Source organism: Paraburkholderia sp. 22098 (assembly GCF_052045935.1).
Classification (GTDB): Bacteria; Pseudomonadota; Gammaproteobacteria; order Burkholderiales; family Burkholderiaceae; genus Paraburkholderia; species Paraburkholderia caledonica.
Genome location: NZ_JBQEPV010000007.1, coordinates 57,672 through 114,452, shown reverse-complemented (window position 1 = coordinate 114,452; position 56,781 = coordinate 57,672). Strand labels below are relative to the sequence as shown.

Annotated in this window: 51 protein-coding genes and 1 pseudogene (2 of these 52 running past the window's edge); 28 read left to right on the top strand and 24 right to left on the bottom strand. The window is 61.8% G+C overall.

The genetic code is table 11. The features are described 5' to 3' along the window. On the bottom strand, positions 1–737 hold the start of the coding sequence (locus ACTJLB_RS16450) for an MOSC and FAD-binding oxidoreductase domain-containing protein (protein ID WP_310066196.1). 1,024 nt of this gene lie to the left of the window's left edge; 737 of the gene's 1,761 nt are visible here — the first part of the coding sequence; its start codon is at positions 735–737; its stop codon lies beyond the left edge, outside the window. A gap of 239 nt (positions 738–976) precedes the next feature. Here ACTJLB_RS16450 and ACTJLB_RS16445 point away from each other — a divergent pair, with 239 nt between their 5' ends. Both ACTJLB_RS16445 and ACTJLB_RS16440 read left to right on the top strand, forming a co-directional pair. Further along, a complete protein-coding gene (locus ACTJLB_RS16445; RefSeq protein WP_087752024.1) occupies positions 977–1,585 on the top strand; it encodes a TetR/AcrR family transcriptional regulator in 609 nt (202 codons plus the stop codon). A gap of 106 nt (positions 1,586–1,691) precedes the next feature. Continuing rightward, positions 1,692–2,381 carry a type 1 glutamine amidotransferase domain-containing protein gene (locus ACTJLB_RS16440; RefSeq protein WP_020066825.1) on the top strand — a complete coding sequence of 230 codons (690 nt, stop codon included), beginning with the start codon at positions 1,692–1,694 and terminating at the stop codon, positions 2,379–2,381. 114 nt (positions 2,382–2,495) lie between these two features. On the opposite strand, the gene ACTJLB_RS16435 is transcribed toward ACTJLB_RS16440, so the two are convergent. After that, positions 2,496–3,257, bottom strand: coding sequence for an SDR family oxidoreductase (locus ACTJLB_RS16435; RefSeq protein WP_440783869.1), 762 nt, complete (start codon positions 3,255–3,257; stop codon positions 2,496–2,498). Between the two features lie 96 nt (positions 3,258–3,353). After that, the gene (locus tag ACTJLB_RS16430; protein ID WP_440783868.1) at positions 3,354–4,568 is read right to left on the bottom strand and encodes an MFS transporter; all 1,215 of its coding nucleotides are present in this window, start codon (positions 4,566–4,568) and stop codon (positions 3,354–3,356) included. Between the two features lie 135 nt (positions 4,569–4,703). Here ACTJLB_RS16430 and ACTJLB_RS16425 point away from each other — a divergent pair, with 135 nt between their 5' ends. Together ACTJLB_RS16425 and ACTJLB_RS16420 are read left to right on the top strand one after the other, a co-directional pair. Further along, complete coding sequence (locus tag ACTJLB_RS16425) at positions 4,704–5,714, top strand: LysR substrate-binding domain-containing protein (RefSeq protein WP_087752028.1); 1,011 nt, start codon at positions 4,704–4,706, stop codon at positions 5,712–5,714. A gap of 81 nt (positions 5,715–5,795) precedes the next feature. Then, on the top strand, positions 5,796–6,302 hold the full coding sequence (locus ACTJLB_RS16420) for an N-acetyltransferase family protein (protein ID WP_440783867.1): 507 nt from the start codon (positions 5,796–5,798) through the stop codon (positions 6,300–6,302). Between the two features lie 42 nt (positions 6,303–6,344). Here the strand turns inward: ACTJLB_RS16420 and ACTJLB_RS16415 are convergent, their stop codons facing one another. The 5 genes from ACTJLB_RS16415 to ACTJLB_RS16395 form a co-directional block, all read right to left on the bottom strand. Beyond that, the gene (locus tag ACTJLB_RS16415) at positions 6,345–6,638 is read right to left on the bottom strand and encodes a cupredoxin domain-containing protein (protein WP_227471206.1); all 294 of its coding nucleotides are present in this window, start codon (positions 6,636–6,638) and stop codon (positions 6,345–6,347) included. Between the two features lie 84 nt (positions 6,639–6,722). Beyond that, positions 6,723–7,670, bottom strand: coding sequence for a metallophosphoesterase family protein (locus ACTJLB_RS16410; protein ID WP_020066831.1), 948 nt, complete (start codon positions 7,668–7,670; stop codon positions 6,723–6,725). 300 nt (positions 7,671–7,970) lie between these two features. After that, entirely contained in the window at positions 7,971–8,762 is a 792-nt protein-coding gene (locus ACTJLB_RS16405; RefSeq protein WP_408198707.1) for an anti-sigma factor family protein, read from the bottom strand. Then, on the bottom strand, positions 8,759–9,298 hold the full coding sequence (locus ACTJLB_RS16400; RefSeq protein WP_131316279.1) for a sigma-70 family RNA polymerase sigma factor: 540 nt from the start codon (positions 9,296–9,298) through the stop codon (positions 8,759–8,761). Before ACTJLB_RS16400 ends, ACTJLB_RS16405 begins: the two co-directional genes overlap by 4 nt. A gap of 166 nt (positions 9,299–9,464) precedes the next feature. After that, positions 9,465–10,367 (bottom strand): LysR family transcriptional regulator, encoded by a 903-nt coding sequence (locus ACTJLB_RS16395; protein ID WP_020066834.1) that lies wholly within the window; start codon positions 10,365–10,367, stop codon positions 9,465–9,467. A gap of 93 nt (positions 10,368–10,460) precedes the next feature. On the opposite strand from ACTJLB_RS16395, the gene ACTJLB_RS16390 reads away from it, so the two are divergent. Continuing rightward, positions 10,461–11,714, top strand: a complete 1,254-nt coding sequence (locus tag ACTJLB_RS16390) for an MFS transporter (RefSeq protein WP_440783866.1) — start codon at positions 10,461–10,463, stop codon at positions 11,712–11,714. A 30-nt stretch (positions 11,715–11,744) separates the two neighbouring features. Then, positions 11,745–12,626 (top strand): alpha/beta fold hydrolase, encoded by an 882-nt coding sequence (locus tag ACTJLB_RS16385; RefSeq protein WP_440783865.1) that lies wholly within the window; start codon positions 11,745–11,747, stop codon positions 12,624–12,626. 144 nt (positions 12,627–12,770) lie between these two features. Here ACTJLB_RS16385 and ACTJLB_RS16380 read toward each other — a convergent pair whose 3' ends face one another. After that, positions 12,771–13,226, bottom strand: coding sequence for a winged helix-turn-helix transcriptional regulator (locus ACTJLB_RS16380; protein ID WP_440783864.1), 456 nt, complete (start codon positions 13,224–13,226; stop codon positions 12,771–12,773). A gap of 165 nt (positions 13,227–13,391) precedes the next feature. Between ACTJLB_RS16380 and ACTJLB_RS16375 the strand changes: the two genes are divergently transcribed. From ACTJLB_RS16375 to ACTJLB_RS16365, 3 genes and pseudogenes are all read left to right on the top strand, one after another. Then, a complete protein-coding gene (locus tag ACTJLB_RS16375; RefSeq protein WP_440783863.1) occupies positions 13,392–14,636 on the top strand; it encodes an MFS transporter in 1,245 nt (414 codons plus the stop codon). A gap of 207 nt (positions 14,637–14,843) precedes the next feature. Further along, positions 14,844–16,115, top strand: a complete 1,272-nt coding sequence (cls, locus tag ACTJLB_RS16370; RefSeq protein WP_204522000.1) for a cardiolipin synthase — start codon at positions 14,844–14,846, stop codon at positions 16,113–16,115. Between the two features lie 54 nt (positions 16,116–16,169). Further along, positions 16,170–16,739, top strand: a pseudogene (locus ACTJLB_RS16365) (NAD-dependent dehydratase); the annotation flags it as partial. Between the two features lie 42 nt (positions 16,740–16,781). Here the strand turns inward: ACTJLB_RS16365 and ACTJLB_RS16360 are convergent. Then, on the bottom strand, positions 16,782–17,567 hold the full coding sequence (locus ACTJLB_RS16360; RefSeq protein WP_440783862.1) for an IclR family transcriptional regulator: 786 nt from the start codon (positions 17,565–17,567) through the stop codon (positions 16,782–16,784). 256 nt (positions 17,568–17,823) lie between these two features. On the opposite strand from ACTJLB_RS16360, the gene ACTJLB_RS16355 reads away from it, so the two are divergent. Next, positions 17,824–19,200, top strand: a complete 1,377-nt coding sequence (locus ACTJLB_RS16355) for an MFS transporter (protein WP_087752033.1) — start codon at positions 17,824–17,826, stop codon at positions 19,198–19,200. A 73-nt stretch (positions 19,201–19,273) separates the two neighbouring features. Continuing rightward, positions 19,274–19,729 (top strand): type II 3-dehydroquinate dehydratase, encoded by a 456-nt coding sequence (locus ACTJLB_RS16350; RefSeq protein WP_088174072.1) that lies wholly within the window; start codon positions 19,274–19,276, stop codon positions 19,727–19,729. Between the two features lie 6 nt (positions 19,730–19,735). Here ACTJLB_RS16350 and ACTJLB_RS16345 read toward each other — a convergent pair whose 3' ends face one another. Beyond that, complete coding sequence (locus ACTJLB_RS16345; RefSeq protein ID WP_440783861.1) at positions 19,736–20,704, bottom strand: LysR family transcriptional regulator; 969 nt, start codon at positions 20,702–20,704, stop codon at positions 19,736–19,738. Between the two features lie 103 nt (positions 20,705–20,807). On the opposite strand from ACTJLB_RS16345, the gene ACTJLB_RS16340 reads away from it, so the two are divergent. Continuing rightward, entirely contained in the window at positions 20,808–21,584 is a 777-nt protein-coding gene (locus tag ACTJLB_RS16340) for an SDR family oxidoreductase (protein WP_310351860.1), read from the top strand. A gap of 100 nt (positions 21,585–21,684) precedes the next feature. On the opposite strand, the gene ACTJLB_RS16335 is transcribed toward ACTJLB_RS16340, so the two are convergent. Continuing rightward, positions 21,685–22,434 carry an SDR family oxidoreductase gene (locus ACTJLB_RS16335; RefSeq protein WP_408191350.1) on the bottom strand — a complete coding sequence of 250 codons (750 nt, stop codon included), beginning with the start codon at positions 22,432–22,434 and terminating at the stop codon, positions 21,685–21,687. A 102-nt stretch (positions 22,435–22,536) separates the two neighbouring features. Between ACTJLB_RS16335 and ACTJLB_RS16330 the strand changes: the two genes are divergently transcribed. The 3 genes from ACTJLB_RS16330 to ACTJLB_RS16320 all read left to right on the top strand — a co-directional run bounded on the left by ACTJLB_RS16330 (position 22,537) and on the right by ACTJLB_RS16320 (position 24,684). After that, on the top strand, positions 22,537–23,457 hold the full coding sequence (locus ACTJLB_RS16330; RefSeq protein ID WP_440783860.1) for an AraC family transcriptional regulator: 921 nt from the start codon (positions 22,537–22,539) through the stop codon (positions 23,455–23,457). A 110-nt stretch (positions 23,458–23,567) separates the two neighbouring features. After that, positions 23,568–24,158 (top strand): helix-turn-helix domain-containing protein, encoded by a 591-nt coding sequence (locus tag ACTJLB_RS16325; RefSeq protein WP_440783859.1) that lies wholly within the window; start codon positions 23,568–23,570, stop codon positions 24,156–24,158. 40 nt (positions 24,159–24,198) lie between these two features. Further along, positions 24,199–24,684: an N-acetyltransferase family protein gene (locus ACTJLB_RS16320; RefSeq protein WP_440783858.1), complete on the top strand. Its 486-nt coding sequence runs from the start codon at positions 24,199–24,201 to the stop codon at positions 24,682–24,684. Between the two features lie 165 nt (positions 24,685–24,849). Here the strand turns inward: ACTJLB_RS16320 and ACTJLB_RS16315 are convergent, their stop codons facing one another. From ACTJLB_RS16315 to ACTJLB_RS16305, 3 genes are all read right to left on the bottom strand, one after another. Then, positions 24,850–25,143 (bottom strand): GYD domain-containing protein, encoded by a 294-nt coding sequence (locus tag ACTJLB_RS16315; RefSeq protein WP_027778758.1) that lies wholly within the window; start codon positions 25,141–25,143, stop codon positions 24,850–24,852. Between the two features lie 205 nt (positions 25,144–25,348). Beyond that, positions 25,349–27,088: a ShlB/FhaC/HecB family hemolysin secretion/activation protein gene (locus ACTJLB_RS16310; RefSeq protein ID WP_440783857.1), complete on the bottom strand. Its 1,740-nt coding sequence runs from the start codon at positions 27,086–27,088 to the stop codon at positions 25,349–25,351. A gap of 34 nt (positions 27,089–27,122) precedes the next feature. Continuing rightward, the gene (locus ACTJLB_RS16305; protein WP_440783856.1) at positions 27,123–29,387 is read right to left on the bottom strand and encodes a two-partner secretion domain-containing protein; all 2,265 of its coding nucleotides are present in this window, start codon (positions 29,385–29,387) and stop codon (positions 27,123–27,125) included. Positions 29,388–29,739: 352 nt separating this feature from the next. Between ACTJLB_RS16305 and ACTJLB_RS16300 the strand changes: the two genes are divergently transcribed. Together ACTJLB_RS16300 and ACTJLB_RS16295 are read left to right on the top strand one after the other, a co-directional pair. Continuing rightward, positions 29,740–32,388, top strand: a complete 2,649-nt coding sequence (locus ACTJLB_RS16300) for a PAS domain-containing hybrid sensor histidine kinase/response regulator (protein ID WP_392394033.1) — start codon at positions 29,740–29,742, stop codon at positions 32,386–32,388. Between the two features lie 190 nt (positions 32,389–32,578). Continuing rightward, positions 32,579–34,444 (top strand): extracellular solute-binding protein, encoded by a 1,866-nt coding sequence (locus tag ACTJLB_RS16295; protein WP_440783855.1) that lies wholly within the window; start codon positions 32,579–32,581, stop codon positions 34,442–34,444. A 90-nt stretch (positions 34,445–34,534) separates the two neighbouring features. On the opposite strand, the gene ACTJLB_RS16290 is transcribed toward ACTJLB_RS16295, so the two are convergent. Together ACTJLB_RS16290 and ACTJLB_RS16285 are read right to left on the bottom strand one after the other, a co-directional pair. Further along, positions 34,535–35,503 carry a Tim44 domain-containing protein gene (locus tag ACTJLB_RS16290; protein ID WP_440783854.1) on the bottom strand — a complete coding sequence of 323 codons (969 nt, stop codon included), beginning with the start codon at positions 35,501–35,503 and terminating at the stop codon, positions 34,535–34,537. An 86-nt stretch (positions 35,504–35,589) separates the two neighbouring features. Continuing rightward, positions 35,590–36,072: a CBS domain-containing protein gene (locus ACTJLB_RS16285; protein WP_020066856.1), complete on the bottom strand. Its 483-nt coding sequence runs from the start codon at positions 36,070–36,072 to the stop codon at positions 35,590–35,592. 146 nt (positions 36,073–36,218) lie between these two features. Between ACTJLB_RS16285 and nhaR the strand changes: the two genes are divergently transcribed. Next, the gene (gene nhaR, locus ACTJLB_RS16280; RefSeq protein WP_020066857.1) at positions 36,219–37,115 is read left to right on the top strand and encodes a transcriptional activator NhaR; all 897 of its coding nucleotides are present in this window, start codon (positions 36,219–36,221) and stop codon (positions 37,113–37,115) included. Between the two features lie 185 nt (positions 37,116–37,300). Further along, complete coding sequence (locus ACTJLB_RS16275) at positions 37,301–38,860, top strand: methyl-accepting chemotaxis protein (protein WP_020066858.1); 1,560 nt, start codon at positions 37,301–37,303, stop codon at positions 38,858–38,860. An 86-nt stretch (positions 38,861–38,946) separates the two neighbouring features. Here the strand turns inward: ACTJLB_RS16275 and ACTJLB_RS16270 are convergent, their stop codons facing one another. The 3 genes from ACTJLB_RS16270 to ACTJLB_RS16260 all read right to left on the bottom strand — a co-directional run bounded on the left by ACTJLB_RS16270 (position 38,947) and on the right by ACTJLB_RS16260 (position 41,483). Next, positions 38,947–40,089: a porin gene (locus ACTJLB_RS16270; RefSeq protein ID WP_020066859.1), complete on the bottom strand. Its 1,143-nt coding sequence runs from the start codon at positions 40,087–40,089 to the stop codon at positions 38,947–38,949. A gap of 833 nt (positions 40,090–40,922) precedes the next feature. Continuing rightward, positions 40,923–41,123 carry a hypothetical protein gene (locus ACTJLB_RS16265; protein ID WP_440783853.1) on the bottom strand — a complete coding sequence of 67 codons (201 nt, stop codon included), beginning with the start codon at positions 41,121–41,123 and terminating at the stop codon, positions 40,923–40,925. A gap of 153 nt (positions 41,124–41,276) precedes the next feature. Then, positions 41,277–41,483, bottom strand: coding sequence for a hypothetical protein (locus ACTJLB_RS16260; RefSeq protein WP_440783852.1), 207 nt, complete (start codon positions 41,481–41,483; stop codon positions 41,277–41,279). A gap of 435 nt (positions 41,484–41,918) precedes the next feature. Here ACTJLB_RS16260 and ACTJLB_RS16255 point away from each other — a divergent pair, with 435 nt between their 5' ends. From ACTJLB_RS16255 to ACTJLB_RS16245, 3 genes are all read left to right on the top strand, one after another. Continuing rightward, complete coding sequence (locus tag ACTJLB_RS16255; protein ID WP_440783851.1) at positions 41,919–43,238, top strand: MFS transporter; 1,320 nt, start codon at positions 41,919–41,921, stop codon at positions 43,236–43,238. A 49-nt stretch (positions 43,239–43,287) separates the two neighbouring features. Then, a complete protein-coding gene (locus ACTJLB_RS16250; RefSeq protein ID WP_440783850.1) occupies positions 43,288–44,247 on the top strand; it encodes a dihydrodipicolinate synthase family protein in 960 nt (319 codons plus the stop codon). Positions 44,248–44,342: 95 nt separating this feature from the next. After that, positions 44,343–45,437: a LacI family DNA-binding transcriptional regulator gene (locus ACTJLB_RS16245; RefSeq protein ID WP_440783849.1), complete on the top strand. Its 1,095-nt coding sequence runs from the start codon at positions 44,343–44,345 to the stop codon at positions 45,435–45,437. On the opposite strand, the gene ACTJLB_RS16240 is transcribed toward ACTJLB_RS16245, so the two are convergent. The 4 genes from ACTJLB_RS16240 to ACTJLB_RS16225 all read right to left on the bottom strand — a co-directional run bounded on the left by ACTJLB_RS16240 (position 45,429) and on the right by ACTJLB_RS16225 (position 50,736). Next, complete coding sequence (locus ACTJLB_RS16240; RefSeq protein ID WP_440784011.1) at positions 45,429–46,640, bottom strand: PLP-dependent aminotransferase family protein; 1,212 nt, start codon at positions 46,638–46,640, stop codon at positions 45,429–45,431. The genes ACTJLB_RS16245 and ACTJLB_RS16240 overlap by 9 nt on opposite strands. A gap of 46 nt (positions 46,641–46,686) precedes the next feature. Then, positions 46,687–47,859, bottom strand: coding sequence for an NAD(P)/FAD-dependent oxidoreductase (locus tag ACTJLB_RS16235; RefSeq protein ID WP_440783848.1), 1,173 nt, complete (start codon positions 47,857–47,859; stop codon positions 46,687–46,689). Positions 47,860–48,006: 147 nt separating this feature from the next. Then, positions 48,007–49,506: an L-piperidine-6-carboxylate dehydrogenase gene (gene amaB, locus ACTJLB_RS16230; protein ID WP_440783847.1), complete on the bottom strand. Its 1,500-nt coding sequence runs from the start codon at positions 49,504–49,506 to the stop codon at positions 48,007–48,009. 201 nt (positions 49,507–49,707) lie between these two features. Further along, entirely contained in the window at positions 49,708–50,736 is a 1,029-nt protein-coding gene (locus ACTJLB_RS16225) for a DUF1338 domain-containing protein (RefSeq protein WP_440783846.1), read from the bottom strand. A 181-nt stretch (positions 50,737–50,917) separates the two neighbouring features. On the opposite strand from ACTJLB_RS16225, the gene ACTJLB_RS16220 reads away from it, so the two are divergent. The 6 genes from ACTJLB_RS16220 to ACTJLB_RS16195 form a co-directional block, all read left to right on the top strand. Next, positions 50,918–51,823, top strand: coding sequence for a LysR substrate-binding domain-containing protein (locus tag ACTJLB_RS16220; RefSeq protein ID WP_020066869.1), 906 nt, complete (start codon positions 50,918–50,920; stop codon positions 51,821–51,823). 103 nt (positions 51,824–51,926) lie between these two features. Then, entirely contained in the window at positions 51,927–52,655 is a 729-nt protein-coding gene (locus ACTJLB_RS16215) for a YrzE family protein (protein ID WP_020066870.1), read from the top strand. A 311-nt stretch (positions 52,656–52,966) separates the two neighbouring features. Then, the gene (locus tag ACTJLB_RS16210; RefSeq protein WP_027804445.1) at positions 52,967–53,215 is read left to right on the top strand and encodes a hypothetical protein; all 249 of its coding nucleotides are present in this window, start codon (positions 52,967–52,969) and stop codon (positions 53,213–53,215) included. A 283-nt stretch (positions 53,216–53,498) separates the two neighbouring features. Then, complete coding sequence (locus ACTJLB_RS16205; RefSeq protein ID WP_131316314.1) at positions 53,499–53,909, top strand: RcnB family protein; 411 nt, start codon at positions 53,499–53,501, stop codon at positions 53,907–53,909. 530 nt (positions 53,910–54,439) lie between these two features. Beyond that, positions 54,440–56,758 (top strand): sigma 54-interacting transcriptional regulator, encoded by a 2,319-nt coding sequence (locus tag ACTJLB_RS16200; RefSeq protein ID WP_440783845.1) that lies wholly within the window; start codon positions 54,440–54,442, stop codon positions 56,756–56,758. Further along, a protein-coding gene (locus ACTJLB_RS16195; protein WP_440783844.1) for an S-methyl thiohydantoin desulfurase domain-containing protein crosses the window boundary here: on the top strand, positions 56,748–56,781 show its 5' portion. The gene runs 1,184 nt beyond the window's last position; 34 of the gene's 1,218 nt are visible here — the first part of the coding sequence; it begins with the start codon at positions 56,748–56,750; its stop codon lies beyond the right edge, outside the window. Before ACTJLB_RS16200 ends, ACTJLB_RS16195 begins: the two co-directional genes overlap by 11 nt.

Here is a 56,781-nt window from a genome sequence, read left to right as displayed (position 1 = left end):
ATCGCGGCCACCGTGAGCGGCCGGAATCCGGGCTGAACCGCGTGGCGCGCCGCCGCGGGCGCCAGCCCGGCATTCCCACTCGCCGCGCCGGTCGTGCGGCTTTGAAGTAATGCCTCGAACGAGGAACGCCAGCCCGGCGACAGCGCTTTGATTCGCAACGCGCGTTCGAGCAGGTCCAGCGGGTGATCCGGCGAATAGAGCAGCGCATTGATCTGCGCGACGGTCATTTGCTCTTCTGCCTCGCCGACTTTCACTATTTCATCGCCCGCGCCCACCTCGCCCTCTTGCACGACGCGCAAATAGAACCCAGGTCTTCCACTCGATGTGAGCAACGCCGGCATGCGCGGCTCGTTCATTCGGATGCCAACGCGATAGCAGGTGACGCGCGGTTGCGTCACCTCGAACAGCGCGTTGCCGATTCGATATCTGTCGCCAACGCACACGAGCGCGTCGGGCAGTCCTTCGACCGTGAAGTTCTCGCCAAACTGTCCGTGCACGAAGTCGGACCTGTTCAACTCCTGCTGCCAGTGACGGTACGAATCGGTCTGATAGACGAAGACGGCGCGCTGCTCACCACCGTGCCCGGCCAGGTCACCTTGACCGTCGCCCGCCAGATTCAGCCGTGCCGCCCAGCAACGACCTTGCACGGGACTCTTCCAGATGCCGGTGTAAACAGTACGGCCTTTCCATTCGATGTCTCGCGGAAGTCCAACATTCACCGATAGCAGTCGAGCCATTATTTGCTCCGCAGTTGGGCGAGTTCGCGACTGGGCCGCGCCGCGATCGCTGTCCGGCTTCGTCCAAGACATTGAGACTGAATAGTAGGTGGCACATAGAGCCGGCGCAACGACCGTTTTATGGCGTTTCGCGCTACGGGCGAGAGGACATCCTTCCCGGTCGGGACGCGGGCTGCACGCAATTTCCATCGACGCAAAAAGTTGTAGACGACTGGTCTACTAGCCTATATAGTCCGCACATGGCTACCGCAAACATCACCGAGTCGGCTGACACCCGCGACAACATCATCGCCGTCGGTCAGCGAATCATCGGCGCGAAAGGCTTTTCAGCCGTGGGGCTGAACGAGATCCTGTCCGCCGCGGGCGTGCCGAAGGGCTCGTTTTATCACTACTTCGGTTCGAAAGACGCGTTTGGCGTGGCACTGCTCGAAAGCTACTTCGACGAATACCTGGCTGACATGGACCATACGCTGGGCGAGCCCGGTTTGACGATGGCGCAGCGCCTGATGAATTACTGGCAGATCTGGCAGGAGACTCAGTCATTCTCCGACTGTCAGGGCAAGTGTCTCGCCGTGAAGCTCGGCGCGGAGGTTGCAGATATGTCCGAGGCCATGCGCGCCACGCTCAAACGCGGCATGTCGGGCATCGTCGAAAGGTTGGCGCGCGCTATTCAGGCCGGCGTGGAGGAAGGCTCCCTCTCGGTCAGCGAAGACCCGTCAAGCGTAGCGCAAAGTCTCTATCAGCTGTGGCTGGGCGCGAGCGTGATGGTCAAGATCGTGCGCAATCTGCAGCCGTTCGAGACTGCCATGGCGAGCACCCGGTTGATGCTTCACCCCGTTTCCGGCTAGAAAGCAGATACGCGGCACTTTATGAAGTACCTTTTCTCACCGCTTTTTACTAGACGACTGGTCTACTAGACAGCAGACTAACCGTCCCACTTGAAGGAGCAATAACATGAAAGTACTGATGGTTCTGACCTCGCACGATCAATTGGGCAACACAGGCCGCAAGACGGGATTCTGGCTCGAAGAACTGGCAGCGCCCTACTACGCATTCAAGGACGCCGGCGCGGAGATCGTGCTTGCGTCGCCGAAAGGCGGCCAGCCGCCGCTCGATCCAAAGAGCAACGAGCCGGCCAATCAGACCGATGCGACCCGTCGTTTCGAGGCCGATGAAGCCGCAAAGGCGCAGCTTGCGGCCACGGTTCGCCTCGACAGTGTTTCGCAGGCGCAGTTCGACACGGTCTTCTATCCCGGCGGTCACGGGCCACTGTGGGATCTCGCGGAGGACCGGCATTCCATCGAATTGATCCAGTCGTTCATCGCGGCCGGCAAGCCCGTTGCGCTTGTCTGCCACGCTCCGGGTGTGCTGCGCCATGTCACCACGCCGGACGGCAAGCCGCTGGTCGAGGGCAAGCAGGTCACGGGCTTCACGAATTCCGAGGAAGCCGCGGTGGGGCTGACCGAGATCGTGCCGTTCCTCGTGGAAGACGAACTGAAGGCGCGGGGCGGCATTTATTCGAAGTCCGACGACTGGGCGCCGTACGTCGTCACCGACGGCCTGCTGATTACCGGTCAGAACCCTGCTTCGTCGTCGTCCGCAGCCGCAACTTTGATGAAGCACCCGGCACTTCGCGCGCAGTGACAAACAAGGGCTCGCCAGCGCAGGCTGTCATGGCTGCCGTATGGCCCGCTTGTGGCAGCTTATGCAGCTTGTCGCAGGCGCGCGAGCACGGGTATCGCGGGCGACACCCCGATGTCACTTGCCGCCAGTGACATCGAGGAAGGTGCCCGTGATGAAAGATGCCTCTCCGCTTGCGAGCCATAGGATTGCCCGCGCAACTTCCTCGGGCTGGCCGCCTCTTCCCATCGGAATCGAGTCTTTGACACGATCGACTCGTCCAGGCTCGCCGCCGCTAGCATGCATGTCAGTGTAGATGTGCCCGGGGCGAATACAGTTGACGCGTATCCCGTCCCGCGCGACTTCCTTGGCGAATCCGGTAGTGAATGTCTCGACGGCACCCTTCGATGCAGCGTAGTCGACATATTCGTTCGGACTGCCAAGCCTGGCCGATGCCGACGAAACGTTGATCACGACACCGCCGCGCCCTTTGTAACGATGCGACATGCGCTTCACCGCCTGTTGCGCACAAAGGATCGGGCCTATCGCGTTGACGGCGAAGATGCGCTGCATCCGCGCGAATTCGAGATTTTCCAGTGCGGACTGCTGCGCAATTATCGCGGCGTTGTTCACCAGTACATCGATCCGGCCGAACTTCCGGTCAATCGCGGCGAATAGCTGGGCGACCTGCTCAGGATCGGCGCTATCTGCACGCACTGCTAAAGCCCGGCGACCGACAGCTTCTACATCGGCCGCCACGGCACGGGCGGCCGGTTCATCGGAAACGAAACTGATCGCTACATCGTATCCTTGTACGGCAGCTAGCCGCGCAGTCGCCGCACCTACGCCACGGCCTCCGCCCGTTATCAGAATTAGCGGAGCCTGCGAAACAGTGTTCATCGAGCGAACCTCCATACGATGTCGAGATATTGGTTTGGGCCGAAATAGAACCGACGCGAGCGATTGAGTAAGAGCCAGCGTGCGTCGCGAACGAACTCACGTGGTGCGCAGATGCGGCCGAAGTGCAAGCGCCAACGGCAAAATCGTCAGCGCCGTGGCGGCAGTCGCAATAGTGGCACCGTGCACACCGATTTGATCGCCGAGAAATCCATACACGACCGGAGAGAGCGCTCCCGACGCGATGGTGCCGGTATAGAAAAGCGCAAACGCCCGCTCGGTGCGATCGACCGAAGTCAACTCGGGCACCGTGCCGTAAAGAACAGACGACGTCCCGTTGAGCATCGCGCCAAGTAGCGGCAACAAAACCATAGCAGGCGTCAAGGGAAGGTAAATCACTGCAAGGATCAACGCGGCCGTACCGCCTTCGGTAGCGAAGACGGTGCCGATCACGCCCACGCGAGCGCCGAGCCAGCCACAAACGAACTTGCCCGCGGCGCCACCGATGAAGACGAGCGCGAGTGCTGTACCCGTCATGGATTGCGAGATGCCTTTCGTTTTCAGGAGAAAGGGCAGGAAGGTCAACAAGCCCATCCGCACGGCTGTGTCGAGCACGCCGATCGTGAAGAGCAGCGAGAAGCCGGATCGCGAATCGTTGCTGTGCTGCCTCGATGCTTTCTCCATGGACGAATCGCCACGCGGTATCGATGGGAGAAAAAGTGCAATCACTGCCGCGACTAAAACGCCGACGATCGACACGGCCCAAAGCGCATGGCGCCACGGCATGATGGTAATGAGAAGCGAGATAGCGGCTGGCAGCGCGGATTTTCCGAGGTCGCCCGAAAAATTGTAGATACTGAGCGGCCCTCGGGCGTTGCGTCCATATACGCGCGAGACCGCTCCCGAAGCCAGCGGATGCTGCGTGCTCGAGCCGCCGCCGGAGATGGCGAGCGCGACACATAAGCCGAGCAGAGTTCCAGATATGCCCGCAGCGGCATAGCCCAGCGCGGCGAGAAGCGTGCCGACCGCAAGCGTCGCGCGTGTGCCGAATTTGCGCGCGAGGCGTCCAGCGGGCAATTGCAGCGTCGCCATCGTACCCGCGTAGACGCCGCGCAAAATTGCCAGGGCGCCGTAACTGAGTCCGAACTCCGTCTGCCAAACCGGCAGCAACGCGTAGATCATGTCGGTGTAACCGTCGTGCAGCGCGTGCGCCGTGCATGACAGCCACAATACGCGAGCGCGTGAAACGGAACTCGACTGACCGGGTCCGTCAGTCACGTCTGTCGTCGGGGAGGAGAAAGAGAAAAGTCCCATAGTCCAATGAAATGGCGCAACCGCGGGCCATCGCGACAGCCGGCGCGTTTCGTTACAGAAGACCCTAGTCTAGGTTCGCGCAGAACGGGCCACAACTGACGTAAGATTGGGGTAGACGGGAGAAAAAGTCACCACATGGGCACTGAGAAACGCACAGAGAAACGCGAGAGAGAAGCGGAGATGTTGCCGCCATTGAATGCGTTGCGGCACTTCGAGGCGGTCGCGCGCCTTGGGAGTTTCGCCGCCGCCGCGAACGACCTGCACGTCACGCATTGGGCAGTCGGAAAACAGATCCGGTTGCTGGAAGACTGGTTCGGCGTTCCGCTCTTTGAGCGCCGATCTCGCGGCGTCGTTCCTACCGACCAGGGCGCGGCTCTCCTGAACGATGTCGAAGGTGCATTTGCGCGGCTGAGCAGTTCGGTCACCCGCTTGCGCCACAAATCCACTACGCGTCGCATAGCGGGTGTTGTACGCGTGAATACGCTGGCGAGCTTCGCTTTGTGCTGGCTCATACCGCGGCTGGCAGATTTTCAGGCGCATTACCCGGACATTGAAGTTCGTCTGTCGACGACCTCACGCAAGTTGCGCTATGTCGGCGACGCCTTCGACGTCGGTGTGCGCTCAGGGCCCGAGGACGCAGCAGGCCTCACGTCAACAACGCTGATGCCCGATTTGCGTCTGCCCGCCTGCAGTCCAGCGGTGCTGAAAACCCATCCGATCAGGACGGTCGCCGATCTGCGAAATCACACGCTCCTTCACTCTACAAGCACTCGCACAGCCTGGTCCGACTGGTTACGGGACGCTGGCGCACCAGGCTTGCAGAGTGCGCGCCATCTCGACTTCGACCATGTCTTTCTCCAACTGGGCGCAGCCGCTGAAGGCCTGGGAGTAACGTTGGCGTCGCTGCCGCTCATCGAGCGAGAGATCGCAACAGGGCGTCTCGTGTGCCCCATCGCAGAGCCGGCAGGGCGCGGACCCGATTACACATTGGTCGTGAACAAGGACCGCGCGAACGATGACGCGGTCGTTGCGTTCAAGAAGTGGATCGTGACGGCGGCCGCGCAGAATCCGGCAGAGCCGGGTACTAAAGAACGTGCGCGAAAGACTCGTCGGGGCAAGCCTCGCGCGGAGCCGTTGCGGCGTTAGTTGTGGCGATGGTTGCTGCACGTGACATCATCGTCAATCGATCAATCTGCGACAGAAGCAGCGACAAAAGGATCCGCCAAAATGCTCGTACGCCTACTTGGCACACAAGACGCCCCTTCGTTTCACTCGCTCCGTCTCTGCGGACTCAGAGAAGCACCCACGTCTTTCGCGTCGAGCTACGAAGAGGAAGTAGACCGCTCCGCTGAAGTCATCGAAGCTCAGCTGGCGACGCGCAACGGCCGCGGAGTATTCGGTGCTTTTGAAGGCTCGCGTCTAATAGGAATAGCTGGACTTGGACGCGAGAACCGGCGAAAACTCACCCACAAGGCTTTTGTGTGGGGCGTGTATGTCGCGCCCGACATGAGGGGCTTAGGCGTGAGCAACAAGCTCGTCGCCGAGGTGCTTACGTTCGCGCGGTCTATCCTAGACATCACACAGGTGAACCTGACCGTGAACGCAAACGACCCGGCGGCAATTCGCCTTTATACGTCGCTCGGCTTCGAGCAGTTCGGGCGGGAACACAACTCCTTGATGGTCGACGGACACATGTACGACGAGCTACACATGTCACTTCATTTTGGCGGATGAACTCAGTGGTATTTCAGCGCCCGCCCTTCTAGCCGAACTGCTTCACTGCACAGTGATCGTCTCCTTCATATTCGGATGTATGCTGCAGAAGATCTTATAGACTCCGGGCTTATCGAACTTGAACTGATAAGTGTCGTTCTGATCAAGCGCGGCCGAGCGGAAAAGACCCGCATCGTTGACGACCACGTGCGGTTCGCTATCAAGGTTTTTCCAGGTCACGGTCGCCCCGGCTTTGACCGTTAGCGACATCGGCGAGAACATAAAATCTTTGATGACCACAGCGTTGGGCTGCTGAGCTAGCACGACGGCGGACATAACGCACATTGCGATGAGCATCGCCACTCCAACACCGATAACAAAGGCGTAGCGAAAAGTAGTCGTTTGCATGATGAGGTCCTCGTTGATAGGCATGGTCTTCAGTCAGACGAGCGTCGTATCGGCGAGCGTAGCTCTCGCAGGATGCCTCATGATCTTGACGCTCGTTACGCCCAGCATCCGCGGGAGTTCCGCACTGGACACCGTAAGCGGCCCGGGACCCGGCCCGTTTCCAGCCGTCGGCTGCGGGTAGGCTGTCGAGCGAGCGGTATGGAAAGTCACGTTGCCTTCCACCTTCGATACGATCTGATGGATATGGCCGTTTAGCACGGTTACCGAGCCGAAGCGCTTCAGATAACTCATGGCCTGTCCTGCGTCGCCAGTACCCCAACCCCACGGTTCGTAGATCGTCCACATCGGCATGTGCGCGAAGACAACGATCGGCGTGCTGGAAGAGCGGCCCTTGAGATCTTTCTCCAGCCACTCAAGTTGTTCATCGCCCAGATTTCCCAAACCATTAGCCTTGAAGTGCATGACGTTGACGAGACCGACGAAATGCACGCCACTGTGGTCGAAGCTGTAGTAACCCTTGTTATCCGACGCTTGACCGAAACGTTTGAAGTACTCTGCGCCGGGTCCGTCGGTAACATCATGCTCGCCTGGCACGGTGTGCAGTTCGGTGATGCTGAGGCCCGACATCAGTTGCGCTGCGAGGTCGAACTCCTCGGGCTTCGAAAGATGCGTGATGTCACCGGTATGAATCGTCAGCGCCGGTTTAACAGGCATCGCGTTGACAAAGTCGATCGTTTGCTTGAGCGTGCCCGCGACGTCGGGATTCGCTTCCTTCTTGAAGCCGATATGAGAGTCGCTGATCTGCAGGAAAAGCGGGACGCCTCCCGAACCTGCTGAAGCGTCTTTGGGTGTGGCCGCAAGGGCCAAATCCACCGGCGACAGAACACCGCCGGTTAATACGAACACGGTGCCCACGCCACCGAATGCGAGACATTTGAGTACGCCCCGGCGCGACGGATCGGATGGATGATCTGACGACATATTCACCTCACAATGGATATTGATGAGGCAGGCGGCTGGACCAGCCGGCTGCGTTCAGTGAGTAGACCGCAGTGGAATCCGATTTATTCCATGGTGGTCGCTGCATTGCATTTGGACGCCACGGTTCAGCATGTCATTGCATAGCAGAGGCCGAATGTACGCCACACTGCTTAGCATGCCGAATTAATTCAAACACGTTGACGCCGCGCGCTCCAGAATGTTCACGACGACCGGCGTAACAACGCAATGGCCGGGTTGCGATCGCACCGCTGCACTTACATTGCGCGTGCCGCGCTGCGACTACGAAGCGGGATGCGCAAGCAGAGTCGTTACAAAACCGTTCAGTTCCGCTTGACCAGCGTCGGTGATCGCCCAGTAATTCATTCCCCCGATGCTCCAGTGGGCGACGTGATAACCCTTCTCCTCGTAGATGCGCGGCGGCGGTGCGCCGGCATCGTTACCTGGCCACACGTAAAGATTCACTGGGTGCAACTTGTAGCGGTACACCATCACCGCAACGGAGCGGCCATTCAGATAGTCGAGCCGGCCACCGATCAGCGGATATCCCTGCTGCGCGAGGTCGACTACTGGCGGCGCAAAATCGAGCTTCCCGTCGAACCACGGCTTGACCGTATGCCGGTCCGTTGAGATCACGTCGGAAAGGTGGTTGACCTGCAATGAGCGAACATGACTGTCGACGAGTTCCTCCGTCAGGCGCGTCTCGCCGGAGGGCGCCGCAATGAACAGACTCGCGCCTGCCACCAGCGCGACAACGCTCAACGCCATCGCGCCAACCGGCGACCAACCCAGCGACCGGCCCGCGGACGGCCCGCCGAACCGCTCATGCAGCCGTTGCCAGAGCGTAGGCCGCCCAGGCAGCGCAGCTTTGATCCGTTTCACCAGCTCCGGCGGTGCATCCATGCGCAAATCGGCCTGCCGGAGTTGCGCATTGACCTGACGATCCTGGTCGTAAATCTGTCGACATTCCTCGCAGGTCGCGAGGTGGCGTTCGAAATCAAGCGCCTCCGACAGGCTCAGTTCCTCGTCGATATAGCCCGGCAGTAATTGCAACGCCTGTTCGTGATCCATCATGCCTCCTCATCCGTCGGTGCGAGCAGTAATGCGAGTTGCCGGCGCCCGCGCCCGAGGCGAGACATCACAGTGCCCATCGGAATGCCCACGATGGCCGCAATTTCCTTGTACGACAGATCTTCCAGTTCGCGCAGCACGATCACTTCGCGGTACTCCAGACTCAAACTCTGCAATGCCTTGTGCACCCGTTTCCGGCTTTGACTGCGGATCAGCACAGTTTCCGGGCCATCGTCACGGTCAGTCGCGCCGGTTTCGAGGCTATGCATTTCTTCCTCGAACATCGTGGTGTCCGCCGTGTGACTCCGGTTCTGGAGATACCACGTGTAGAACGTGTTCCGCACGATGCTCAATAGCCACGCGCGCGCGTCATCCCCGCGGAACCCGCCAAAGAACCTGAACGCGCGAAGGTACGCCTCCTGGACCACATCCTGTGCATCCTGGTCGTTATGCGTGAGCCAACGCGCAACGTTGAAGGCCGAATTCATATGAACTAACACGAGCTTCTCGAAGCGCTGCACGGTAATCGGATCGGCCATCTCTCGGAATCCCTGCTGTAACGGCAAAGTGTGACCGACCAACAGCAGACTGCCGGCGTGTCATTTTTATTCCCGAAGTGCAAAATCCATCTGGCGCTCGTACGAGACTAGCCTAATGGCCGCAAAAGGCAAAAGGCGCAACGCTGATTGCCCGACCGCCGCCTTACTATAAGGCGACGCTTTGCAACCGCGCCGCCAGGAACTCGACGAACAGACGCGTGCGCGCGGGCAGATGCCGCGTGGGCAGCCATAGTGCCTGCAACGGCAGCGGCGACAGTTCGTAGTCGGTCAGGACTAGTTCCACCCGGCGCTGCTGCACCAGTTCACCGATCTGCCAGTACGCGGCCCGGCCGATGCCTAGCCCGCTCGCCACCGCGTCGTTCAGCGCTGCCGTGCTGTTGCTTTCGAAGCGGCCGCGCACTTGCACAGACTCGTCCTCGCCGCGTTTGCTGCGGTAACGCCACAGCGAGGCGTCGGGTAGCGCCGAACGCACCACGCAATCGTGCTGCTTCAGATCCGCAGGCCGCAAGGGACGCCCGCGCGCTTCCAGATAGGCAGGCGACGCAAACGTCACGCGACGGATCGTGCCCAGCCGCCGCGCAATCAGATTCGAGTCAGGCGTCTCACCGATGCGGATTGTGACGTCCGCACCGGTCGTCGCAGGGTCGTCGTACTCCTCGGAAAGATCCAGCGACGCCGTGAGTTCAGGATAACGCGCGAGAAACGCCGCCAGCAGCGGCGCGATATAGCGCGGACCGAACAGCGTCGGACCGCAGATGTGCAGACGCCCCGACACGGTCGTCGCGTAGTCGGCAAGTTCCGCCCGCGCCATTGCCAGGTCGCCGAGCACCTGCTTGATGCGCGCGTAAAACTTCTCGCCTGCAGTGGTAAGCCGGCACTGACGGGTGGTACGCGCAACGAGCAGCGTGCCCGCCTCGCGCTCCAGCACCTGCAGCGAGCGGCTGACCGCCTGTAACGACTTGTCGAGCCTTCGTGCGGCGGCAGTCAGGTTGCCCTCTTCCGCGATCGCGACGAAGGTTTCGAGATCGCGTAACGATCCATTATCCATTTTTACGGGAGGAAGAGTCAGTTAGCAGCCTGATTATCTATCACGAATGTGCAGGTAGCATTCAGAACATGGTTTTTGCCGGAGCGCATGTCCATGTCAGCGAATGAACTGAATCCATCCGATGTCGCCGCGTCGGCACGCATTCCCACGCGACCTTATGCGATCGCCGTCTGCATTGCGGTACTGGGTCTGTACGCGTCGCAGGCATTGGTCAACGATCTCGCCACCTCGATAGGACTCGGTCCGTGGGCTAACCTTGTGACCATGCTTACGCTCGCCGGCTACTCCGCCGGGCTGCTGCTTCTGGTGCCGCTCGTCGATCTGTTGCCGAACCGCCGGCTCATCATTGCGACACTCGGCGCACAGGTGCTGTCGTTGGCTGTGGTCGCCGCCGCTCGCGAGCCGGTAGCGTTTCTGGTCGCGTCGTTCTTCGTCGGCTTGACGTCGAGCGCAATCCAGATGCTGGTGCCGGTAGTCGCCATGCAGGCGCCGGAGGCGGACCGCGGCCGGGTGGTCGGCGACGTGATGAGCGGGCTGATGCTCGGAGTGCTTCTGTCGCGGCCGGCGGCGAGTCTGATCGCCGGCGCGCTTGGCTGGCGCAGCTACTATGCGATCGACGCCGTCGCGCTCGCCGCGATGACCGCGTGGCTCTGGACGCATGTGCCGGAACGGCGTCCGGCGCACCGTAGCTCGTATGCGGCGCTGATTGGCTCGCTGCTAGGTCTGATCCGCGAAGAGCCGGTGCTGCGGCGCCGCGCGCTTTATCAAGGCTTGCTGATGGTGGCGTTCAACCTGTTCTGGACCAGCGTTGCATTGAAGCTTGCAAGCGCGCCGCTCCGCCTCGGCCACACCGGCATCGGCCTGTTCGCGCTGGCCGGCGCGGGCAGCACGATCATCGCGCCGGTTGCGGGACGCCTCGGCGATCGAGGTTTCGACCGGCAAAGCACGATCGCCTTCCACACGACCGTCGTGCTCGCGGCCGGCATCGCGCTAATTGGAGGCAGCGACCATTTGTCTCCTGCCGCTTCGCTCACGCTGCTAGTCGTCGCTGCACTTCTCCTCGATCTCGGCGTGATCGGCGATCAGGCGCTGGGGCGCCGGGCGGTCAACCTGCTCAATCCGCATGTGCGCGGTCGAGTGAACGGCCTCTTCACTGGACTCTTTTTCGTCGGCGGCGCAGTCGGTGCGTTGCTCGCGGGACCGGCGTGGGCTCATGGACACTGGACAGGCGTGTGTGTCGCCGCCGCCCTGTTCTCGACGGCGGCCGCGGCGCTGCATGTTCTGCAGACACCTGCATCCGCGCAAGCCGCACCGCCTGCACAACCTGCACACGAGCACCGGACGTAAAACTGCATTCCTAAACCGGAGGACCCCACCATGGACGCAACCCGCCGTACCTTCCGCTATCCGACCGTGAGCATCGATGGCGTCGATATTTTCTACCGCGAGGCCGGCCCGAAAGATGCACCGACCGTTCTGCTGCTGCATGGCTTTCCGTCATCGTCGCGAATGTACGAACCGCTGATGCCGTTCCTCGCGCGCGAGTTTCATCTGGTCGCACCGGACTATCCGGGCTTCGGCAACAGCGAAGCGCCCTCGCCGGATCGCTACACGTACACGTTCGACAATCTCGCACGATCCATGGAACAGTTCACCGACGCGCTAAAGCTCGATCGTTATGTACTCTTTATGGCCGATTACGGTGGCCCGGTGGGATTCCGTCTTGCAATGGCGAGGCCCGAAAAAGTGACCGGCATTGTGGTCCAGAACGCGGTCGCGCATGAGGAGGGGCTCGGACCGTTGTGGGAAACGCGCAAAGCGTTCTGGAAAGACCGCGCCCAGCACGAAGAGCGCTTATGGCTCAATCTCGCGTCGCCGGACGCGTTGAAGCTGCGTCACGTGGGCACGAGCCCCGATCCGCAACGCTACGATCCGGACAACTGGCACGAGGAGCAACAGTTTCTGGCGCGCCCCGGGCAGGCCGCGATCCAGACCGATCTCTTCTACGATTACCGCACGAATCTGGAATCCTATCCGCGCTGGCAGGCCTGGTTGCGCAAGCACCAGCCGCCGACGCTCGTGACGTGGGGCAAATACGATCCGTCGTTCACGGTGTCGGGCGCGCACGCTTACCAGCGCGACGTTCCTGACGCGGAAGTGCATGTGCTCGATGCGGGCCACTTCGCGCTCGAGGAGGCGAGTGATGAGATCGCCGCGCTGACGCTGGACTTTCTGCGGCGAGTGCATCGAACAGCGTGATGGTGATTTTACGAGAGGGTGCAGCGGTGTCGCGGCTCGACGTGTTGAGCATTTTTTTCGCTACCGGTACATGTCGAATTCATTTCGCGTCCGTGAGGCACCCTGCGCAACTATCGTCGCCGCACCCATCGGTATAGTCAGTTGCTAGACCCGCGCCGCGACTTTCTTCACGAAGGTATCAGCCGGCGCCAGCGCGCCGCCATCCGCGCTGCGTAGTGCCACCTTAGGCACCGGCCTTCCACTTGCACGGTCGATCAACTGCGAACGCTTTTCGCCGCGTCCGAACAGGTTGCCTTCGCCCCACTGACGCAACGTGACGATTACCGGAAAGAGCGCTTCGCCCTTCGGCGTCAAAATGTACTCCTGATAGGCGGAGCCGTCCGACGCGGCGACCACTTCGAGCACCCCCGCTTCGACGAGGCGCCGCAGCCGGTCGGTCAGTATGTTGCGCGCAATGTCCAGGCTCTCCTGGAATTGCCCGAAGCGGCGCACGCCGTCGAACGCGTCACGCACGATCAGCAGCGCCCACCGGTCTCCGACGACATCGATCGCTCGTGCGACCGGGCACGACGAATCCGCAAGACTCTTACGCGCAGCCATCTGCAACACCTCCTGTTGACCAAACCATTGTCGTTTAGCACGCGCGCAACACGAAGAGATGAAAACTTCGTCACGCCCGAACCAGTTGCATTTTAAAACAAGCGTGAATACACTTCACTAAGTTTCATTTAGCAACTACATTTCAGTTTGCGTAAAGGACGATAAATGGATTCCGGATGCACACAATGCGTTGTGACGGACCGGCCCAGGTCACGCGAGGTTCATGCGGAGCACGCCGTAGCGCCAGCGCTGGTTCTACTTCTCGCAATGTGTTGCGCGATGAGCGTCGCCAATGTCTATTACGCGCAACCGCTGCTCGACGCGATTGCTGCAGACTTCGGCATCCAGCAGGCGGCGGTCGGCGGAGTGATCACGGCAACCCAGCTAGGTTGCGCGATGGCCTTGCTGCTGCTCGTCCCGCTCGGCGATCTCGTGAACCGGAAACGCCTGATCGGTGCGCAACTGATACTGCTCGCCGCCGTATTGACCATGACCGGAATCGCGGGCTCGCCGCTCATGCTGATGATCGGCATGGTCGGCGTCGGAATGCTCGGTACCGCCATGACGCAAGGACTCATTGCATACGCAGCGGCGCTGGCGCACGAATCGGAGCGCGGCCGTGTGGTCGGCGCGGCTCAAAGCGGTGTGGTAATCGGGCTGCTGATAGCTCGGTGCTTCGCGGGCCTCATTACCGATCTGCTCAGCTGGCGGTCCGTCTATCTGATATCGGGGCTGCTGACAATCGTCATGCTGATCGTGCTGCGGATCGCACTGCCCGCGCCGCGCGTGAATCCCGTCAAAATGAGCTACGCAGAATTGCTACGTTCGATGCTTACCCTGCTTGCGTCGGAACGCGTTTTACAGGTTCGAGGCGCAATCGGCCTCCTCATGTTCGCGGCATTCAGCAGCTTCTGGAGCGCTCTTGTCTTACCGCTGAGCGCCCCACCATTTGCGATGTCGCATACGCAGATCGGCGCCTTCGGGCTGGTTGGCGCAATCGGGGCGTTGGCGGCAGCCAGAGCCGGGCGCCTTGCCGATCGCGGCCTTGGACAATGGACTACCGGCGCGGCACTCGTGTGCCTGCTCGTGTCGTGGATACCTATCGGTTTCATGCAGCACAGCATGCTCGCGTTGATCGCGGGCATTGTGCTGCTCGACATGGGTGGCCAGGCAGTCCACGTCATCAACCAGAGCATGATCTTCCGGCTTCGGCCTGAAGCACAAAGTCGCCTGGTCGGTTGCTACATGCTCTTTTATTCAGCCGGAAGCGGTCTGGGCGCGGCAACTTCTACCTACGTATTTGCGCGCACGGGTTGGGCCGGCGTCTGCGCACTGGGCTTTGCGTTCAGCATAGCCGCGTTCGTACTGTGGGCTGTCACGCTGGTTCTCGCGAAGGTTGAGTCTCGCTAGATAGTTGGGACTTTCGTTTTGCAACCGGTCGCTGCCCGGCCAAATTGACTCGGCGTTAAGCGCCGACACGTTCACCACTATCGGCCAGATCCGATGAACGGTGCGAGCAAAGGCGACGCAACATGCGTGCGCTTGCCGACCCATGCGCTGTTCAAAACGCCCGTACACTTATAGTTCCGGACGGACGTCCGCTACGGGAGGCTGCGCATGCCGACGATTGCCCTGATCATCCTGACGGTCGCCGTAACGCTCGCCATCGTGCTCGTCATCGCGAACCTGACGAGCGGCGAGAAGAAGATCGAGCACAAGATCGAAAGGCTTTACCCGAGCAACGATCCTCAGTTCACCCGCTCGATGGGGCTGCTGCTCGGGCCACCCGTTGTCGGGGGCAATCAATTCCAGGTGCTCGTAAATGGCGACGAGATCTTTCCGTCGATGATGGAAGGCATACGCTCGGCGCAGCACACCATCACATTCGAAACCTTCATTTACTGGTCTGGCGCGATCGGCGAAAAGGTTGCGCATGCATTGTCCGAGAAGGCGCGTGCGGGCGTCGCGGTGCATGTGCTGCTCGACTGGGTCGGCTCGTCGAAGATGGATAAGCGCTATCTGGAGATGTTGCGAGAGTCGGGGGCGGAAGTCATCCAGTATCACAAGCCGCACTGGACAGGCCTCGGCCGCATGAACGATCGCACGCACCGCAAGCTGCTCGTGATCGACGGACGCATCGGCTATACGGGCGGCGTGGGTATCGCCGACGAATGGACCGGTCACGCGCAGGACGAGAAGCACTGGCGCGACACGCACTTTCGCGTCGCGGGCCCGGCGGTCGGACAGATGCAGGCTGTGTTCATGGACAACTGGGTCAAGGCAACCGGAAATGTACTGCACGGCTCGCCATACTTTCCGGAGATCGACACTGCCGGTGACGGCCTTGCGCATATGTTCAGCAGCTCGCCCTCGGGCGGCAGCGACGACATGCAGCTGATGTACCTCATGGCGATCACCGCCGCGACGCATTCCATCCACCTCTCGAGCGCCTACTTTGTGCCCGACAAGCTGACGATCAACGCCATCGTCGAGGCCGCGAAGCGCGGCGTGAGGGTGCGTGTCATCACGCCGGGCAAGCATATCGACACGCGCACGGTGCGCGAGGCATCGCGTGCTTGCTGGGGCGACCTGCTGGCGGCAGGCGTCGAAATGTATGAGTACCAGCCGACCATGTACCACTGCAAGGTGATTGTCGTAGACGAGTATCTGGTGTCGGTCGGCTCGACCAACTTCGACAGCCGCTCGTTCAAACTCAACGACGAGGCCAATCTCAACATCTACGATCGCGATTTCGCGCGCCAGCAGACAGCGATTTTCGACGACGACGTCGCTCACGCGAAACGCATTACGCTCGAAGACTGGCGCCGTCGTCCGCTCGCCGAGAAACTGCTGGAACGCACAGTGGCGCTGCTCGATCCGCAGCTCTGACGATTGGATCGGCACGCCTCACTTGCCTTACTTCAACCTGCGGGCAAGGGTATTCGTCCGCACACGATCATTGGCTTCGCGATCGGCAACGCGATGAACATGGGCATGACGCTGGCCGTCTATGCAACGCTGTGCAAACACACGGGTCAGCCGTTCGTTTTCCCGGGCTCCGCCGCGCAATGGGAGAGTCTCACCGACATGACCGACGCCCGCCTTCTCGCACGGCATCTGGAATGGGCCGCCACCTCGCCGAATGCGCGCAATGAAGACTTCAACGTGGTCAACGGCGACGTGTTTCGCTGGAAATGGCTGTGGCCGCGACTGGCGGAATACTTCGGCGTGGAAGCGGCACCGTTCGACGGCGTCGTGCGTCCGCTCGAAAATCGCATGCAGGATGCGGGCAAGCAATGGGCCGACATTGCCGCACAGTTCGATCTGCGCGAAAGCGATATCGGCAAGCTCGCGTCGTGGTGGCACACGGACGCGGATCTGGGGCGTCCCATGGAAGTACTCACCGATATGACGAAGAGCCGCAAGGCCGGATTCCTCGATTATCAGAGCACGCCTGACGCATTCTTCGAACTGTTCGATCGGCTCAAAGAAGAGCGGCTCATTCCGCGTTGAGCCGAAGCGCGGCAGCCGGCCGCGCCGGTCACGTCAGTTGCGTCAGTTACGTCCGCGATCGAATAGCGGCGATGCGTGGCTCGCGGCAGCCAGTTCGGCGGCTGCTGCGAGCAGCGTCGGGCCGAGGCTCGCCATGCGCTTCTCGTTGAGCCGCACGAGCGGTCCCGCTATGCTGATCACGCCGATGGCGGGATAACCGCGTCGCAGGACGGGCGCGGCCATTGCCGTCATGCCGGGCGCAAACACTTCGTTAATGGTTGCATAGCCGCGCTCGCGCGCGGCGTGAACGAATTTCAACAAGCCGGCAATTGTCGTCGGCGCGTTCGGGCCGTACTGCTTGGGCAGGCCGAAGCCTTGCCGCGAGACGAGTTCCAGCGCTCGCTCGTCGGTCATCGTCATCATCCATGCGTGGCCGGTGGCGCTGCACGACAGGATCGTGTCCATGCCCATGTCGGGGTCGTAGCGCAGGCCCTTCAATGCGCCTTGCGACTTGGCGACCCACGTCAACCTGTCGCCGTCGACTATTGCAAGCCGCACCAGTTCGCCCGATTTTTCGGCGAGGCGATCCAGTACGGTCTGTGCAATATCCACGATCCCCGAGGTCGCGAGATACCCCAACCCCAAGCCGACGAGCTTGGTTGTCAGCACATAATCGCCGTGCTCGCGCAACTGCCGCACATAGCCGCAATTCTTCAAATCGACGAGCAGGCGGTGACACGCGCTGCGCGGAATATCGAGCTCGTCAGCAATCAATGCGAGCGGCGTGCCTTCCATCTGCGTGGCCAGAAATTCGAGGACCGCCATGGTGCGTTCTGTGACGCCGGGCATATCTGTCTCCGGAGGTCCGCGTGCCTCAGCGGAACGCGGTGAAGCCGAATGGTTGCACGATATGAAACGAAATTCCACCCTGGAATAGCGTCCCACCTACCAATGCTAACCTTGGTTCACGAGATTCCCAACGCCCCCAGGAGTCCCGGCAAACAGCAATTTATAAAGCGCGAGAGCAGCGGACGGCGGCGACCGTCGGCACTTCCGCCATATTCCGCACGGCACGTTTTGCACGGCGGCAGGTCAAGGAGACAACATGGCACATGACGCACAACACAGCACATCTGCGGCGATGCGCACGCGCGCGGTGACCGCCGCCGCAATCGGCACCGCACTGGAGTGGTTCGATTTCACGCTCTACGGCGCATTGGCCGCGACGGTACTACCCAAACTGTTTTTCCCGTCGATGGACTCCACTTCCGCTTTGCTGGCTTCGCTGGCAACGTTCGGCGTGGGTCTCGCCGCGCGTCCGCTCGGCGCGATCATCTGCGGACACCTTGGCGACAAGCTCGGGCGCCGCAACCTGATGCTCGGCACGGTCACGGTGATGGGTCTCGCTTCGATGATGATGGGCTTGCTGCCCACCTATGCCAGCATCGGCGTATGGGCGCCGATTCTGCTCGTCGTACTGCGCATTCTTCAGGGCTTCGCGCTGGGTGGAGAATCGACGGGCGCGCAGTTGATGGCGATCGAACACGCCAGTGCGGATCGCCGCGGCAAGTATTCCGGCCTGCTGGGCTTGTGCTCGCCGCTCAGTCAGATCATGGCGAACGGCGTGCTGCTATTGCTCGCATCCACGATGTCGGCGAGCGCGTTCGACTCGTACGGATGGCGCATACCGTTTGTGCTGAGCTTCGTGCTGGTGATCGTCGGCGTATATATCCGCCTGAAGGTCAGCGAGACGCCGGCTTTCGTCGAGTTGCGCAAAACCGAGGTCGTGCACGTGAGCAGTCCGCTGCGAGACGCGCTGCGTCTGCACTGGCGAACCGTTCTGCGCTGGATGCTGTTCTTCTGCGGACCGGCCGCGATCTTCTATCTGATCGTCGTGTTCTCGCTCAGCTACATCACGAAGACGCTTGCCATCCCGAAGCAAACCGGCTTTCTGCTGTTGATGGGCGCGAACGTCTGCGCGATTGTCGGAGCGCTTGCCGGCGGCATGCTGAGCGACCGGATCGGCCGCCGCAAGGCGCTCGCCATTGGTTCCACGGCAACGCTGCTGATGCTGTTCGTCTACTTCCAGATTCTCGACACGAAGAGCTTCGTGCCGATGCTTGCGGCCATGGGCTTTTTCCTGGGCTTCACGCAGTTCCAGAGCGGCATTCAACCCGTCGCATTCGCGGAAGCCTTCCCGACTAACGTGCGCTATTCCGGTTCGGCGCTCGCCTACACCGGCGCGAATCTCATCGCAGGGGGGCCGATGCCCGTGCTCGCGGTGTGGCTGTTCTCGGTTTGCCACGGTTCGCCGTGGGGCGTCGTGGCCGTGTGCGTCGCCTTCAACGTCATTTCACTGATCGCGATTCTGACGGCGCGCGAAACGCTTGGCATCGACATGAACCGCACGGATTCCACTTCCGCAGTGACCGGCGATGCGGGCTATGTATCGGCCGGCATCGGCAATGGGCGCCACACCTGAGGCTTGTCCCGCCTTCGCGTCTTCTTGTCACGCATCACGCAACTTCCGCTTTTATGAAACAGGCAAACCGATAATGACTGACCTCGTCTATGTGCTGAACGGCTCGAACCTGAACATGCTTGGCAAGCGCGAGCCGCATCTCTACGGAGCGACCACGCTTGCGCAGATACAGCAGCGGGTCGAGGCGCTCGCTGAGCAACTGTCGCTGACATGTGACTTCCGCCAGACCAATAGCGAAGCGACGCTCGTCGACTGGTTGCAGGAGGCGTTCGAGCGCAACGCTGCAGTCATCATCAACCCGGCGGGCTTCTCGTTTGCGTCGGTGCCTGTCTTCGACGCCGTCAAACTTATCCAGCAACCGTTGATCGAGCTGCACATCACCAACATCCATAAACGCGACGAGACGTATCGGCACTCGCTGATTTCGCGTGCAGCGACGGGGGTGATTTGCGGTCTCGGCGCGAATGGTTACCTGGTTGCATTGCAGGCGATGGCAATGGCGCTTGGGAAAACGCCGGCATTCGACTAACGCGCTTTACTGTCCGCGTTCAAGCTTGCGCGCGCGGGCAACTGCCTCGATGAGCTGGTCCCACGGAGCCGGAGACGGAAAGACTTCGGCGAGAAACGCAACGAACGCCTTCACGTTCGGATTGCCGCGCCGGCTCTCCGGCCATAGCGCAGTCAGCGGATGGCGGGCGTGCGCAAACTCGTACATGACCGGTACCAGTTCGCCGCGCTTCACATACGGCGCCGCGATATAAGTCGGTGAAAGGCCTATGCCGCCGCCCGCGACCACAACCGCTGCAACTGCGTCGCTGACGTCGATGGTAATGGGCGCGTCCGGCACAATCTCCAGCACGCTCTTGCCCGTTTGGAACGGCCACCGCGCCGCCTGACCGGTGCTCTGATAACGGAAATTCACGCACTCGTGTGCCTTGAGCTCGTCTGGATGCCGAGGCTCGCCGCGTCGACGCAGATAGTCGGGCGATGCGAACGTGCAAAGCCGGTGCGGCGCAAGGTGACGCGAGATCAGCCGCGAATCGCCGGGGTCGCCAGCACGTATTGCAATATCGACGCCTTCCGCGATGAGGTCCACATATTGATCGCCAAGGCGCAGGTCGACATTCACCTTTGGATATCGCGTGCGAAAGCCGGGCAGCGCTGGCGCGAGGATATGAACGCCAACCGGCAGCGGTGCCGTGACCTTAATGGTGCCGGCGGGTTCAGCGCGGGCGGCGACCACTGCCTGCTCGATGTCTTCCGCTTCGCGCAGCAGGCGCTGCGCGCGTTCGAGCAGGTCGCGGCCTTCCGGCGTCAACGTGAGCGAGCGCGTGGTCCGGCTGAAGAGTCGCAACCCGAAGTGCTGTTCGAGCCGCTGCACGCTTTTGCTGACCGCCGACGGCGAAACCGACAGCGCTCGCGCCGCCGCTGTGTAGCTGCCGAGCGAAGCAGCCCGCGCGAAGGCGATCAGGCCCGTCAGTCGTTCAAGTCCGATTTGTTCCATGGTGGCATGATTAAAGCGAATCTCAACCCAATTATCAAGGCCACAGCTTCAATTTAATCTGTTCTCCAACGACGCCACGATGGCGTCTTCAACGGAGAACAACATGAGCAACGCATCGAGCATCGGCACTTTCAGCAATGTCGCAGGCGGCCAGTCGCTGCGCGGACAACTCGAAGGCAAGACCGTGGTGATTGTCGGCGGCACGTCGGGTATCGGCCTCGCGGCCGCGACTCAGGCCAAGGCCGCCGGCGCACACGTGATCGTGGTCGGTCGCAACGCGGCGAGCACGGAAGAAGTGGCCACGAAGCACGGCTTCGACGGCTGGCGCGCGGCCGACGTTACCGACGGCGTTGCGCTCGAAGCTGCTCTGAGTGACATCGCGCGAGTCGATCACCTGGTCTTGCTGGCCGGCACCTTCGTGGCGGGCAAGGTTCGCGAGGCCGAGGTCGACTATCTTCGCCGCGCGTTCGACGAGCGGATGTGGTCCGCGGTCCATGCGGTGCGCGCGGTGGGCGATCGTTTGAGCCAGGATGGTTCGATCACGCTGATTTCAGGCGCGCTCGCCGACCGCCCCAACGCAAACGGGACGGCAGTGCTCGCCGCTGCTTCCGCCGCGATGGAGGCTTTCGCCCGGGGCCTTGCGCTGGAACTCGCGCCGGTTCGCGTCAACACGTTGTCGCCCGGGCCGATCGACACACCGATCTTCAGCAAGGCGCTCGGCGCGAACCGCGATGCGGTTGTCGAGTCGATGCGCAATTCGCTGCCGTTGAAGCGCTTAGGCACGGCGGACGAAGCCGGCGCGAGCGTCCTCTTTCTCATGACCAACGGCTGGATGAACGGGGCGACGCTCAACGTCGACGGCGGATCGCGGCTCGTGTGAAAGAGTGCGCGCCGAGCGCATGCAACAAGCGGTGTCGGTCAGGAAACCGATCGTTGCGGCGCTGCATCGCTTCGGGCAAATCCGTTCGACGGCAGCCGGTTCAGCGAGCCGCAGACGCCCATTCTTCAGCATCGGCACCAGCTGGAATGTGCATCGGAGCTGACGGATCGGTCGCGGCGCGCCACACCGCTTTGGCGACGTCCTCCGCATGCGTGATCTGCGAGGACGTATCCGCGAACTGCGCAAAGACCTTCTTGCCGAGATCCTCGTACGCCTCATGCTCAAACCCGTGCATGTTGGCGCGCGCGTTTTCGCCGAAGCGGGTATCGGGCGCGCGGCCCGGCAACACCAGACGTGCCCGAACGCCGAATTGCTCGAGTTCCAGCGCCATCGACTCAGTAAATGCATTCACTGCTGCTTTGCTTGCGCGATACGCGGCGAGCAGCGGCAGTGCCCTCAACGTCACGCTCGAGGTCACGTTCACGACGACGCCGGCGCCGCGCTTGCGGAACTGCGGCAGCACTGCCTGCGTCATGGCGATCGTGCCGAACGTGTTGGTCTCGAACACCTCATGCACCGTCGATAGCGGAGTCAACTCAGCCGGAGATGCCGCACCGATACCCGCATTGTTGACGAGCACGTCGATCGGCCCCGCCGCCTCAACGGCCTCGCGGATGCTGTCCGGGTTCGTAACGTCAAGCGCCAGTATGCGCAGGCGCTCCGAAGGCGGGAGCACGTCCGCGCGCGGCGTGCGCATGGTCGCCACGACGTTCCAGTCTTGAGCGAGAAAATAGCGGGCAATCTCGCGACCGAAACCGGAAGAGCAGCCAGTGATAAGCACGGTTTGCATTGAAACTCCTGTGGGAAAGGTTGGCGACTGCTCGTACGATAGATTGCTCGGGCCGTACTCGCTACAATCAAACGTCCGAATTTCATTTGCGAGAGTCCGACCATGACCGACCCACTTGCCGAAGTGGTGACGTTACTGCAGCCGAGTGCGCGCTTCTCGAAGCTGGTTTTCGGCGCGAGTCCCTGGCGCATTAGTCGCTCGGACGCGGGGCAACCGTTCTATTGCGTCATACTCGAAGGCGGATGCCGCATCGCGATCGACGGGCACGATTCAATCGAACTGACGTCCGGCGATTTCGTTCTGATTCCCGCAGCCTATGGCGTCGCCATGTCGAGCCTTCAGCCTCCGCCGCCGGGCATCGAGACGCCCGCGCCCATCGCGCTCGGAAATGGCGAGTTCAGAATCGGCGCGCCTGGCAACAAGATCGACGCACGAATGATGGCGGGACATTGCACCTTCGGTTCACCGGATGCGTCGCTGCTGGTTTCCCTGCTGCCGCAATTCGTGCATGTGCGTGGCGAGCAGCGGCTCGCCACGCTCGTTGACCTGGTGCGGGAAGAATCGCGCGAGCAGCGGCCCGCGCGTGAAGTCGTGCTCTCGCGACTGCTTGAGGTGTTGCTGATCGAGGCGCTGCGCTCATCCGCAAAAACCAACGCATCGCCGGGTCTGGTTTGCGGGCTCTCCGACTGCCGGCTCGCAGCCGCGATTCGCGGCATGCACCAGCGTCCGACGCACGCGTGGACGGTCGCCGAGCTTGCGAAAGAGGCCGCCCTCTCGCGCTCGACGTTCTTCGAACGCTTCAGTCGCGAGGTCGGCGTAGCGCCGATGCAATATCTGCTCACCTGGCGCATGGCGCTCGCAAAGGACATGTTGCGACGGAACGCGGGGCGCATTGCGGAGATTGCAGAACGCGTCGGCTACAGTTCCGCAAGCACATTTAGCGTCGCCTTCACGCGGCACGTTGGCCGGCCGCCAACCCAATATGCGCGCGACGAGCAAGCCGCCGCAAACGCGGATTCATAGCGGGTTGTGCCTGTATGCGCCGCGTCACGTCGCGCCGCGTAGGTCAACGACTTGACAAGCCAGGTCACGCCATCTAGTTTACCGGACAATTCTCTCCATTAAACTGGAACATGGACGTTCACCAGATCATCGCGCGGCGCATTCGCGAACTGCGCGACGCGAAAGCGTGGTCGCTGGAGACGCTCGCCGAGCGAAGTTCGGTGAGCCGCTCCAACATCTCGCTTATCGAGCGCGGGGAAAGTAGTCCGACCGCGGTCGTGCTCGACAAACTCGCAACCGCACTCGGCGTTCCGCTCGCGTCGCTCTTCGAGCATCCAAATGCTGCTTCGGCAACCGAGCTTTCTCCGCATTCGTCGTTGCGCGATCAGCCGGTATGGAAAGACCCTGTTTCAGGATACATACGGCGTAACGTGTCGCCGCCCGCGCATTCGCCTATCCAGTTGGTAGAAGTGGATTTTCCGCGCGGCAAGGAAGTGAGTTACGACACAAGCGCGCGCGACGCCGATATCCATCAACAGATATGGCTAATAGACGGCTCGATGGAAATCACGGTGGGAGAACGGCAATGGCAACTCGAAACCGGCGATTGTCTCACCATGAAACTGGACAGCCCGATTCGTTTTCGTAACACGTCGCGCCGGCGCGCTCGCTATCTCGTAGCGTTGTGCACTTTGCCCTCCGACTCGCGGAGCGAAAGATGACTGAAACAATAGCGTTCGGCGCGTCGGCGCTGACGAAGCAATGCGCTACGCCGATCGGCTCGCCGATCTACTGATTGACTGCGTCGAAGGAGGCGCGTCGGTCAGCTTCATGTTGCCCATTTCGAAAGAAACCGCGCTGCAATTCTGGAAGCAGGTGGCCAACGGCGTGGCGCGCAACGAAAGAATCCTTCTTGTCGCTGAATCCGCGGACGGCAAGCTCGTCGGCACCGTGCAACTCGTCACTGCGCAACCGGAAAATCAGCCGCATCGCGCGGACGTCGCGAAGATGCTCGTATGCCGTGCAGCGAGGCGCCAAGGCATTGCTGCGCGGCTCATGACAGCCGTCGACGAAGAAGCGCGGCGTGCCGGCAAGTCCGTGCTCGTGCTCGACACCGTGACGGGCGGAGACGCCGAGAGACTTTACGAACGCGCAGGGTGGCAGCGCGTGGGAGACGTGCCCAATTATGCGTTGATGCCTGACGGAAGGTTCTGCGGTACGACGTTCTTCCATAAGCAACTGCGGTAGGCGTTCAGCGCTGAATCCAGCGTGGCCGTTGGGGGCGCGCTCCGTCAACCTCACGTTTGAAAGATCCGATGCGGCCACCGTTGAATGCGAACCGCCCTCCGATCGCCTCACGACGGATCAATAGTCGGTGAGGCCTCACGCTTCGCCAGGCTGATGCGAACCGTCTTATGGAAGCTTGCCGATACATGCGCTGAATTCGTCGGCGGAGAAGGCGCGAAGCGTTTGCGTCTTGACGTTCCCCGCTGAACCTAGCGCAAGGCCGAACGACAGAAAGCTCTGCTCGTCCGGTGCTTCAACGATGGTGACAATGTCGTATTGCCCCATCGTCCAATAGATCTCCTTCATTTCACAGCCAAAGCTCCTGGCCATTTCCGCAGCCTGACCAGCGCGTTGCGCGCTGTTTTTCACGTTGCGTATGCCTTGGTCAGTAAATTGTGCAAGAACAACATATGTCGCCATGACGTTCCCCTCACTTCCTGCCGGAACCCAGACGCGCAAGACGAACGCGAACGGCTCCGCGCTCACGCACTTTGGACAAGCATCCCGCGCGTAAGGCAAGTATATGCAACCGATCTAGTGAAAAATCGTCGATTACTAGCCGTCAGTTACGCTAAGTATTTGTCGAGACTCAATGGCAGCGATTTGTGCCGTGCCCGCTCGCGCTTCAACTGCCGATTGAAACGAAGAGAAGTACCATCGGCGCTTTTGAGCCGCCCGGCGTCGGTGCACGAAGCGGCACGCCGTAAGTGCAGCGGAAATCGACGAAACGCGACCATTGGAAACGCACTCCCGCGCCGACGCTGACCAGCGAACCGTTACCTGTCTCCGCAGGTTGGTCGATGCGATTCCACACATGGCCGGCGTCGATGAACACAAAGGGCTGCGCCGCCGCGCTGCTCGTGCCGAACGGCAAAGCGGGCGCGCGCAATTCGGTCTGCACGTTCCAGCCGCGATCGCCCAGCACGACATACGGCTCGTAACCTCGCACGCTGGACTCTCCTCCCAAGCCCATTTCCTCGCTTGGCAACAGCGTGTTCGGCGTCCACTGGAACGCGCCTCGCCCGCTCAACGTGAAGCCGCCGCCAAGCGCGAAAGCGCGCTGCGCAGCGAGTTGCAGATACGCGTAGCGCACTGTCGCGCCGTGCCGCGCCGTGTCGAACGCCGCGTCGTTGTTGGAGCCGTCCAATCTGCCGGGACTTGCCACAAGCGTTGCTGAGGCATGTGCTGCTCCCGCATCGCCCGGCTTGCTGAAGTCGTAAGTGAGCAGAAACTGGTGTATGTGCGTGTTCGAGTTGAACACCTGAAAGCCGCCGAATTCCAGATCGTTATTACTGCGCTTGAAGTCATACCCGAGCTGGACGAGTTGCGCCGCATCCGCTGTCGTCGGCAAACGCCAGTCGTAGCGGAAACTCATCTGCGCCGAAATGCCGGTTTGTCCATAACTGTCCGGCAGGCGCGGCGTGCTTTGCGCATAGACGCCGAAAATTTCGATGCTGTCGTGCCACGGCAGAGGCGCGATATAGCTCAGCGCGTGGGCGGTGAAACGCGCGCGATTGGCGCGTCCTTCAATGTCCGGATTGCCGCTGAAAAAATCATTACTGGCCGTGAATTGATATGCGATGTGCTGGTCGAGCCCAAACAGATTGCCGTAGTCGATACCTGCGAAAAAACGGTCGCGGCCGAGGTCGCGCACACCCGCATTGTCGTACCCGGCATTCACTCGCAGCGGCAGACGATCGTCGGTCTGCAAGATGACGTCGGTCGAATTCGCCGCTTCGCCTGGCGCGAAGACGGCATCCACGCGTCGATAGGGATTTGCGTTGAGCACGGCCAGACCCAGCGACACGTCCGATTGCAGAATCGGTCCGCCCGCTTCGAGCGGCATTTCGCGTTTCAGCAGATCGTCGGAGAAGTAGCGGTTGCCGCTCGTGCGCAGCTGCCCCAGGCGAAATTCCGCGACTGCGATACGCACGACGCCATAGCTTACGTCCTGCTCGGGCACAAAGACATCCACGAGCGGTTTGCCGGCGGCTCGATAGTGCTCGACCACGGCGCGGCGGATTTCAGCGAGCCGTCCAAAGGTGAGCGGCTCGCCGAGATCGGCCTCGAACGTGCGGAGAAAAGCCGGGTCGAGTTCAGGCAACGACTCGGCGGCAATGCCTGGGTGTGTGGCCGCCGCTGGCGCATTCGCGCCCGCGGGTTCGAATACCAGACCTTCGAGCCTCGCCACCGCGACTTGCGCGGATTGCGCTTCGGACTGCGCGGAAGGTTGCGACGGCGCGCTGCGCGGAGTCGGCGGCGCCGGCAGCGGAGCGACGTCGCGCCAGGCCTGCGCGAACACCGGCGAAGACTGAAGAGCCGCCAGCAGGCATGACGTCACCAGCGCCCACCGCAGGGGCGGCACGCGCGACGGCTCATCCGCGAATGAAGTGCGCCGCCTAATGGGCAAGCTGCCAGCGCAACACGGGTTGCGTCGCGCCTGACGGCATCGCCCATACGCCGTTCGGTCCGAAGTCATAACCCGCGAAGTTCGCCGGGTCGCTCATTTGCGCGGTGGTCAGGCCGTTCGACGGCGGCAAGCTCCCGCCACTCGCGGGTTGCCCTGTCGTCTCCTTGTTCCAGTAGACATCCGGCGCGAGCGTGCCCGAGCCGAACGCAATCACGCCGTGCGTCGGCATGCGTTGCGTTTGAACCGCGCCTGTCGCAAACGACTGCGCGACGGTTCCTTCGTTGATGCCGACCAGCCCGCCGCCGTACCCCGTCGAGAAAACCGGACTGACGCTGCCAGTTGCATACGACTGCGTAATCGAACCGAGGTTGTAGCCGACGAGTCCGCCGTTCGCGTCCGAGCCCGAGACCGAGGCACTGCTCCACGAGCGCTCGATGTTGCCGTCGTTGCGGCCGACCAGCCCGCCGAACGTGGTGCCGTTCTGGAAGAGTTCCATGGCCACGCCGGTCGAATGCGCATTCGCAATCGTGCCCTGGTTCACGCCGGCGAGCAGGCCGCTGCCCGAGTGGCTCGTGCTCACCGAACCGTTTTCCACACCGACATCGCGCAGCACGCCGGTCTGCCCGACAAGACCAAACAGGCCGGACGAATAATCCGTGCTGAAGTCGGCAATCTCGATCTTTGCGTTGCGCACGTTGTGCCACATGCCGTCGAACTGGCCGGTGAAAGGCGTCGTATGGTTGCCGATCGGCGTCAATATGTAGCCGGTCGCGTCGATGTCCGTGCCGAGCGCGTAATTACCCGCCAGATCCTGAGAAATGTTCTGGAGGTCCGTCACGTTATTGACCAGCTTGTAGGCGGTGATCTGCGTGATCTGACCGCTGCCGGCCGCGGCAGCCCATGCGGTATTGGCCAGCAACGTGCCGGGACTGTACGTCCCGTTCATGTCGTAGAGCGCATTGACGAGGCCCGTGCTGCGCGACCAGTCGATCACACCGCGATTGGCCACGCTGCCACCGTTGTCGATGCTGGCGGAGTCCGCGCGCAACGTCAGGCTCCCGCCGCCCTGATTGCCGACGGTTGCACCTTGTGCGATCGTCAGGTTGCGATACGCAGCAAGCGTCAACGAGGCGTTGCCCTGCCAGCCGATTCCCGAGTTCACGTCGATGTCGCCGGTGCTGCCGTTCGCGCCGGTCGTTTGCACGTTAACCGATGTGCCGGTGCCGAGACTCGTGGAAAGCGCTTGCGCCGCGTTGCCGTCTACGGTGAATGCCGGTGTCGCGATGTTCCACTGGTTAGCCCGGACCGTCGCGCCGCCGGTCGGAAATGCCACCGTGTCCGCGCTCATGTCGACGGTGCCGCCGGTTGCCTCGATCGTGCCGCCTGGCTGCAGCGTGCCGTGTCCCGCAACGAGCCACACGTGTCCGTCGCGCGTGGTCGTGCCTGTTGCACGGATCGCTTCGTTGTTTCCGGCAAGCGCGTAGATGTTGCCGTCGACGGCTTGCAGGCTGACCTGCGCCGCCTCGATCAAGCCGCTATTCGCGATGGTCCCGCCCGCGCCCTGCTGGCCCGGTTGCACGAAGACCTGCCTGCCCGAGGACGAGTCCTGCAGCAACACCTGCTGTCCGACTGCCAGTTCCACCGTGCCATTCGGCGCGCTGATCGTGCCGGCGTTGGCCACCCGTTGCCGCGCGATGAGAAACACGTCGCCGGTGCCGGATCCGATCGTGCCCATGTTCACGATGCTCGCGCCGGAGTTGCCCGCGAGTGTCAACGGCTGGCCGTTCATGAATGCGTCGATGTCGACGACGTTGAGCGTCGACGCGACGAAACGTCCGTTCGTCGAAATTACGCCTCCCGAGCCGACAAGGATGCCTTGGGGATTGATCAGGTAGACGCTGCCGCTGGCCGTGAGCGTACCCATGATGGCGGACGGGGAGCCGCCCGTGACGCGATTGAGCGTCGAGCCGTTACCGTTGGCGAACACGACGCGGTTGCCGCTGCCTATCGAAAAGCTATTCCAGTCGACGACGCCCCGGCTCGAACCCTGATTGATGGTCACCGTCGTACCGTCGCCGCTGATGGAGCCGTTTCCGCGGACGAAGCTTCCGCCCGCGGGCAGCGCACCAGCGGCGTGCGCCTCGATTGAAGCGACGCAGCACAGCAGCGCCGCAGCAAGCGGCAGGAGCGCATTGCGCGCACCTCGCCGACGTGAGTTTCCCAGGTCATACCCTGCCGGCGAAGTCTTGATCATCTCGTCTCCTGTCCCACTCGATGGGCGCCGCATTGTCTGATCTCTTGCGGTTATGGCGCCACATGACCGCTGCACGCACGCCGTATTATTACAGCCGGTTTCAGGAGCACAATGAGGCCAGGTGAGCGGGATATCGACGGAATGTGCCTAAACGTCTGCAGAATTGGCCACGCCGGGAACAGCGCGTGCGGCAATGCGAATGCGCAAACCCATGATTTCCCCAATAGCAGCCAGGCACCGTGCAAACGACGATTAACTTCGCGTAGCCCGTGCTGGGCGGCGCTTCAATCTCACTTGGGATGCGAGCAGACGTTCTCCTGGAAGCAGTACGAACAGTGCGATTGATAACGCAATGAGCAACAACGATATTGCCGATCAGGTTCCGGCTCTCGTGTGGACTGCCGAAGCACGCGGAACCGTTACCTATGCCAACCTCGCCTGCCGCAAATATCTCGGCAATCCGTTCGCGCCCAACACGACGTTGCACTGGGACCAGTTCGTCCTCGAATCCGACGTCAAGAAAGTGCACGATGCGTGGCGCACCGCGCTCACCGACGGCGAGAGCGTGAAGGTCAATGCGCGCCTGCAGCGTTTCGACGGTAAATACCGCTGGCACAAACTGCGCATACGGCCGATCTTCGACGAGGCGCGCGTCGTGTCCGGCGCGTGCGGCATCGCGATGGACATCGACGACTTCGTGAAGGCCGGCGAAGCCTATGAGGTCGGCGAGCGGCGTCTGCGTTTCGCGCTGGACGCGGCGCGTGTCGGCGCGTGGGAATGGGACATGGGCAGCCGCACCGCGCGAATCAGCGCTCAATTGGCACAGATCTACGGTCTCGACCCCGAGCAGGCGGAAGTGCCGCTGCAATGGCTGTTCGACAGAATCCCCGAAAGTCATCGCGCCTGGTTCGCGCGCGAGCTGACCGGCCGCCTGCATCAGTGTGTGCCGTTCGAACTGGACTTTCCGATCCAGCTCGAGGATGGGCAGCGCTTGTGGCTTCGGACGCGCGGCGAGACCGACTGCGGAACCGGCTCCGAAATCGAACGCGTATTCGGCGTGACATACGACATCACCGAACAGCACGACGCGCAGACAGAACGCGAACGCAGCGAACAGCGCTATCGCGCGCTCGTCGAAGCGAGTTCCGAACTCACCTGGATCGCAGACGCACAGGGGAAGACGCATCAGCTCGGCAACTGGCAGTCATTCGCGGCGCAGGACGGCATGACCGCGGGTTGCGAATGGCTCGACCTCGTTCACCCGGACGACCAGGAAAGCGCTCGCGAGAAGTGGTCGCAGATCATGAAGACCGAGATGCCGGGCTCGATGACGTTCCGGCTGCGCCGGCGCGATTCCAGTTGGCGGACGCTGGTCGCGCGGGCCGCGCCGTTACGCGACGACGACGGCACGTTGCGCGAATGGTTTTGCATGGCGACGGACGTCACCGACGAACGCGCCGCAGCCGCCGCGCTCGAAGAGCGCAATCTGCGCCTGCAGGTGGCCATGCGCGCGGCCAGAATGACGATCGGTTATCTGTCGCTCGATTCATGGACGCTCTGCTGGGACAGCGTCGACGCCGTGCCCGGCGTGCAAGCCGCGCCGAGCGCGCTCAGCTACGACGCGGCGCTTCATCGCGTGCACGCCGAAGACCGCGCGTCGGTGGACGCAGCGATGCGCCGCGTCGCGCTCACCGGCGAATTCGACAAACCACTGGAATTTCGCATTTCGTTGGGTAACAGGGAAAGCTGGCTGCAAAGCCAGGCCGTGTTGCAGCGTGACGCCGACGGCCGCCCGTGGCGCGTCATTGCGAGCGCCGTGGATGTCACGCAGCGCAAAACGCTGGAACTCGCATTGCGCGAAACGGATCGCCGCAAAGACGAATTTCTCGCGATGCTCGCGCACGAACTGCGCAACCCGCTCGCGCCGATGCGCAATGCCATTGCCTTACTGCGTCGAGAGAAAGAAGCCGGCCTGAAGGCCGGCGAACTGGTCGGCATGCTGAGCCGGCAGGTCGATCACATGGCGCAACTCGTCGACGATCTACTCGAAGTCTCGCGCATCACGCACGGCCGCATCGTGCTTCGACGCGAGCCGCTACTGGTCGGCGCGGCGGTTTATGGTGCGCTCGAAACGGTGTCGTCAATGGCGAGCTCGCGCGGCCAGCACCTCACCGTGCGGCTGCCGCCCACCCCGGTCTGGCTCCACGCGGACCCGCTGCGGCTGTCGCAGATTCTCGTCAACGTGTTGAACAACGCGTGCAAGTACACGGACCCCGGCGGCAACGTGTGCGTGACCGCACTCGCCGACGAACGCTTCGCCACCGTCACCATTGAAGACAACGGCAGCGGCATCTCGCCCGATCTTCTGCCGCATATTTTCGATCTGTTCGCGCAAGGCGAGCGAACGCTGGACCGGGCGCATGGCGGCCTCGGCATCGGCTTGTCGCTCGTGAAAAAGCTTGTCGAATTGCACGGAGGCTCGATCGACATTGCGAGTCCCGGACCCGGCCGCGGCGCCACGGTGTCGATCAGGCTGCCGCTCTGCCACGCGCCCGAAGTGCCTGCGCCGCTGCACGACGAACCGTCGGCCGGGGGTCATTCGCATGCGGAGCGCGCTTCGCTGCATGTGCTGATCGTCGACGACAACAAGGACGCCGCCGACTCACTCGCGCTGCTTTGCGAGAGCGAGGGATATCACGTCAGCGTCGCCTACTGCGCCAGCGACGCTCTCGCGCAAGCCGAAGCGGAGCCTGTGGACGCAGCGTTGCTCGACATCGGGTTGCCCGACACGGACGGCTATGAACTCGCCAGTCTGATCCGCCTGAAGGGCGAAGTCCGGCCGGTGTTGATCGCCGTAACGGGCTACGGCCAGGCGGACGATCATCTGCGGGTGCAGGCCGCTGGGTTCGACCATCATCTCGTCAAGCCGGTAGACATTGAATATCTGATGTCGCTGCTCGCGGAGTTGGCGCCGGCTGCGGCATCGCCGCATGCGGACTAACCTGCGCAGATTTGCGCAATTTTTTGCAACCCGGGCTCCCGCCCTCACGAGTTGAACGGCGCTGACGGCGGGCGCCCGATTCCGCCATCTCAATGCAATAACGTCGCTAGGGCGACTCGCTGCATGAAACGCCGGCGGCGCGTGGCGGTCCAATTCACCTACGAATTGGAGCATTGCGCCAAGGGAGTTTATGACGCACACGAGGTTTCGCGCGCGCGACATCCGGCGCCTGCTGGTCGCGCTCGTGCTCGGCGGATCGGCCATGTCGATCGCGAATCAGGCGTGCGCCGTCTACGCGATCGCACAATATGGCGAGCCCAAATATCCGGCGGACTTCAAGCATTTCGATTACGTGAACCCCGACGCACCGCGCGACGGCACGCTTGTTCTCGCGAATCCCGATCGCCTGACGAGCTTCGATAAATTCAACCCGTTCACACTGCGCGGCAATCCGGCGCCCGGACTCGGGCTAATGTTCGAGAGCCTGACCACCGGCAGTTCCGACGAAGTCGCGAGCGCGTATTGCCTGCTCGCCGACGACATCGACGTGGCGCCAGATGGCCTTTCGACCACCTTCCACATCAATCCGCAAGCGCGCTTTTCAAATGGCGACGCGGTCACAGCCGAGGACGTCAAGTTCTCGTTCGACACGCTGAAGAGTCCGCAGGCTCTGCCGCAGTTCTCGGTGTACTTCGCGCAGATCGCGCGGGCCGTGGTCGTCAACCGCCTCACGATCCGTTTCGATTACAAGGTCGCGACGCGCGAAATGCCGCTGCTCGCGGGCGGAATCCCGGTGTTTTCGCACAAGTGGGGCATGAGGCCGGACGGCACGCGCATTCCTTTCGATCAACTCGCGTTCGAGAAGCCGATAGCGAGCGGAGATTATCTGATCGACAAATACGACAACGGCCGCACCATCAGTTACAGGCGCAACCCCAATTACTGGGGCGCCTCGCTGCCGGTGCGCGTGGGCACGCACAACTTTGCGCGCATCGACTACAAGCTGTATTCCGACGCAGTCGCCAAGCTGGAGGCGTTCAGGGCAGGCGAGTACGACGTGCTGGTCGAGAACGTCGCGCAGAGTTGGGTGCGGCGCGACGTCGGCAAGCGCTTTGACAACGGCGAGCTGATCAAGCGCGAGTTTCCTCACCACAACGGCGCCGGCATGCAAGGCTTCTTCATCAACTTGAGACGGCCGATTTTCCGCGACGTGCGGGTACGTCAGGCACTCGATCTCGCGCTCGACTTCCAGTGGCTTAACCGTCAGCTATTTTTCGATCAGTACAAGCGCACTGGCAGTTTCTTTGCCAACACGGACTTGCAGGCGACCGGCAAGCCAGGCGAAGGCGAGTTAGCGATTCTGGAGCCTTTGCGCGGACAGCTAGACCCGGCCGTGTTCGGCGAGATGCCGCAACAGCCCGACACCGATCCGCCCGGTTCGCTGCGCGCCAATCTCGTCAAGGCGCGCCAACTGCTGGCGCAGGCGGGCTGGACTTATCGCAACGGGGCGCTGCGCAATATGAATGGGCAGCCGTTCGTATTCGAACTTCTCGACGACAGCGGTAGCGGCACGTCAATGGAGCCGGTCGCCGCCGCGTTCGGCCGCAATCTGCAAAAGCTGGGGATTACGATGAATTTCCGCACCGCGGATTTTGCGCTCGTGCAAAAGCGCCTCGACGCGTTCGACTTCGACATGACAACCGTGCGGTTGCCCGATGTCCAGGTGCCGGGTACCGAACAGCTTTCGCGTTTCGGCAGCAAGTATGCGGATCAGCAGGGTTCGGACAATCTGGCCGGCGTGAAGTCGCCGGCTATCGATGCCATTCTGCGACGAGTGGTATCGGCGCAAACGCATGAGCAACTTGCCGACGCGACACACGCGCTCGACCGGGTATTGATGAACGGGTACTACGTGATACCGCACTGGTATTCCGCAAGTCACCGCATCGCATATAGTCGCAACCTCGGCTATCCCGCGAAGCTTCCGCTATATTTCGCCGCCGACGAATGGGTGCTGTCGACATGGTGGAAAAAGAGTTCGGCCAATGCCAGATAGAGCGCAATAGTCAGTGGCCGATTAGCCGCTTTCTCATGCTCGCAGGGAGCATCCATTAATAGATGCCCCCGCGAATTAACACCCGTTTGCTTAACGGTTGAGCTGCTGAATGCCCGCGAGCCGCCACGCCTGGTCGCCCTGTACGCTGCGAACAATGTTCCACACCTCCTGGAACGGCTGGGCAGCCGCTGCGCCGTCTTCGCGCATCTGGCCGTAGAAGCGCACGCTGACGAGCGTCTCGTCCGCGGTGTTTTCCACGCCCAGCACTTCGGCTTCCAGTTGCGGCACTTCCGTACGATTTGGCTCACTGCCGCGGCTTTCCAGATCACGCTTGATTCGCGCGAACATCTCCGGCGTAGTCAATTCGAACAGGTCGCCTTGCTCGTTGCGGTCCCATGCGCCCTGCAGACGCATGAACATGTTTTTCGCCAACGCCACCAACTCAGCCTGATCGAGCCCGAGCGGTTGCACGGGCACCGTCACCGTGCCCGTTGCTCCGGCCGGATTCGTCGCGGCGCGCTGCATGCCGAAAAAGTTGGTGTCCGGCCGCGCGTGACCGGGCTGGTTATCAAGCGGCGAGCCGTTGGTCTGCGACCGGTTCGCGGCGCCGTGTCCATAAGCCAGATCCGGGCGGCGCCGATTGGCGATGAACCTGAACAGCATCACGCCGGCAACGACCACGAGACCGATCAGCAGCACATTCGACAGCATTTGCGCGAGCCCCGCGCCCAGGCCAAGTGACGACAGCAGCGCGGCAATACCAAAGCCGGCGGCGAGTCCTGCCAGCGGACCAAGCCAGCGGTTGCGCGCCGGCGTGGCGGCCGGCGCCTGCGCGGCCGGTTGCGCCGGTTGAGCTTGCTGGCTTCGTTGCGCCGGAGCGGACGGCGACGCCATCTGCGACTGGCGCCCAATGCTTTGACTGCCGCCCACGCGCTTCGCTTGCGCGTCGTTGGCCGCGAGCGCGCCAAGCGCGAGCACGCCCGCGAGACCGAGCGCTACGGTGCCGCGTGTCACTTTGCCGGCAACGCGCCGCAAGCGATCGATAGTTTGCTTATACATATGAACCTCTCTTGATGTGTCAGGGGCCGCCCGCGCCGCGCGTCATCTTTTCACGGCTACCTTACGGACAGTAAAATTTTTCGTCGTTAAACTTGCCATCGGCCAGCCTGCATTCCGCCATGCGCGGACTGCGAACTGTTGCCGTGAATGTAGTGCTCCAGCTGCTGGATCGTGTGTTCCTGCTCCGACATCTGGCTCTTGATCAGGTCGCCGATCGACACCATTCCAATCACCTGCCCCGCGGCGATCACGGGCAGATAACGTATGCGGTGGCCGGTCATGATTGCCATGCACTCTTCGGTCGTCTGCTCCGGGCCGACGTAGCGCACAGCCGTCGACATGATGTCGCGAACCGGCGTATTACGCGACGAACGGTCCATTAGAACGATTTTGCGCGCGTAATCGCGCTCCGTGACGATGCCGGCAATGCGCCCTTCGTGCGCCACGATCAGCGCGCCAACCTGCCGGTGAGCCATGATCGCAATCGCGTCGTACACCGACGCCGACGCTTCGATCGACCAGACTGTCTGAGACGCTTTCGAACGCAGAAACTGTGCAACGGATGCCATAAGTCACCTCTGTCGGCTCTAATTGCCGCCCGCTAACGCCTCGGGCCGAGCCTTGAATCTAACCTAACGCGAGACAACGGAAAATTCGTATTTTTGTTGCTGATCATTCGAAAAAACCGTAACGTCGTTCGATTGACGGAGAGAGCGTGAACTTCAAGCATCTGTATTACTTCTGGGTCGCGGCACACGCGGGCGGTATCGTCCGTGCCGGTGAGCAACTGCACATCACGCCGCAAACGCTGAGCGGGCAGATCAAACTGCTCGAGGAAGCGCTGGATAAAAAGCTTTTCAAGAAGAGCGGGCGCACGCTCGAACTAACTGATGCGGGGCGGCTTGCGCTCGACTACGCCGACGAGATTTTCTCGCTAGGCTCCGAGCTGGAAAGCGCGGTGCGCCGCGAGCAGGAGGTCGGCACGCAATCCAGGTTTCGCGTCGGCATTGCGGACTCGGTGCCCAAGGCGATTGCGTACCGGCTGCTCGAACCCGCGCTGAGCGCGCCCGCTTCGCTGCGCGTGATCTGCCACGAAGGCAAGCTGCACGCGCTGCTCGCTCAACTGGCCGTGCACCGCCTCGACCTGATCATCGCGGACGCGCCCATCCCTGCCGACGTCAATATCAAGGCGTTTAATCACCCGCTCGGCCGCTCTACCCTGAGCTGCTTTGGCGCCGACGCGCTGCTGCAGGGCGTGCGGAAGCGCTTTCCCATGTCGCTCGGCCAGTTGCCGCTTCTGCTGCCAGGCACCGAATCGGCGGTGCGCCGCAAACTGGATCACTGGCTGGCATCGCGCGCCATCTCACCGCGCATCGTCGGCGAGTTCGACGATAGCGCGATGGCACTCGCGTTCGGACGCGAAGGCCGCGGCCTGCTCTTCGCGCCGACGGTGCTGGAGAACCAGCTGCAGGCCGAACACAAACTCACTTCCGTCGGGCAAATCAATACCATCGTCGAGGAATTCTTCGCGATCTCGATCGAACGTCGCATTAGTCACCCGGCTGTCGCGACAATCATCGACGCCGCGCGCAGCGAACTGTTCAATGCGTAGCGTCGCGCGCCGTGCACGCGAACCCCGTGACCACCGCGCAACTATTTGATTTGTTTGGTGCGCGGTGCCGACACACCCGTCTGACCAGGGATAAAGAATCCGCTTCGACAGCCGTTATGCGAACTATGGCGCTGCCTGGCAAGCGCTCCTATCTCTCGCGCTCAACGAACCGTCGAATCCAATAAATGAACCGTCTGACATTGAAACAGAAGTTATGGGTGCCCCTGCTGCTTTGCTGGGCGGCGCTGCTGATCGTCACCGTAGTGAACGCGTTCGAAGCACGTAGCGCACAGATGGACGCACGGCGTTCGGCGCTGGCCGATGTGACCGACATGGCGGCGTCGATTGTCGCCGACTACGCGAAGCAGGCGGACGCCGGCAAGCTTTCCGTCGATGAAGCGAAGCAGCAAGCCATTGCCCGCGTCAATGCGCAGCGCTACGGCACCTCGGGCTACGTGACGATTGTGCGCAGCGACTCGGTGATGGTCGCGCACCCGATGAGCCCGCAACTCAACGGCAAGGACATGAGCGGTTTCCGCGACGCCAAGGGCAATGCGCTGTATCACGACATCGCCGCCGCGGGCGGCTCGGCCACCGGCGCCGGCTATCTGCGTTACTGGTGGCCGAAGCCCGGCGACACGAAGCCGAGCGAGAAGATCGGCTACGTGAAGCGCTTCGCGCCGTGGAACTGGGACTTCATCGCCGGCGCCTACATGGACGACATTCAGGCGGAGTTCTACGCCACGCTGCTGCGCTCGGGCGGCATGTTGCTGGTGCTGGGCGTAGTCGTGTCCTTTGTCGCGTCGCGCGTGGTGCGCAATGTGTCGCGCTCGATCGGCGGTGAACCGTCCGCTGCGGCGGAAATCGCCACGCGCATCGCACGCGGCGATCTCGCAACACGTATCGATTTGCGCCGCGACGACACCTCCAGCCTGCTGTTCTCGTTGCGTGAAATGCGCGATCAGCTTGCGGCCACCGTCGCACGCATCAAGAATTCGGCCGAAACGATCACGGTCGCCTCGAAGGAAATCGCCGCAGGCAATCTGGACCTGTCGAGCCGTACCGAAGAACAGGCCGCGTCGTTGCAACAAACCGCCGCCAGCATGGACGAGCTCACCAAGACCGTCACGCAGAACGCGGGCAACGCAGCAACGGCGTCCGAACTGGCGAAAGACGCATCGAGCATCGCCGCGCGCGGCGGCGAAGTCGTCAACGACGTCGTTCAGAAGATGGCCGGCATCACGGACAGCTCACGCAAGATCGGCGAGATCATCAGCGTGATCGAAGGCATTGCGTTCCAGACGAATATTCTCGCGCTCAACGCAGCCGTGGAAGCAGCACGCGCGGGTGAGGAAGGCCGCGGCTTTGCGGTTGTGGCGGGTGAAGTCCGCAATCTGGCGCAGCGCAGCGCGACAGCCGCGAAAGAGATCAAGGTGTTGATCGACCAGTCGGTCGAGCAGGTCGGCGAGGGTTCGACGTTAGCCGGGAAGGCCGGCAGTACGATTGGCGAGGTGGTAGAGGCGGTGGGCCGCGTCACGGCGATCATGAACGAAATCGCGGCGGCGTCGAATGAACAGAGTTCCGGCATCGGCGAAGTGAACCTCGCGATTCGCCAGATGGACGACGTCACGCAGCGCAACGCCGCGCTCGTCGAACAGGCTGCAGCCGCGGCAGGTTCGCTCGATGAGCAGACCGAGCAGTTGCGCGAGGCTGTCGCGGTGTTCAAAGTCGGCCAGCCTGCCTGATCTGGCTGTCGCGTTCAAACGGAACGCGCATAAAAAAGGTGCCGCGAACGGCACCTTTTTGTACAACAAGCCGCTTCTGCTGAAGCTTAGAAGCGGTGACGCAGACCGACCGTAGCAGCCGTCTGGTTCTTCGACGACGACGGAGCTTGCGTGATGTCGCCGCTGTAGATCGAAGCGACACCACCGTCGCCCATTGCGTGCTGGTACACGGCTTGAGCGTAGACGTCCGTACGACGCGACAGAGCGTAGTCAGCCTGCAGGCCGATCTGGTGGTAACGAACCGACGTCGAGCCACCGTTTGCGGCAGTGCCATAGCCCTTGCCGTCGGTGAACGTGTACGCCACGCCCAGGCCGAGAGCCGGGGTCAGGTTGTACTTGCCGTTGACTTCGTAGTTGTTAGCGCGCAGCGATTGCTGAACGCCTGCAACGTTGTCGATACGCGATTGCGTCCATGCCAGACCGACAGTTGCCGGGCCGAAAGCGTACGAACCTGCTGCACCGAATTCACGCTGACGGAAGTTGCCCGTTGCGCCCAGGAAGCCGCCGTCGGTCGCGCCGCCGTTGCTAGCCGTGCCAGCAGCGTTCGTTGCGCCCGGGTTGTTCTGCTGTGCGTAAGCAGCGCCCAAACGCAGACCTTGCCACTGGTAAGCAGCACCGAGGCTGTATTCGCGGTTGTTTGCGAATGCGCCAGCCTGGTTCGAGAAGCCGTACGTGCCGCCGAACGTGAAGCCAGCGTAGTTAGCGCTCGAGTACTTGACCGAGTTGTTAACTGCGAAGCCGCCGTTCGTGTTCAGGTTGTCGTTGTTGAACGGGTGCGCGAAGTACGTGCCGCCCCAGCTGCCCGTTGCGGTCAGCGGTGCCAGGAAGTCTTGCGCTGCGTCGTATTGACGGCCCAGTGTGACCGAACCGAATTGCGCGCTCGACAGACCGACGAATGCCTGACGGTTGAACATGCCGTTGTTGTTAGCGAAACGGCCGTTGTTGACGTTAAAGCCGCTTTCCAACGTGAAGATTGCCTTCAGGCCGCCACCCAGGTCTTCCGAACCGCGCAGACCGAAACGGCTCTGGTCGATGCCGCCGCTGCCGGCTGCCCACTTCGAGTTGTGAGCAACGTTGCTCGTGTAGGTCACGCCAGCGTCCAGCAGACCGTACAGGGTGACGCTGCTTTGTGCGTGAGCGACGGAAGCGAACGATGCGGCAACCGCAACGACGATAAGACTCTTTTTCATGCGTGGGACTCCTGTTCGATAAATTTTCGCGGGGGAGCGGGACCAGCCTCGGTAGTACGCGAACGCGCCACCGCCCTTATCGCCGAACCGTTCTGGCCCGGCTGGGGCACCCTCTAAACGAAGCGTGAGTGTAGGGGGCCACCCGGACAACGGACGCCCGCAATTCGCACAACACGGTCTTGCCGATTTGGCAATAATCGATTGCCCTTAGGGGCTAAGTCTTTGTTTTTGGGAAAGTTATCGCAATGAGGGTCAGGCCATCGACCTGCTCCGGACATAAATTATTTGCAACTTTTCAATAACTAAAGTTGTGCGAATGCAACAGCCTGTAATACGGCCGAAGTAATGCGCGGCGTAGAAAAGCGTACTTCCGGAATGAATAGTTGATGATTAATTGCGCAGTGTCGGCGTCATTACGGGCGCGGGATCAATCATTTGAAAAGGCGGGGAACTTAATTGACTGGATATAGTCGCGTTAATCCGCGCTTATTTGCGATAACCGGTTATCGCGGCATTCAGCGACTTTAATCAACGTGATTATTGGCGTGAACTGCTGGCGCCGTGAGGAACCGGAGAACGTTGGCCGCAGCGCTTCCGGCCGAGCCAATGAAAAACCACCCTTCAGGCGGCCGTGGGGAAAGTGCGGCACAAATGCCGCATAAATACGTATTCATGGCCAGTAAGTGAAGCCTTCAGCACGGGCGTGTCCGGAGGTGAACTGCGACGCCGACCGCCGCGTGACCCACCCAGTGCTGAAAGCGGACGGCAATGCACCGAACAGCCTTCCATCTACATTAACGGCACGACCGTGCGCCTTTTCACACGTAGATTCCCTAATTCCAGCAGCGCTGTTGCCATGCTTCACGGCGGCTGGCGAGACTGTGCTGGCGAGCCTTGTCGTCGGGAGCGCTGCCTGGGGTCAGCGGGTCCGTGTCTGGCGGCGTGCCGGGCAGCGGGCGCGGCTGTTCTTCTGGCGCGTCGAGCGGCTGATTCGAAGGGTCGGCTACGGGATCGACGGTCGGATCGGTTTGCATGACAAGCTCCTGTGGACGGGAAGGACTCCCGCCGACAGCATCGCAACCGTTATTCCCGCGAACGGCGCTGCCGCACCCATGCGCGACGATGTAGAAACCGCCGAAGCCACAAGTGAAATTTTCACAAGGCGTCAGTGCGGCGTCCCACATACATCAATGACGGTCCGGACCGCGCTGCGAGGAATCGCTGGCAGCGCCAGTAAGAAACGGCTCCAGCCCGAATAGCCACGCGAAGCAGAACGTCACCGCCGGCAGCAGCCCGATCTGGCGGTGAGCCGCGCCCTCGCTCACGCCTGCGAGGGGCGTCGCGAGCAGCGGTTGCGACTGGGGAAACTCGGTAGCAGTCTGGTCAGGTTGCATGGTTGTTCTCGTTATCGAAATGGTGTGGGCACGCGGGCATCGAGCGCTGAGCAAACCGTGTGCCTGCTGCCGTGTTGCATTTTGCGCGGCTCTTAGCAACAGCCGGTGATGGTCAGTGTTTACCCGTCAACCTGCTTTTCGAGCTTGCACCTGCCAGCGAGGCGACACAAAATGTAAGCGCTATCATCAATCTCCCGGCCGCCTTAAGGGCGCCCGTCGCAAAAACTGCGAACGCTTGCGTTTCAAATGTAAGCGCTAACAGCAGAGTTGGTGGTCTGCAGTTTGAATGTACCGCAAGGGATCAAGCGCCGATCGCCACCACGAAGGTGGCATACCCCCGCCAGCGCCCGCTTGAATCGCCGCACAACTCACGGTCGCCCGACATCGCATCGGTGCGCCCCGCCTGAATCGCAACATGAAACGGAGACAACGATCATGAGCGCAACGTCGAGCCACGAGCAGCCCCCGCCGAAAATCCGCCGCGCCCAGGTCGTGGCGCTCACGCTGCTGATGGTGAGCGGCATCGTCAACTATCTTGACCGCGGAACGCTCGCCGTCGCCAATCCGTTGATCCGTCACGACATGGGCCTGACGCTCGGGCAAATGGGACTGCTGCTGTCCGCATTCTCGTGGAGCTATGCGCTCTTTCAGTTGCCGGTCGGCGGCCTTGTCGACCGGGTAGGACCGCGCAAACTTCTCGGCATGGGGCTGATCGTGTGGTCGCTCGCGCAGGCCGCCGGCGGCTTCGTCTCGACGTTCGGCTGGTTCGTGCTTGGGCGGATCCTGCTCGGCATCGGCGAAGCGCCGCAATTTCCGTCGGCAGCCCGCGTGGTCAGCAACTGGTTTCCGTTGCGCGAACGCGGCAAGCCGACCGGCATCTTCAATTCGGCGTCACCGCTCGGAACCGCGCTCGCGCCGCTCTGCCTGTCGGTGCTCGTCGTGAACTTCCACTGGCGATGGGCATTCATCGCGACCGGCGCGGCCGGTCTGATCGTTGCGGCCGTATGGTTCGCGGTTTATCGCGACCCGGTCAAGGCGACCATGAGCGAGGCCGAGCGGCGTTATCTGGAAGGCGACGAAGCGGATCGTAAGCCGGCACCGGCCGTCACGTTCGCCGAATGGCGCTCGCTGTTCTCGCACGGCACCACGTGGGGCATGCTGATCGGCTTCTTCGGCTCCGTTTATCTGAACTGGGTCTATCTGACATGGCTGCCAGGCTACCTGACCATGGAGCGTCACATGAGCCTGATGCACACCGGCGTCGCCGCGTCGGTGCCGTTTTTCTGCGGTTTCCTCGGCTCGCTCACGGCCGGCTGGTTTTCCGATCTCATCACGAGCCGCAGCGCGAGCCCGGTGGCGAGCCGCCGTAACGCCGTGGTCATTGCAATGCTGGGCATGGTCGCGTTCACGATTCCGGCCGCGCTCGTCGAAAGCAACGTGCTGGCAATCGTCTGTATTTCGGTCGTGATCTTTCTCGCCAACGCCGCATCCGCGAGTTCGTGGGCGCTCGCGACAGCGGCCGCGCCGCCGAACCGCGTCGGCTCGCTCGGCGCGATTCAGAATTTCGGCGGCTTTCTCGGCGGCGCACTCGCGCCGATTTTCACCGGCTATATCGCGCAGAACTGGTCGTTCGTGCCGGCCTTGCTGACAGCTGCGGGCATCGCGTTTATCGGCGCGATGAGTTATCTGCTGCTGGTGCGCAAGCCGATCGCCGACACGCCCGCCACGAACGAGACGATCCAGGCACCGGCATGAACCGTTCGCCTCTCGCCCGTCCAATCAAATTCTTCTGGAGCACAACAACATGACAATCGCGAAGCCACCCACCGTGTCAATTGAAGGGATTGTTCCCGTGATGCTGACGCCGTTCGACGACTCGGGCGCGATCGACTACGCCGGCCTTGAACGTCTGATCGAATGGTATCTCGCGCAAGGATCGGACGCGCTCTTTGCGGTCGCGCAGTCGAGCGAGATGCAGTTTCTTACGCTCGCCGAGCGCGGCGCTCTTGGACGGTTCGTCGTCGAGAAGGTCGCCGGGCGAATCCCTGTCGTGGTGTCCGGCCACATCAGCGACGATCCGGACGCGCAAGCCGAAGAACTGAACGTTGCGGCAGCGACGGGCGCACAAGCCGTTGTGTTAGTCACCAACCGGCTCGATCCCGCGCGCGAGGGCACGCAGGCATTCGCCGCGAATCTGAAGCGGCTGCTCGCGCGTCTTCCGTCCGACCTGCCGCTCGGCCTGTACGAGTGCCCTGCACCGTATCGTCGACTTCTTTCGGATGACGAACTAAAACTATGCGTCGACACTGGCCGCTTCATCATGCTAAAGGACGTGAGCTGCGATCTCGCGACCGTGAAGCGCCGCGTCGCGCTAGCGCAAGGCTCGCCGCTTAAGATCCTCAACGCCAACGCGGCGATTGCGTGGGACGCGATGAAAGCCGGTTCGGCAGGCTTTAACGGCGTGTTCACCAACTTTCATACTGACCTGTACAAATGGCTGCGCAACGACGCGACCCGGGACCCTGCCCTCGCAGATGAACTCGCGACGTTCCTCGTGCTCGCCGCCGTCTCCGAATCGCTCGGCTACCCCGCGCTTGCGAAGATGTACCACCAGCGCATCGGCACGTTCAATTCGATTCGCTGCCGCGTAATCGACTACGACGTCCGCGAACGGTTCTGGGCGCTGGATGCGATACTGGACAAGATCGTGGCCGGCACCGAGCATTTCCGCGCTCGCATCGCAGCACTGGATGCGAGCCACTAGCGATAACCCGTGCCTCGGGCGATCGTCGCGGCTACGCCAAGAGTGACGCAACGGTAAGATGTCAGGCTTCCAGCTTCACCCCGCACTCCGAACTCATGTCCGACACGCCCGACACACCAGACACAACCGGCTTCGCCGCTACAGCCCGAACTCAGACGAGCCGCGTGCGCCGCGGGACGGGCCGCACGGTGCTGTCGGACGTTGCGAAGCTGGCGGGCGTATCGACGGCGACCGTATCGCGCGTCTACAACGAGCCGGAGAAAGTATCGGCTGCGGTGCGCGAGCGCGTCGAACAGGCGGCGCTCGCGCTGAACTGGTTTCCCAACGCCGCGGGGCGCGCGCTTGCGTCTACGCGCAGCCACATCGCCGGCATCATCATTCCCACGCTCGACGACCAGGTGTTCGCCTCCCAGGTAAGCGGCATGCAAGCCGCGTTTGCGACGCGCGGCATTACGCTCGTTCTCGGCTGCTCGAACTACGATCCCACGCAAGCGCTCGTGCAGGTGCGTGCGATGCTCGCGCGAGGCGTCGAGGCAATGGCAATCGTGGGTGAGGCGCATCCGCCAGAACTTTTCGACGCGTTGCGGCTCTATCGCGTGCCGTATGCGGTGACGTACGCGTACCGCAAGGAGAGTCCGCACGTCTGCATCGGCTTCGACAATTTCGCGGCGTATGTGCAAATGACCGAACATCTGATCGCCCTCGGTCATCGCTCATTCGCGGTGTGCATTCAGCCGACGCGCGACAACGACCGGGTGCAGGCGCGCGTCGCCGGCATTCGGGCGGCGCTCGAACGTCACGGCCTCGCGGTGCGACCCGAACACATGTGCGAGGGGGAATCGACAATCGCATTCGGGCGCAGCAGTCTGCGCTCCATCTGGCAAGCGGCGAGCGAACGCCCGACTGCTCTTATCTGCGGCAACGATCACATCGCGCTTGGCGTGCTGCGCGAAGCGGAAGAACTCGGCATCGCCATACCGCGCGAGCTATCAGTAACGGGTTTCGACGATCTCGAGATATCCAGAGAGATTCACCCCACGCTCACCACGATGCGCGTGGATACGCGTGAGATCGGACAACTCACCGCGCAATATCTGCTCGACATGCTGGACGGCAAGCGGGCGCAACGCGGTCAGGAAGTGCACGCGCTACTGCAGGTCAGAGAGTCGACGGGGCCGGCGTCACGATAAGACGACGTTGCGTGCCGTTGTGTCGTATGCGCGCCGCAAACGCTGTGCGCCTTCTTCAATATCGGCAATACCCGGCGCCGCAAACGACAAACGCAACGACGCGGGGTCGATCCTGTCCGCGAAAAATGCCTTGCCCGGCACGAACATGACCTTGTTCTCGATAGCGCGTTGTAAAAGCGCGGAGGCGTCGATGCCTTCGATACGCGCCCAGACGAACATGCCGCCCTCAGGCCGATGAAACTGGAGCGTATCGCCGAACTGCGAGCGCAGTGCTTCGCATAGCGCCTCGCATTTGCGCCCGTACATTTCGGTGATGCGTGGCAGGTGTCGTTCGAGCGCACCGTCGGCCAGATATTCGGCGGCAATGGCCTGCGTCCACGGCGCACTGCACAGGTCGACGGTCTGCTTTGCAATCACACAACGGCGCGTGATTTCGGCCGGTGCGATTGTCCAACCTACGCGCAGTCCAGGCGCGACGATCTTCGAAAGGCTCGCAAAATGCACGACCCAATCACGTGAGCCCTCTACTTCGGCCGCAAGGGAGATGATCGACGGAACCGCGACTCCGGAAAAGCGCAGATCGCCGTATGGGTCGTCTTCGACGATAAGAAACTTGTGTTGCACCGCAAGCTTCAGCAAGGCGATGCGGCGCTCCCGCGTGATGGTTGCGCCGGTCGGATTGGCAAACGTCGGAACCGTATAGAGCAGCTTCGGGCGCGCGACCGTACCCGACGCCATAAGCTCGGCGAGATGGTCGACGTCGAGGCCGTGCGCATCCACCGGCACGGTAACGATTTTCGCCTGCTGAAGCTTGAGTGCCTGAAGCGTTGCCGGATACGCAGGCTGTTCGGTGAACACGACATCGCCCGGGCTCACCAGCACGCGAAGCAGCAGGTCGAGCCCCTGCTGGGAGCCCGTAGTCACCAGCATTTCGTTCAACGTGCATGGCACGCCACGACGCGCCATCAGGCTTATGAGCTCGTGCTTCAGACGCGGCAACCCGTCGGTCGGCCCGTACTGCAGACAGCTGTTCGGGTCTTGATATGCGCGAGCTTCGGCCTGCTGCAAACCGTCGACATCGAACAGATCGCTAGCCGGGTAACCGCCCGCGAACGAAATCATGCCTGGCTCACCCAGATACTTGAACAGTTCGCGAATCGGAGAGCCTGAAGGATTCTGGAAAGGAGCGGTGAATTCGTACATGTTTTCGGCGGTTGAGCTCATGTCGTCACGCATTATTCGTGGTCGCCTACACCACGTTTTTTTCCACGATGGGACGGTTTTCGAGCAGACGGTCCCAGTTCAGCGAAGAGAGATCGAGCGACAGGTAGCGTCCATTCAGAATCAATTCGCTTACGCCGCGGCCCGTTGCGGGGCCCTGCTGAAGACCATGTCCGCTGTACCCGTTCGCGAACACGCAGTTTTCGATTTGCGGGTGATAGCCAATGATCGCGTTGTGGTCGAATACGTTGTACTCGTAATAGCCAGACCAGCAGTTCGCGACACGCAGCGCTTCGAACTCCGGCACACGATGCGCAAGCGTCGGCCAGATGACGTCGTCGAAAAGGCGGTGATCTACCTCGTCAAGCGGCAGATCGTCAGGATCGTTATCCGCGCCCGGCGACGTACCGCAAATGTAGGTCTTCCCTTCCGGCCGGAAATAGACGCCGGTCGGATCGATCAGCAACGGACAATCTGCGAGGTGAGCCGGAGACGACACATTGAAAATGCTGCGACGGCGAGCAAAGACCGGAATGTCGATGTCCATCATGCCGGCAATCTTCCGCGCCCATGCGCCTGCCGCGTTCACGACCGTATCGCAGGCGAAGCGCTCGCCATTGCTGGCGATGACGTGCGTGATCTTGCGGCCCTCGCGAACGACACCGGTCACATCGGCGGCAATGTAGCGCGCGCCGAGCGACTGGGCTTTCTTGCGAAGCGCCTGCACGAGGCCATAGCCGTCGAACCATCCTTCGCCGCTCTCGCCGAAGGCGCCCGACGTGAGGTCGGCCACGTTCAGCCAGGGGAACCTGGCCTTCAGCGCTTGCTGGTCCATCAGATTGATGTCCGCGCCAAGGCTCTTCTGCAACGCGTGATTTTCGCGCAGCGTTGCGTCGCCGGCGGCCGTGGCGAGGAACAGGTAACCGCCTTCATGCAAATCGATCGAGGGCTTGTTGCCGTCCACTTCAAGAAGCTCGCCGATATTGCGCAGAAATTCGATACCGTACAGCGACATCTGAATCGATAACGGCGTGGAGAACTGCTGCCGGATCGAAGCGGCCGATAATGCCGACGACGACTTCGCGTAGCTCGGATCACGTTCGATCACGGACACGGAAACCGTCGGATCGGAAGCGCGCAAGAAGTAAGCAATAGAACTGCCGATAACGCCGCCACCGACAATAACGACTTGTGAACTCACGACTCGCTCCAGGTTGCACATGACCGGGTTGCCCCGGAAAGGGCCCGCCGGCGTGCAGTGACCGACTTGTCCGGCAGGGCCGCAACGACAGCTCGCGCAAAAAAAACGGCCGTGGTTAAACAGCCGTGTACGTGCAGCGCAAAACGCTCAGCCGATGTTGAAATCGATGCCCTGAGCGAGCGGCAGTGCTGACGAATAGTTGACGGTGTTGGTCGCGCGCCGCATATAAGCTTTCCACGAATCGGAGCCCGATTCGCGACCGCCGCCCGTTTCCTTCTCGCCGCCGAACGCGCCGCCAATTTCCGCGCCGCTGGGTCCGATATTGACGTTCGCGATACCGCAGTCGCTGCCCGACGCTGACAGGAAGCGCTCCGCTTCACGCAGGTCAGTCGTGAAGACACATGACGAAAGACCATGAACCGCTGCGTTGTTTCCGCCGATCGCGTCGTCGAAGTCGCTGTACTTCAGCACGTAGAGAATCGGGGCGAACGTTTCCTTCAGCACGACCGACGTTTGCGAAGGCATTTCGACGATGGCCGGACGAACGTAGAAGCCCTTCTCATTGCCGGCAACCGCATGACGTTCGCCGCCGAACACCTTGCCGCCTTCGCTCTTTGCCTGTTCGAGCGCCGCTTGCATGCGGTTGAACGACTGCTCGTCGATCAGCGGTCCCATCAGCACGCCCTGCTCCAGCGGATTGCCGATCACGACCTTGCTGTATAGCGCCTTCAAACGTTCGACGGCCTTGTCGTACACGCTTTCGTGAACGAACAGGCGGCGCAGCGACGTGCAGCGCTGACCGGCCGTGCCGACTGCAGAAAAAACGATGCCGCGCAGTGCCAGTTCCATATCGGCGCTGCCGGAGACGATGCCCGCATTATTGCCGCCGAGTTCGAGAATCGAGCGGCCAAAACGGCGCGCCACTTCGACGCCGACCGCGCGGCCCATTTCCGTGCTCCCCGTCGCGCTCACGATGTTGGAACGCGGGTCGGCAACCAGCTTTGCGCCGACCTCGCGGCCACCGTTCACGACGCTCGTCAGGCCTTCCGGAGCGTCGCCGAATTCCTTCAACGCGTCTTGCAGGATCTTGTCGACTGCCAGCGCGGTGAGCGGTGTCTTTTCCGATGGTTTCCAGACGACCGCATTGCCGCACACCAGCGCGAGCGCGGCATTCCACGACCACACGGCTGCGGGAAAGTTGAACGCGGAAATGACCGTGCACACGCCGAGCGGATGCCAAGTTTCAGCCATGCGATGACCCGGACGCTCCGACGCGATCGTCAAACCGTAAAGCTGACGCGACAGCCCAACCGCGAAGTCGCAGATGTCGATCATTTCCTGCACTTCGCCGAGGCCTTCCTGAAGGATCTTGCCGGTCTCGAGCGTGATGATGCTGCCGAGCGCGTGCTTCTGCTCGCGCAGCTTGTTGCCCAGCAGACGCACCAGTTCTCCGCGACGCGGCGCCGGCACGTTGCGCCAGCTTGCGTAAGCCTTCTGGGCGCTGGCCAGCGCGGCGTCGACCTCGGCGACCGTCCGGCTCGCAACGCGGCCGATGAGTTCGCCGTTGATCGGCGAACGGACGGCAATGTCGCCCGCTTCGGCGAGATGGGAAATGCCGAGTTGCGAGAGAATGGCGGATGCTTTCACGATTGAGACCTCTTTGAATTTCCAATACGAAATTTTGGTACGTTCGGAAACTATACACGCGCGGGTTTTTGCCGGCAACATCAACCGCTTCCGCTGCCGCCGTGCGCTCGCAAGCGTTATTTCTGATAGGAAATGCGGCCTGCATTCGAATCGGAACGCCTCATCAGCTTGAGCCGGCCTGAACACCGGCCGGAGACACACCTACTGTGCCGCGTTCGCGGTCATTTTGAAAATGCCTTGCGCATTACCGGCGTCGAAACGCAGGTCCGTGACCCAGCTACGCGACGCCTGATCGAAAGTGCGCTTGCGAGTAATGAATTCATAGAAGGAGCCAGGCACAGTGCGCGTGACGAGCCGGTCGCCAGTGGACCTGAATTGACGCTCGACCGTATCCGCGCGATAGGCGGTCTGGAAGACGCGGCCCGAGCGCGAGCGCTCGACTTCGGGCTTCATAGGCCGGCCCTTGCCCTTCTCTTGGTCCGACAGCGAGAACACGTCTTCCACGCGATCCGTCGCGTGATTGAAGGCGTTGCCTTCGGTAGCGATCCACGCCATTTCCGCTGATTCGCGCAACAGGACTTCGTAGTCCGCCTCGCTCGGCAGATCGTGCTGGCGAGCGAACGCGCCGACAATGACCGGCAGCAACTTGTGAGCTGCGTCGATAGCAAGCGAGCCTTCACGCTCCAGTTCCCAGAGTTGCGAAACGGCGAGCGGCGTCAACGGATCTTTCGACGAATGGACCACGTTAGTTACCGCCTGCTGGAACTCGCTGGAGAAGCGTTCGGGATGCAACTCGCTCACGAAGAACTGCGCGATTTCATCGGGCGCGTCATCATGCGCGTACGCACGGCCGGTCATGCCCAGTTTGTCGAGCGGATAGCGGCCGTTCAGCCTGAAGCCAAGCGGACGCAGGATGCGAGTGAATGCAGCCTCGCCAGGAGGCAACGCCCCGTTGTTCTCCCACCTCACGGTGCGCAACGCGCCGTGATCGAAATACACAGAGCCGCCGTTCGCGATTGTCTCGGTCGTATAGGCGCGCCCATTCGGCGAACGCTCCAGTAGATCCTCGAATAAGGCCATGTTCATCGCCTGCGCGAGTTCGGCGCGCGTCACCGTGCCGTCTTCCCAATCCGCCAGTGCGCTCGGAAATTTGAGGGTTGTAAAGAGCGATTCCGTTTTGGCCGGGCCAAGCAGTTTCAGTAACAGGCGTTCAACGTTCGAATTGCGCATCTGCGTTTCTCTCGGGGGCGCGCCGCCGCAGCGGGAAGGTATTTATCGACGGCATACCGGAAACTGGTAGCCAGAAGGTAGGCGAAGGGGTAGCCAAGCTTACGTGATTCTCATTATTCAAAGTGTTGCACCCGACGTAAAGCGAGTTTAAATTGCCACTTGATGACTTTTTGGAATTAACATGCGCAAGTTCAAGGTTCCCGGCACGAGCGCGTTACTGGCCTTCGAGGCCGCGGCGCGGCACGAAAGCTTCACTCATGCTGCGAAAGAGTTGTCCCTGACGGAGAGCGCGGTTTCGCGGCAGATCCTGACGCTCGAATCGAATCTTGGCGTGCGCCTTTTCGTTCGTTCGAAGCAGCGCGTGATGCTGACTCGCGCCGGTCGTCTGTACGGTACGCAGGTGCGCCGGGCGCTGGAGAATCTGGATCGCGACACGCTGTCGATCATTGCGCACGGCAGCGGAGGCGGTTACCTGGAACTCGCGGTGCTTCCCACGTTTGCGTCGCAATGGCTGATTCCACGAATGAAGGACTTCAACGACCGGAACCCGGACGTTCGAATCAACATGGGTGTTCGCACCGACCCGTTTCCCTTTGAGGAGTCGCATTTCGAGGCCGCCATTCACTATGGCAAGCCGACCTGGCCGGGTACGTCGTCGGACTACCTTTTCGGCGAGGAAGTCGTGCCCGTCTGCGCGCCGTCACTGCTTGCAAAGCCCGTCAGGAGAGCGCACGAATTGCTGAACTACCCGCTTCTCCATTCGACGACGCGCCCCGACGCCTGGTCCCGCTGGTTCGCCAATCTCGGCGTCGAAGATAACGCCACCATGCAAGGCGTCCGGTACGAACTGCACTCCATGCTGATCAGCGCCGCTGCCGCAGGACTCGGCGTGGCCCTCGTTCCAGAATTTTTCGTCGACGAACGGCTGTCGCAACTGGGCCTCGTCATTCCGCTCGCGGCCACCACGGTCGAGGAATCCGCGTATTACCTCGTCTATCCGACAGAGCTAAGTCACGGGAAGCCACTCGAACTCTTCAGAACCTGGCTGATTGAGGAAGCCGGCGCGTATAGCGCGGCAAGGCGCTGACGCGGCGCGTCACGGGCGCCCACGGCATGGCGCTTGCGCAAACCGGAGTGCCGGGCCATGTGCGCGGCACCAGGCGACCTCTTCCCTCTCTGCAGGAGACACCATGAAACTTCTCACGACACAAGACGGCCTGCCGCGGCTGTCATGGGGCCCGATTTTCGCGGGCGTTATTCTCTCGATGATCGTCTATCTGGTCATGAGCGTGCTGGGCACGGCTATCGGCGCGTCGCTGCTCGCGCCGATGTCCAAACCCGACCCGTTGCAAGGCTTCGGCTTCGGCTCCGGCGTGTGGGTAATCATAACGACGGTTCTCGCGGTCTTCGTCGGTTCGTACTACGCAGGACGGTGCGCACCCGTGCTCGGATGGCTGCATGGCCTGCTGGCATGGGCCGTCATGACGCTGTTCATTCTCTACGGAATGACTTCGCTCATCACGGGAGCGGTCAGCACTGCAGGAAGCGTGGCGGCGACGGGTGCGCAAGTCGGCGCGCAAGTGGGCGCGACTGCGGCCAATCAGGCAGGCGGAGCCAATTCCATCGTTGACACTGCCAAGCAGCAGATGCAGTCGGCCATGGCGTCGGCGGCATCGATGGCGTCCAGCCCCGAAGCCGGACAACGGGCCCGAGAAACCGCTGACACGGCCGCGCGCGGCGTCGCTCGCGCCAGTTGGTTCTCTTTCGCAGCGCTGATCGTCGGCGCGATTATCGCGATCGTGTCGGGCAGTGCGGGTTTCCGCCATCAGCCGCCGATTGAAGAAAGCGGTGGCTCGGCCGTTGGCCGCAATGCAGTACCGGGCAGCAATCGCGTTGTTTCGCCGCGAAGCAGAGCCTGAACTGCAACTGAAAGAGACGGCATGCGGCCCGCCTCGGGTTGCATGCCGCCGCATGTCGTCGTGCACCGTCGAGTGCGGAGATATGTTTTAAATCGCAAAGGCCGTTGCCACAAATATTTAACATTTGCTGTTGCAAGGAAAAAGACGTTGGATTCCCCTTGCACCTAATGCTATGTGCATTCTCCCCAAAAAAATTGCCGACCGCTTTAGCCGTCCGTCAATAATCGCCCCCATTGGTTATTTGCCGCATTTGGACTAATGTCTAATAACTCTTGGTTAGACAACAAGAACGAACGTTGCGAGGTGGGGGCATGGTCACTTTAATAGACCTGGAGATCGCGCATCTGGGGCGAGTCATGAGCGCGTCAATGACAGGAGATCTCGCGGGGCCGATCCTGCCGGCCGCCTACTGGCGCCTGCGGCTTCATCGACTACTCGATTCGCAGCACCTTACGAATGCACAATTGCGCTCACTCGACCTTCTCCTGCTGCGACTGGACGAACTCGAAGCGCAAGCTTCGAATAGCACCGCAGCCGGAATTGCAATCAGCATGAGCTAGTCGATGCAGTGCCGCGATAAGCCTGCAACGGAGAATTTCGAACGCATTTTCCGATGCAGGGTATAGCTTTGAATCGCGAATTCACACAAAAGCGTGAGAGGAACTGAGGCTGTCTGCTATGCGAATGCACGCAAAACATTGCTAGTTGCGCGAGCAACGGTTGGCAAGATTTCCTGTGCGCGCAGGTGACCTGGGTCCGCTAACATACAACCTGACAGATTCAGATCGGGCTGTCCGGTTTGGTGCCCTGCACCTTCACGCCGCTAATTCCAGGAGATAGTTAATGAATAAATCCCGCATATTTCTCGCGTCGATGATGAGCGCGGGTATGCTGGCATCGTCGCTCGTTCTCGCACAACCCCCGCACGACAACCCCGGCAAGGGCGGCGACCACGGTCATGGGGAGAGTCACGGTCACGGGCCCAACCATGGTCATGAATCGAATGGTCATGGCCCCAAACAAGTGCCACCCGGACACAGCCCGGACGGCCCAGGCAACTCCGCGAACGCGCCCGGACATTGGCGCAAGGGCGATCGCCTGCCTCCTGAGTACCGCGACCGTCAGTATGTGATCGACGACTGGCGCGCGTACCGGCTGGCTCCGCCGCCGCGCGGCTATTCGTGGGTCGGCATTGGCGGCGACTATCTGATGGTGCAGATTTCAACGGGAGTCGTCCTGCGCGTCGGGCCGTAAGCACCGATCGGCCGGCCGTTGCATCGGCCGGTCATGAAGCAATAGATTGCCACGCTCCCGTTGCCGGCGACCGTGGCAATTTCTCCATCAAAACCCGCGCAACAAAGCTGCAATCAACTGGCTCTTCAACCACCCCGCATCACATCGCAGGCCCGACAGCGGCCACATGCACTCCCTCCACACGTTGCACACGATTGACACGAAGCGCGCAGCAGCTAAAGAACCGTTGACGCGGCGCCGTTATATCAACCACGTATCGTGAGTCGGCGCGACGCGCTTGCGCCGTCGCGGACACTCTTCTTTCTGTGCTTTTTGCCATACCCGATGAAATGCGCATAGATACTTGCGCCAAAATTAATTTCGAACGACAACATCGACAACCAACCTTCATACTCTGTCACTTCTTAGGCGGGCTACTCCGACAGCGGAATCGGAAGCTCGTCAGACAGGGAATCGATGCATGACCGCCGTCCTTGCGACGGCCATTTCCGCGTAGCGCCGCACGCGGATCATGTGGAGCTTACTTTGTAATGAGTTATACCCCAGTCGTTCCGTTCGCCACCGACAAGGCCGACTCCGGCTCTTTCGTAGGCGGCGCACCAGCGTTTCGCCAACTGGTCCGGATGATCGATCGGGTTGCTCCTACCGATCATCCGCTGCTTATTTTCGGGCCGACCGGTTCGGGCAAAGAACTCGTTGCGCGCCGTGTTCACGCACACAGCCTGCGCCAGGATCAACCCTTCGTCGACGTCAATTGCGGCGCGATTCCCGAACACCTCGTTGAAGCCGAACTGTTCGGGCACGTCAAGGGCGCATTCACCGGCGCGGGCGAAAACCGCCAGGGGCTTTTCCAGCAAGTTGGCAAGGGCACGCTGCTGCTCGATGAAATCGGCGAATTGCCGCTCGCGCTGCAGCCGAAACTACTGCGCGTACTTGAAACGCGCACATTCCGTCCGCTGGGATCGTCGACCAGCCTGCAGTTTGCCGGACGCGTGGTTGCCGCGACACACCGCGACCTGCGCGAGCTCGCGCGCGCGGGGCTGTTCCGCGAGGATCTGTTCTACCGGCTCGCGGTCTTCGTACTCGCGGTGCCGGGCCTCGAGCAGCGCGTCGAGGATATCCCCGCGCTCGTCAACCACTTCGCGTCACAACACACGCGCCGGCTGGAGTTTGCGCCGGCCGCGCTGCGTCGTCTTGCGCAGCACCCGTGGCCCGGTCATATCCGGCAATTGCGCAACCTGGTCAGCCAGCTGAGCGTGCTCGCGGAAAGCACGGTGATCGACGTGGATACGCTCGAGCCGTTTCTCGCCAACGAGACCAGCGGGCCAGTGTCGCGCGCGAGTCTCGCCGATATGCTGATGCAACTCGAAGGCCGCGACAAGCTCAACGCCGCCGAAGATTTGCTGATCGACCGCGCACTCGAACGGACGAGCGGCAACAAGAGTGCGGCCGCCGCGATGCTCGGCGTGGGTCGCAAGACAATCGAACGGCGTCTGAAGTCGCGAGAGGAACATCACCGTGAAGCGCGCAAGTGCCTGGAGCATGCGAGTGCGCTGATCGAAGAATCGAAATTTGCCGAAGCAATTCCGCCGCTGCGCCGCTGTCTTGACGTGCTGCAAACGCCGAACGAACAGGACCCCGTGCGCCGCCTCCAGTTCGACTCCTACCGCCTTCTGGGCATGAGCTTGCGCAGCGTGCACGGCTGGCTGTACGCGGAAGCCACGGCCTGCTACGCCGCAGCGCTGGCGGTCGGTGAAGGCGTGTGCTCCCCCGCTGAAATCGCCGCAATCCAGTTCGGCATCTGGACCACGCAGCTAACCACGCTGCAACTCAAGCAGGCACGCGCAACCGCGCAGAACATGCTGGAGCGCGCGCAGAACGCCGGCGATCGCGTGTCGCTCGACGAAGCTCACGTCGCCATGACCAACACGCTGTTCTGGCTCGGCGACAGCGAAGAAGCTCTCGCCTGTCTCGCGCGCGGCAATCTGCTCGGCGTGGGGCGCAACGACATCCGCACCGGCTCGCAAGGAATCGACCTGGCGAGTCTCGCGTTGACGTTCGAAGGACTCGCCGCCTACCAGATCGGCGCCTTCGGACAGGCACGCCGCGCGATGGAAATGCTGATTCTGCGCACATCCGAACCCGGCGTGCACGCGCTCGCTCACGTCGTCAATTTGCAGGGCGCCGCCTGGCTCGCCGCGCTGTTCGACGACGTGGAACGGCTGGGTCAGCTTGCGAGCGAACTGGAGTCGGTGTCGATCGCTCACGGCTTCGCGTTCTATCGGGGAGTCGGGCAGGTGTTGCGCGGCTGTCATCTCAGCGCGCTCGGGCAGGCCGACGAAGCGGAAACTGTCATGCTCGACGGCTACGATAACCACGTCGTTTGCAATGGCGGTGCGCTGTTCTATTCATTCAAGACGTGGCAGCACGGGGAATTGCTGCTGCGCGCGGGCCGCGCGAAGACGTGCGAGGCGATCCTGGCTACGGCTATCGACGAGACGCTCGCCCGTCAGGAGCGCGTGTATCTGGGCAAGCTACTGGTCACGCGAGCACGCGCGCAGTGGGCGCTCGGCGACGTGAACGCCGCGGAACTCGGGCTGCGCACGGCGCTGTCGACGGCGCTCGCGTTCGGCTCGGTGCCTGGGCGCGTGGATGCCGCGCACCACCTCGCCGATTTGCTGCGCTCGACTGGCCGCGTAGCCGAAGCCATCGAGACGCTCGAGCGCGGCCTGCGTTCGTTGCCGACGGATGCAACGCCTCGCGTCGCGGGCGCGGCGAATCTGCTTGCCGAACTCCAGCAACATGCTTCGTTCCACAACTACACCAAAGGAATCGTAAATGGCATATGAGCTACGCCGGGAAGATCTCGAAC

Bases quoted from the DNA above. Each gene is read 5' to 3' on its own strand.
- ACTJLB_RS16315 (WP_027778758.1), bottom strand. From the start codon at position 25,143: ATGGCGACATATGTTGTTCTTGCACAATTTACTGACCAAGGCATACGC.
- ACTJLB_RS16260 (WP_440783852.1), bottom strand. From the start codon at position 41,483: ATGCAACCTGACCAGACTGCTACCGAGTTTCCCCAGTCGCAACCGCTG.
- ACTJLB_RS16355 (WP_087752033.1), top strand. From the start codon at position 17,824: ATGGCACATGACGCACAACACAGCACATCTGCGGCGATGCGCACGCGC.
- ACTJLB_RS16250 (WP_440783850.1), top strand. From the start codon at position 43,288: ATGACAATCGCGAAGCCACCCACCGTGTCAATTGAAGGGATTGTTCCC.
- ACTJLB_RS16385 (WP_440783865.1), top strand. From the start codon at position 11,745: ATGGACGCAACCCGCCGTACCTTCCGCTATCCGACCGTGAGCATCGAT.
- ACTJLB_RS16440 (WP_020066825.1), top strand. From the start codon at position 1,692: ATGAAAGTACTGATGGTTCTGACCTCGCACGATCAATTGGGCAACACA.
- ACTJLB_RS16390 (WP_440783866.1), top strand. From the start codon at position 10,461: ATGTCAGCGAATGAACTGAATCCATCCGATGTCGCCGCGTCGGCACGC.
- ACTJLB_RS16340 (WP_310351860.1), top strand. From the start codon at position 20,808: ATGAGCAACGCATCGAGCATCGGCACTTTCAGCAATGTCGCAGGCGGC.
- ACTJLB_RS16275 (WP_020066858.1), top strand. From the start codon at position 37,301: ATGAACCGTCTGACATTGAAACAGAAGTTATGGGTGCCCCTGCTGCTT.
- ACTJLB_RS16395 (WP_020066834.1), bottom strand. From the start codon at position 10,367: ATGGATAATGGATCGTTACGCGATCTCGAAACCTTCGTCGCGATCGCG.
- ACTJLB_RS16295 (WP_440783855.1), top strand. From the start codon at position 32,579: ATGACGCACACGAGGTTTCGCGCGCGCGACATCCGGCGCCTGCTGGTC.
- ACTJLB_RS16325 (WP_440783859.1), top strand. From the start codon at position 23,568: ATGGACGTTCACCAGATCATCGCGCGGCGCATTCGCGAACTGCGCGAC.
- ACTJLB_RS16425 (WP_087752028.1), top strand. From the start codon at position 4,704: ATGGGCACTGAGAAACGCACAGAGAAACGCGAGAGAGAAGCGGAGATG.
- ACTJLB_RS16205 (WP_131316314.1), top strand. From the start codon at position 53,499: ATGAATAAATCCCGCATATTTCTCGCGTCGATGATGAGCGCGGGTATG.
- ACTJLB_RS16335 (WP_408191350.1), bottom strand. From the start codon at position 22,434: ATGCAAACCGTGCTTATCACTGGCTGCTCTTCCGGTTTCGGTCGCGAG.
- ACTJLB_RS16430 (WP_440783868.1), bottom strand. From the start codon at position 4,568: ATGGGACTTTTCTCTTTCTCCTCCCCGACGACAGACGTGACTGACGGA.
- ACTJLB_RS16375 (WP_440783863.1), top strand. From the start codon at position 13,392: ATGGATTCCGGATGCACACAATGCGTTGTGACGGACCGGCCCAGGTCA.
- ACTJLB_RS16245 (WP_440783849.1), top strand. From the start codon at position 44,343: ATGTCCGACACGCCCGACACACCAGACACAACCGGCTTCGCCGCTACA.
- ACTJLB_RS16405 (WP_408198707.1), bottom strand. From the start codon at position 8,762: ATGATGGATCACGAACAGGCGTTGCAATTACTGCCGGGCTATATCGAC.
- ACTJLB_RS16360 (WP_440783862.1), bottom strand. From the start codon at position 17,567: ATGCCCGGCGTCACAGAACGCACCATGGCGGTCCTCGAATTTCTGGCC.
- ACTJLB_RS16420 (WP_440783867.1), top strand. From the start codon at position 5,796: ATGCTCGTACGCCTACTTGGCACACAAGACGCCCCTTCGTTTCACTCG.
- ACTJLB_RS16240 (WP_440784011.1), bottom strand. From the start codon at position 46,640: ATGTACGAATTCACCGCTCCTTTCCAGAATCCTTCAGGCTCTCCGATT.
- ACTJLB_RS16290 (WP_440783854.1), bottom strand. From the start codon at position 35,503: ATGTATAAGCAAACTATCGATCGCTTGCGGCGCGTTGCCGGCAAAGTG.
- ACTJLB_RS16400 (WP_131316279.1), bottom strand. From the start codon at position 9,298: ATGGCCGATCCGATTACCGTGCAGCGCTTCGAGAAGCTCGTGTTAGTT.
- ACTJLB_RS16410 (WP_020066831.1), bottom strand. From the start codon at position 7,670: ATGTCGTCAGATCATCCATCCGATCCGTCGCGCCGGGGCGTACTCAAA.
- ACTJLB_RS16330 (WP_440783860.1), top strand. From the start codon at position 22,537: ATGACCGACCCACTTGCCGAAGTGGTGACGTTACTGCAGCCGAGTGCG.
- ACTJLB_RS16255 (WP_440783851.1), top strand. From the start codon at position 41,919: ATGAGCGCAACGTCGAGCCACGAGCAGCCCCCGCCGAAAATCCGCCGC.
- ACTJLB_RS16415 (WP_227471206.1), bottom strand. From the start codon at position 6,638: ATGCTCATCGCAATGTGCGTTATGTCCGCCGTCGTGCTAGCTCAGCAG.
- cls (WP_204522000.1), top strand. From the start codon at position 14,844: ATGCCGACGATTGCCCTGATCATCCTGACGGTCGCCGTAACGCTCGCC.
- ACTJLB_RS16215 (WP_020066870.1), top strand. From the start codon at position 51,927: ATGAAACTTCTCACGACACAAGACGGCCTGCCGCGGCTGTCATGGGGC.
- ACTJLB_RS16220 (WP_020066869.1), top strand. From the start codon at position 50,918: ATGCGCAAGTTCAAGGTTCCCGGCACGAGCGCGTTACTGGCCTTCGAG.
- ACTJLB_RS16285 (WP_020066856.1), bottom strand. From the start codon at position 36,072: ATGGCATCCGTTGCACAGTTTCTGCGTTCGAAAGCGTCTCAGACAGTC.
- ACTJLB_RS16210 (WP_027804445.1), top strand. From the start codon at position 52,967: ATGGTCACTTTAATAGACCTGGAGATCGCGCATCTGGGGCGAGTCATG.
- ACTJLB_RS16320 (WP_440783858.1), top strand. From the start codon at position 24,199: ATGCGCTACGCCGATCGGCTCGCCGATCTACTGATTGACTGCGTCGAA.
- ACTJLB_RS16225 (WP_440783846.1), bottom strand. From the start codon at position 50,736: ATGCGCAATTCGAACGTTGAACGCCTGTTACTGAAACTGCTTGGCCCG.
- ACTJLB_RS16345 (WP_440783861.1), bottom strand. From the start codon at position 20,704: ATGGAACAAATCGGACTTGAACGACTGACGGGCCTGATCGCCTTCGCG.
- ACTJLB_RS16445 (WP_087752024.1), top strand. From the start codon at position 977: ATGGCTACCGCAAACATCACCGAGTCGGCTGACACCCGCGACAACATC.
- ACTJLB_RS16265 (WP_440783853.1), bottom strand. From the start codon at position 41,123: ATGCAAACCGATCCGACCGTCGATCCCGTAGCCGACCCTTCGAATCAG.
- ACTJLB_RS16200 (WP_440783845.1), top strand. From the start codon at position 54,440: ATGAGTTATACCCCAGTCGTTCCGTTCGCCACCGACAAGGCCGACTCC.
- ACTJLB_RS16305 (WP_440783856.1), bottom strand. From the start codon at position 29,387: ATGATCAAGACTTCGCCGGCAGGGTATGACCTGGGAAACTCACGTCGG.
- ACTJLB_RS16300 (WP_392394033.1), top strand. From the start codon at position 29,740: ATGAGCAACAACGATATTGCCGATCAGGTTCCGGCTCTCGTGTGGACT.
- ACTJLB_RS16435 (WP_440783869.1), bottom strand. From the start codon at position 3,257: ATGAACACTGTTTCGCAGGCTCCGCTAATTCTGATAACGGGCGGAGGC.
- ACTJLB_RS16350 (WP_088174072.1), top strand. From the start codon at position 19,274: ATGACTGACCTCGTCTATGTGCTGAACGGCTCGAACCTGAACATGCTT.
- ACTJLB_RS16270 (WP_020066859.1), bottom strand. From the start codon at position 40,089: ATGAAAAAGAGTCTTATCGTCGTTGCGGTTGCCGCATCGTTCGCTTCC.
- ACTJLB_RS16380 (WP_440783864.1), bottom strand. From the start codon at position 13,226: ATGGCTGCGCGTAAGAGTCTTGCGGATTCGTCGTGCCCGGTCGCACGA.